This is a genomic window from Micromonospora desertarenae (assembly GCF_056150265.1).
Genome location: NZ_JAXCFQ010000005.1, coordinates 246,067 through 302,635, shown reverse-complemented (window position 1 = coordinate 302,635; position 56,569 = coordinate 246,067). Strand labels below are relative to the sequence as shown.

Below are 56,569 nucleotides of genomic sequence, written 5' to 3'. Positions count from 1 at the left end.
CCTCGGGACGGACCTCAGCCGGAGGGCAGCGCCACCCAGGTCGCCCGGGCGGTGCCGAGCAGCTGCCCGGTCGGGCCGTACAGGCTGGTGTGCACGAGCGCCTTGCGGCCCTCGCCGCCCACGGTCGCGCCGGTCACCACGCACTCGTCGCCCGGCGCCGGCAGCGCGTGCACGGTCGCGGCGATCCGGCCCAGCACGTACGGGCGGCCGGGCGCGATCACCGACCAGCCGCCGGGACAGTCCAGGGCCGCCCAGACGGTCGGCACCTCGACCTCCGCCGGCACCCGGAACGGGGCGGCGGTCCGCCCGTCCGGCAGCCGACCCGGGAAGATCCGCAGCCCGTCCGCCCGCCGCGGCCCGCAGACGTAGCAGCCGGGGAAGGGGTGGTCGACCAGACCGGGGTACCCGGCCGCGGCGGCCCGGGCGGTCGGCAGGTCCACCGGCGGCACCACCGCCGCGATCTCCCCGGTCGGGCGGACCTCGGCGACCAGGTGCCCGTCCGGGTCGTGGACCTCGCCGTCGGCGAGCGTCAGCGGGGTCTCCAGCGGCGGCGGCCGGCGCAGCGTCACCTCGACCGGCCCCGGCCCGCCGGACGCGGCCGCGAAGAGCCCGGCGCTCCAGCCGCCGTTGCCCGAGCCGGGCGGCCCGTTGAAGCGGGACTCGATGATCATCAGACACCTCCGACGGTCGCGGCTCCGGCGTCGTCGCCGGCCGCTCCGGCAGCCTCGCACGCCGGGTGCCGGTGGCGGCGCACCCCTCCCGCCCCGGTGGACCCGGCACCCGCCACCGGTGTCGCGCCGCCGCGCTCACCCGGCCGCGCCGCCGCGCTCACCCCCCGACTGGGCCGCTGCCCCCGCCCGTGCCGCGCCGCTGGCCGTCGCCCGGGCGGTCTCGTGCCCGCGCGCCGCCACCCGTCACGGGTCGCCGGCCGGCGTTCACCGGATCGACACTCCTGGTCACCGCGACCGGCACCCGGGCCGCCTACACAGTTCCCATGGCTGTCCTGCCCGCCGCTGGCGCACCCCTGACGACCAGCGGATACACCCTGCTGATCGCCGACGACCCGACCCGGGTCGCGGCCGCGCAACGCCTCCGGCACGAGGTGTTCGCCACCGAACTCGGGGCCACCCTCCCGGGCTCCGCCGGCCTGGACGCCGACGACCTCGACCCGTACTGCGACCACCTGGTCGTGCTGGAGGAACGCACCGGCGAGGTGGTCGGCACGTACCGGCTGCTGCCGCCCGGCCGGACCGCCCGCCGGTACGCCGAGGGCGAGTTCGACCTGACCCCGCTCGCCCCGCTGCGGGACGTCCTGGTCGAGACCGGCCGCTCCTGCGTGCACCCGGACCACCGGACCGGCGCGGTGATCAACCTGATGTGGGCCGGCATCACCCGCTACCTGCACCTGCGCGGCTCCCGCTGGCTCGGCGGCTGCGCCTCGGTGCCGGTCGCGGACGGCGGGCTCGCCGCCGCCGAGGTCTGGGCCCGGGCGCGCGCCCGGCACCTGGCGCCGCCGCCGCTGCGGGTCCGCCCGTTGCGGCCCTGGTTCGCCGAACCGGGCGCCCGGGCGGCGGTCCCGGATCCCGGCCCGGCCGGCCCGACCCGGGTGCCGCCACTGCTGCGCGGCTACCTCCGGCTGGGCGCGTGGATCTGTGGCGAGCCGGCGTACGACCCGGACTTCGGGGTCGCCGACTTCTACGTGCTGTTCTCGCTGGACCGGATGAACCCGCGCTACCTGCGGCACTTCCTGGCCGGGGCGGACCGGCCGGCGGGAGCGGACCGGTGAGCGGGCTCGACCTCTGGCGGCCGGCCTCCGGCTGCGGCCCGGACTGCCTGCCGGCGCCCGGCCGGACCCCGGTCGTGCCGGCGGTTCGCCGGGCCGCGCGGCTGGCCGCCCTGCTCGGGATGCTGGTGCTCGGCACCGGCCTGGCGGTGCTGCTGCCGCTGCTGCCGGCGGCGGAGCGGCGGGCGGCGCTGGGCGGCTGGGCCCGGGCCACCGCCCGGGCGCTCGGGGTGCGCCTGGTGGTCCGCGGCCGGCTGCCCCGGCGGCGCGCGCTGCTGGTCGCCAACCACCTGTCCTGGCTGGACGTGCTGGCCGTGCTCGCCGTCGCGCCGGCCCGGCCGGTGGCCAAGCGCGAGGTACGCGGCTGGCCCCTGCTGGGCTGGCTGGCCCGGGCCGCCGGCACCCTCTTCGTGGACCGGGCCCGACCCCGCGACCTGCCGGCCACCGTCGGCCGGGTGGCGGACGCGCTGCGGGCGGGTCGGGCCGTGGCGGTGTTCCCGGAGGGCACCACCTGGTGCGGCGCGGCGACGGGTTGCCGGCCACCGGGCGGGTTCCGGCCGGCGGTGTTCCAGGCGGCCGTCGACACCGGCGCTCCGGTGGTGCCGTTGCGGATCGGCTACCGGGACGCGGCGACCGGGGAGGCGACCACGGCGCCGGCCTTCCTCGGCGACGAGCACCTGTGGCGGTCGCTGCGGCGGGTGCTGGCCAGCCCCGGCCTGGTGCTCACGGTGACCGTGACGACCGCGCTGCACCCCGCCCCGGGGGCGGACCGGCGGATGCTGGCCCGGGCCGCCGAGTCGGCCGTACACCTCCGCCCGGCGGCCGCCCGACCGGCGCCGCGGCAACGGGCGGCGTGGGAGGTCGACCTGGCCGCCTGACCCCGAGCCTCCCCGCCCGCGCCCGCGACACCGTCTTGCCATATCGCGATGTATCGCGTTAGTCTCCTCGGCGTCGGCGCGCCCCGCCGCGCCCGCCGAGGGAGGAACCATGACCGAGTGGACCGTCGACAGTCCGCAGCGGCTCACCCTGGACGGGCCGGTCACCCGGCTCGACGTCCGCCTGGTCAGCGGCCGGCTCAACGTGGTGGCCGCCGACGGCCCGCCCCGGGTGGACGTCACCCGGGTCGGCCGCCGGCCGGTCCGGATCGAGCACCGCGACGGGCGGCTGTCCGTCCGGCAGCCGCGCGGCAACCGCTGGTGGGACGCGCTGTTCTGGGTCGGGCCGCTGGCCCGGTTGCCCCGGGTCGACGTCTCGGTCGCGGTCCCCGCCGACGTGCTCGCCGACCTGCACCTGACCGAGGGCTCGCTGGTCGCCTCCGGGCTGCGCCGGCAGACCCGGGCCGACGTGACCGCCGGCCAGATCACCCTGATGGGGCTGCGCGGGCGGACCGCCGCGAAGATCACCTCGGGCCCGGTGGAGGCGCTCGGGGTGACCGGCGACCTCGAGGTGGAGACCGTCTCGGGCGAGGTCATCCTCGCCGACAGCGCGCCCGGCCAGGTCCGCGCGCAGACCGTCTCCGGCGCCATCACCTGCGACTTCGACAATCCCCGGCGCAGCGACATCCGGCTGAGCACGATCTCCGGCAGCATCACCGTCCGGGTCCGGGAGGACAGCGACCTCGCCGTCCGGTTGCACACCTCGTCCGGGCGGATCACCAGCGGCTTCCCGGCGGTACGCGGCAACGCCGCGCTGGGCGCGGTGGTCGACAGCGAGGGGGTGCTCGGCGCCGGCGAGGGTAGGCTCTGGGCGTCCGCCACCTCCGGCAGCATCGCGCTGCTCGCCCGTCCGGTGGACGACGACGAGGAGGAGTTGCCGTGACCGCCGTGTTCAGTCACGGGCGGCTCCGGCTCTACCTGCTCAAGCTCCTCGACGGCGGCCCCAAGCACGGATACGAGCTGATCCGCCTGCTGGAGGAGCGGTTCCTCGGCCTGTACGCCCCCAGCGCCGGCACCATCTACCCGCGGTTGCAGCGGCTGGAGGCCGACGGGCTGGTCAGCCACACCGCGGCCGGGGGCCGGAAGGTCTACGAGATCACCGACGCCGGGCGGGCCGAGCTGAACCAGCGGGCCGGCGAACTGGCCGCCCTGGAATCGGACATCGCGGCCTCGGTGGCCGATCTCTCCACCCTGGCCGGGGAGATCCGCAGCGAGGTACGCGGCTCCGTCCGCGACCTCAAGCGGGAACTGCGCGAGGCGACCCGGCAGACCCGGCGCGGCCGGTGGGTCCCGCCCGCACCCGCCCCCGCTCCGTCTCCCGCTCCCGCCACCGCACCTCCGCCGCCCGGGCCGGAACCGGCCGCCCAGGCCGAGTTCGACCAGCGACTGGCCGCGTTCACCGGCGAGGTGGCCGCGCTGGTCCGGGCCCGGCGGCTCAGCGACGCGCAGCTGCGGACGGCGATCCGGCTGCTCGACGGCGCCCTGGACGGGCTGCGCCGGCTGCTGCGCTGACCTCCGCCGCCGTGCGGGCCGCGCCCGCCCCGTGGACGCGCGCCCAGCATGCCGGGCGGGCCGTCCAGCGGCTGGCGGGGCGGCTCACAGGGTTTTTCCAGGGACCACCCAGGCCGGACGCAGCGACGGCGCGGATGATGGGCACATGCCCGCTACCCAGACCGAGGCGCGACTGCTCGTCGTCGAGGACGATCCCAACATCCTCGAACTGCTCTCCGCGAGCCTACGGTTCGCGGGCTTCGACGTGGCCACCGCGACCAGCGGCAGTTCCGCGCTGAGCGCCGCCAAGGACCACCGGCCCGATCTGGTGGTGCTCGACGTGATGCTGCCCGACCTGGACGGCTTCGAGGTGATCCGGATGCTGCGCGAGGGGGGCACCCGTACCCCGGTGGTCTTCCTGACCGCCCGGGACGCCACCGACGACAAGATCCGCGGGCTCACCCTGGGCGGCGACGACTACGTCACCAAGCCGTTCAGCCTGGAGGAGCTGACCGCCCGGATCCGGGCGGTGCTGCGGCGCACCAGCACCGGCGAGCAGGCCCCGTCCCGGCTCACCTTCGCCGACCTGGAACTGGACGAGGAGACCCACGAGGTGCACCGGGCCGGCCAGCGGGTGCAGCTCTCGCCGACCGAGTTCAAGCTGCTGCGCTACCTGATGCTGAACGCCAACCGGGTGCTGTCCAAGGCGCAGATCCTCGACCACGTCTGGAACTACGACTTCCGCGGTGACGACAACATCGTCGAGTCCTACATCTCCTACCTGCGGCGCAAGGTGGACAACGTCGAGCCCCGGCTGATCCACACCCTCCGGGGCGTCGGTTACGTGCTGCGCAAGCCGGCGGCGTGAACACGGTCCACCAGGCGAAGCTCCGACTCCGGAGCGTCCCGCTCCGGGTCAAGCTGGTCACCTCGGTTCTCGCCCTGGTGGCGCTGGCGCTGCTGGTGATCAGCTCGCTCACCGCCGTCTTCCTGCGCAGCTACCTGATCGACCAGGTCGACAACGAACTGCGGGGCGGCACGAACGGGGTGGCGCAGGCGCTCGAACGCGCGCAGGTCGAGGGGAACAAGATCTTCGTCGGTATCCCCAGCGACTACGTGGCCGCGCAGGCCTTTCCATCGGGCAGGGTCGATCCGACCGCCTACTACTCCGGGCTGCGCTCGGGCGAGCTACCCCGGACGCCGACCAGCTACCAGGGGTTCGCCGAGGAGGTCGGCGAGCCGTTCACCGTCCGGTCGGTGGACGGGCACACCCGCTGGCGGATGCTCTACACCGAGCTGGACAACGGTCGGATCCTGGCCTTCGGCCAGCACCTCACCGACGTCGACCGGGCGGTCGCCCGGCTGGTCTGGATCGACATCCTGGTCGGCGGGTCGGTGCTGATCCTGCTCGCCTCGATCGGTGCGGCGATCGTCCGGACCAGCCTGAAACCGCTGGTGGAGATCGAGCGGACGGCCGCCGCCATCGCCGGCGGCGACCTGACCCGCCGGGTGCCCGACCCGGAGGAGGGGCAGGAGTGCCCCACCTCGGAGCTGGGCCGGCTCTCCCGGGCGCTGAACGCGATGCTCACCCAGATCGAGGCGGCCTTCACCGCCCGGGCGGCCTCGGAGACGGCGGCCCGCTCGGCCGAGGCGAGCGCCCGGGACGCGGCCGTCGCCGCGCAGGCGTCCGAGGCCCGGGCCCGGCGCTCGGAGGAGCGGATGCGGCAGTTCGTCGCGGACGCCTCGCACGAGCTGCGTACCCCGCTGACCACCATCCGCGGTTTCGCCGAGCTGTACCGGCAGGGCGCGGCCCGCGCCCCGGAGCAGACCGCCGACCTGCTGCGCCGGATCGAGGACGAGGCGGCCCGGATGGGCCTGCTGGTGGAGGACCTGCTGCTGCTCGCCCGGCTGGACCGGGAGCGGCCGCTCTCCCTCGCCCCGGTTGAGCTACCGGTGCTGGCCAGCGACGCGGTGGAGGCCGCCCGGGTGATGGCGCCGGAACGCCGGATCGAGCTGGAGATCGAGCCCGGCTCCGGGCCCCTGGTGGTCTACGGCGACGACGGTCGGCTCCGGCAGATCATCGGCAACCTGATGACGAACGCGCTGACGCACACCCCGGCGGAGGCGTCGGTGACCCTGCGGCTGCGCGCCGAGCCCGGCAACCTGGCAGTCGTGGAGGTGGCCGACACCGGCCCCGGACTCGCCCCCGAACAGGCGGAACGCGTCTTCGAGCGGTTCTACCGGGTGGACGCCGCCCGTACCCGGCGGGCCGGTGGCAACACCGGCACCGGGCTCGGCCTGGCCATCGTCGCCGCGCTGGTGGCCGCCCACCACGGCACCGTCGAGGTGGCCGAGACCCCGGGCGGGGGAGCGACCTTCCGGGTTCGGCTGCCGCTGGTGCCGGACGTGGACATCGACGGCGAGTGATTTTCAGCCAACCTTCAGGCCGGTTCCAGGCTGATCGCAGAGCGCAGGGGCAAGGTGGAGACATGACCGAGTACGAGTCCGACCCGCAGCGCCGGCCGGCCCCCACCGACGCCGAGCCGTCGCACCCCACCGCCGAGCTGCCGCACGTCGAGCGCGCGCAGTCCGACTCCCCGACCACCGAGGCGGGCCCGGCCGCCGATCCCGCCGCCCGGTCCGCCGAGGCCGCCGAGCCGACCGCCGAGGTCGCCACGCCGCCCGCCGGGCCGACCGTCGGCCAGCCCGCCACCGGGCCCGCCGAGCACCCCACCGCCGAGCACCCCGGTGCCGGCCGGCCGGCCGACGGCACGTCGCCTGCCCCGGTCCGGCTGCCGGAGCAGGCCCCGGCCGGCAACGAGCCCACCGTCCCGGTCGCGGCCGTCGCGGCCCAGCCCACCTCGGCCGCGCCGTCCGCCGCCCCGTACCCGACCTCCGGCCAGCCGGGCCACGCCCCGGCCGGCGGGCACCCGTACCCGGCCGGCGGGCCCGGCCACCCGGGCGCCGGCGGCTACCCGGGCGGCCCCTGGTACTCCGGGCAGCACTCCGGCTGGACCGGCGGGGGTCAGCCGGGCCACCCGGGAGGCGCCTTCCCGCAGCAGCACCCGGGCCAGCCGACCCCGCCCTGGGCGCCGGCGCAGCCCGCGCCGCGACCCGGCCGGATCGCCAAGTTCGCCGGTGCGGGCGTCGCGGTGCTGGCGCTGATGCTCGGCTCCGGCGTCGCCGGCGGCGCGCTGGCGCTCGCCGTGGACGGCGACTCCGGCGGGATCACCCGCACCTACTCCGCCGCACCCGTGATCAACGGTGCGGACCTGCCGCGGATCGCCGCCGCGGTGCAGGACAGCGTCGTGTCGATCACCACCGACAGCGGCGAGGGATCGGGCGTGATCCTCAGCGACGACGGCTACGTGCTGACCAACAACCACGTGGTCGCCGCGGCCGGCGGGAACAGCGTCCGGGTGGTCTTCGCCGACGGCAAGAGCGCCCAGGCGCGGGTCGTCGGCACCGACCCGAAGACCGACCTGGCCGTGGTGAAGGCCTCCGGGGTCAGCGGCCTGAAGCCGGCCACCTTCGGCGACAGCGACGCCATGCAGGTCGGCGACCAGGTGCTCGCCCTGGGCAGCCCGCTGGGCCTGCAGGGCTCGGTGACCGCCGGCATCCTCAGCGCCCGGGACCGCACCATCCAGGCCGGCAGCGGGGAGCAGCGGCAGGCCCCGGGCCAGGGCGCCAGCTCGATCTCCGGGCTGCTGCAGACCGACGCGCCGATCAACCCGGGCAACTCCGGCGGCGCGCTGGTCAACACCCGCGGCGAGGTGATCGGCATCAACACCGCCATCGCCACCGCCGGCCAGGGCAGCGGCAACATCGGGGTGGGCTTCGCCATCCCGAGCAACAAGGCCAAGGACGTGGCCGGCAAGCTCCAGCGCGGTGAGAAGGTCAGCCACCCGTCGCTGGGCGTGAGCGTCAATGCCGCCCCGGACGGCGGGGCGCTGGTCGCCGCCGTCACCCCGGGCAGCGCCGCCGAGAAGGCCGGCCTGCGCCAGGGCGACGTGATCACCCGCTTCGGCGACAAGGTGATCAACGACTCCAACGACCTGGTCGGTGCCGTGCAGGCCGGCAAGGTCGGCGACCGGGTCGAGGTGACCTACCAGCGAAACGGATCCGAGTCGACGGCAACCGTGACGCTCGCCGAAGCGTCCTAATCCGTACCGAAGCCTGCCTCCTCCCACGGGCGGCGGGTGACGGGGCCAAGGGGGTTGGTCCCGTCACCCGCCGCCCACTCCTTTCCCGGATGGTTCACCCGGTCCGGGTGAACCGCCCTCACCCGGCGCGCCGGCACCGTCGGCAGGAGACCCGGCAGGCGTACGGGAGGGTGCGATGACCACGGCAACGAGCGTCCGGACCGACGCGCAGATCCAGCGGGACGTGCTCGAGGAACTGGCCTGGGACGTGCGGGTGCAACCGAACGACATCGGCGTCACCGTGCGGGACGGCGTGGTGACGCTGACCGGCTGGGTCGACAGCACCGCGGCGAAGTGGGCGGCCGAGCGCTGCGCGCAGCGGGTCCGCGGCGTACGGGTGGTGGCCGACGACGTCGAGGTCCGGTTGCCCGGTTCGGCCGAGCGCACCGACGAGGACATCGCCATCGCCGTCAGCCGGGCGCTGGAGTGGGACAGCTTCGTCCCCGCCGAGCGGCTCGACGTCACGGTGGCCAACGGCTGGGTGATGCTCCGCGGTGCGGTGGAGTTCGGCTGGCAGCGGCGTACCGCCGAGCGCGAGATCCGCCGGCTGCGCGGCGTCCGCGGGGTGACCAACCTGGTCGAGGTGCGGCCGGCGACCCGCCCGGACGGCGAGCGCACCCGGCGGGACATCCAGCGGGCGCTGGCCCGGGGCATCGGCACCGAGCGGGTGACCGTGACGGTGGACGGCGACACCGTCGTCCTCGACGGCGTGGTCCGCTCCTGGTGGGAACGGGACCAGGCGGAACGGACGGCGTGGTCCGCCGAGGGCGTGGCGGCGGTACGCGACAACCTGCTGGTGGGTGGGTGAGCGCCCCGGGATGTCCGGTTTAGCGGGATCGCCACCGGGAATGCGCCGCCGATCCGGATGACCCGGCCGGTCGAGGCGGGCGGGCAGACCGGCGGACGGCCCGCGCACCGAGGGGACGGACGGGGGAGGATCCGTGGCTTTGAACCACCTGTCGGCCGACCGTTCGCGCGAGCGGCCCCTGCGGATCGCGATGGTGGTCCCGCCGTGGCTGTCGGTGCCCCCGCCCGGCTACGGCGGGCTGGAACAGGTGGTCGCGGTGCTGGTGGACGCGCTGGCCGCGCGGGGGCACGCGGTCACCCTGTTCGGCGCCGGGCGGGAGCACCGAACCAGCGCCGACGTCGTCTCCACCGTGCCGGACCTGCAGTTCGAACGGCTCGGCGAGGCGCTGCCCGAGCTGGCCCACCTGGCCCGGGTGAACCAACTGGTGACCGCCGCCGACTTCGACGTCATCCACGACCACACCACCATCGGCCCGCTGGTCGCCGGCCGGCGGCAGGTTCCCACGGTGGCCACCGTGCACGGCAACCCGGTGGGCGAGTACGGCACCGTGCTCAGCGACACCGACCACGGCGTCGGACTGGTGGCCATCTCGCACGCCCAGCGGCGGCTGAACCCCCGGCTGCCCTGGGTGGGCACGGTGCACAACGCGATGGACCTGCGGGGCGTGCCGAGCAAGCGCGCGCCCAGTGACGGGCCGGTGCTCTGGCTGGCCCGGTTCAGCCCGGACAAGGGGCCGGACGCGGCCATCCGGGCCTGCCGCGCGGCCGGCCTGCCGCTGGTGCTGGCCGGCAAGTGCAACGAGCCGCCCGAACGCCGCTACTACCAGGAGGTGGTCCGCCCGCTGCTCGGCGAGGACGTGACGGTGGTGCTCGACGCCGACCGGGACGCCGCGCTGCGCCTGCTGGTCGACGCCCGCTGCCTGATCATGCCGATCCAGTGGGAGGAGCCGTTCGGCATGGTGATGGTGGAGGCGATGGCGACCGGCACCCCGGTGGTGGCGTTGAACCGCGGGGCGGTGCCCGAGCTGATCCGGCCCGGGGTGACCGGGCTGATCTGCGACCGGGAGGACCAGCTGCCCGAGGCGGTCCGCGCGGCGAACCGCCTCGACCCGGCCGACTGCGTGGCGCACGTCGCGGAGTGCTTCTCCCGGGACCGGATCGCGAGCGGCTACGAGGAGGTCTACCGGCGGTTCATCGCCGGGACCGTGCCGCACCCCGGCACCCGCGAGCCGGTCCGCGCCGGCCCGGGCTGAGCATCCCATGGATCGGGCGTCGCGGGTCGACCGCACCGGCGGGTGTCCGGTGGCCGGTCGGGGGTCAGACCCGGGCGGCGGCCAGGTCAGCGATCGCGGTGTCCAGCCGGCGGGCGTACCCCGGGGTGATGCCACCCTCGCGCACCCGGGTGGCCACCTTCTCCCGCAGCCGGCTCACCGGCCCGGCCAGGTCGGCCGGCCCGGACCCCACCGCGGCGGTCAGGTTCCGCAGCTCGTTGCGCAGGTCCAGGCCGACGTCGGCACGGATCTCGCCGCCGTCGAGCCCCGCGCCGATCAGCCCGTCCAGCCGGTTGGCCACGGTCAGCAGGCTGTCCGGCCCGGGCAGGTCGCCGGTCGGTTCGGCGCGCCCCGGGGCGTCCGGTGCCGACGAGGTGGGCGGCGCGGCGTCCGGTACGGCCGGGGAGGGCTGTCCGGTCGGCGACGTGGTGGGCAGCGCCGCCGGTGGCCGGTCGCCGTCCGGCCACAGCGCCGGCACGGCCAGGCCCGTCGCGGCCAGCAGCACCACCGCCGCCGCGACCAGGGCCGGGCGCCGCACCCGGCGGGCCGCGGCGGCCGGGGCGCGCCGCGGACGTTCCGGCCGGGCCGGGTCGGGGGCCGGACCCGCCGTGGCCGGATCGGCGGCGGCCAGCGCGGGCAGTGTCACGGTCGGCGCGAGCATGGTGGCGGCCTGCGGATCGGCCGGCAGCAGTTGGTCGCGCAGCACGGTGGCGACCTGGCGGGCGGTGGGCCGCGCGGCCGGGTCCCGGGTCAGGCAGCTCAGGCAGATCCGGCCCACCTCGGCCGGTAGGCCGGGCACGCCGGCCAGCGAGGGGGGCTTGCCCGTGGCCAGGGCGGCGCTGAGCTGGTCCCAGGTGTCGGCCGGGTACGGCACCCGGCCGGTCAACGCCTGGTAGAGCAGCACGCCGAGGGAGTAGACGTCGGTGGCCGGCTGCGCGGGCGCGCCGTCGAGGCGTTCCGGCGCCACGTACGCCGGAGTGCCGAAGGTGCCGCCGTCCTCGTCCTCGTCCGGGGCGCCGACCCGGGTGGCGATGCCGAAGTCGAGCACCTTGGCCCCGACCCGGGTCATCATCACGTTGGCCGGGGTGATGTCCCGGTGCACGATGCCCAGCCGGTGCGCGGTGGCGAGCGCGTCGGCGATCTGCGCGCCCAGCTCCACCGCCTCGGGCCACGGCAGCGGGCCCTCGGTCAGCCGCAGCTCCAGCTCCTCGCCGGTCAGCAGCTCCATCACCACGAACGAGGTGATCGAGCCGTCGGGCGCGACCGTCTCGCCGTAGTCGTGCACCGCTGTGACGTGCGGGTGCACCAGCTGGGCGGCGGAGCGCGCCTCGGTGCGCACCATGTCCCGGAACCGGGCGTCGGCGGCGAGCGACGGGGCGAGCACCTTCAACGCGACGATCCGGTCCAGGACCTCGTCGTGGGCACGCCAGATCACCGACATCCCGCCGGCGCCGATCTGGTCGAGCAACCGGTACCGGCGGGCCAGCAGCCGGCCGGGGTGCAGCGCTGGCTTCACGGTTCGCACCTGCCTCGGGGTGGGAGCGGTATCAGGTTGCGTGAATGTGTCCGGCCTGTCAACGGCAGCCGCCCGGGGGCCCGCGGCGCCGCCGCGACGGGGCAGCGGCGCGGCCGTGCCAGGATGAACCACATGGCGCGGGGACCGGTGGCGTTCGTGCTCGGGGGCGGGGGCGTCCTCGGCGCGGTCGAGGTGGGCATGCTGCGGGCGCTGTTCCGGGCCGGGATCCGGCCGGACCTGGTGCTCGGCACCTCGATCGGCGCGGTGAACGGCGCGCTGGTCGCCGCCGACCCGTCCGAGGCGGTCACCGACCGGCTGGTCCGGCTCTGGGCCTCCCCGGAGGCCAGCGAGGTGTACGGCGACTCGGTGGCCCGGCAGCTGCGCCGGTTCGCCGCCCGGACCCACCTGCACTCGCCCCGCCCGCTGCGCAAGCTGCTCGAGAGCGAGCTGGGCGCGGAGACCACCTTCGCCGACCTGCGGGTGCCGTTCCGGTGCTGCGCGGCGAACATCGAACGGGCCGCCGAGCACTGGTTCGACAGCGGCCCGCTGGTGCCGGCGGTGCTCGCCTCCGCCTCCGTACCGGGGCTGCTGCCGCCGGCCCGGATCGGCGACGAGCACTTCATCGACGGCGGGATCGTCAACTCGATCCCGATCGGCGAGGCGGTCGCCGCCGGGGCGGGGCAGATCTTCGTCCTCCAGGTGGGCCGGATCGAGCGAGGGCTGAGCCCACCCCGCCGGCCGTGGGAGATCGCGCAGGTCGCGTTCGAGATCGCCCGCCGGCACCGGTTCGCCCGGGAGATGGCCGCGCTGCCCGACGGGGTGGAGGTGCACGTGCTGCCCACCGGTGGGCTGAACCCGCGCGACGACACGCCCTGGGCGTACCGGGACATGGCGGCGGTGGGCCGGCGGATCAGCCGCGCGTACACCGCCTCCCGCCGCTACCTGGCCACCCAGCTGGAGCGCTGATGCCGCTGCCGCCGCGGTGGGTCCGCCGGGTGCTGCTGGCGCCCGGGGTGGTGCTGCTCGCCTTCCTGGTGGTGACCACGCTGCCGGTCTGGGCGCTGCTCGCGGCGGCCGCGTCGCCGCTGGTCCCGGGGCGGCTGCGTCCGCTGCGGCTGCTCTGGCTCGGCTGCGTCTACCTGGTCTGGGACGCCGCCGCGCTGCTCGCGCTCTTCGTGCTCTGGGTGGCCTCGGGCTTCGGCTGGCGGGTCCGCACCCCGGGTTTCCAGCGGGCGCACTACCTGCTCGCCGGGTGGTTCCTGCGGTTGCTGTTCTGGCAGGCCCGGTGGACGCTGCGGCTGCGCATCGAGGTGGTCGGCACCGACCCGGACACCGCCCTGCCCGGCCGCCCCGAGCTGGTGCTCTGCCGGCACGCCGGGCCGGGCGACTCGTTCATCCTGATCCACGCCCTGGTGAACTGGTTCCGCCGCGAGCCGCGGATCGTGCTCAAGGACACCCTGCAGTGGGACCCGGCGATCGACGTGCTGCTCAACCGGCTGCCCAACCGGTTCATCGCGCCGGGGCCGGACGGGCGCGGGTCGGTCACCGAGCAGATCGGGCACCTGGCCACCGACCTGGACGACGACGACGCGTTCGTGATCTTCCCGGAGGGCGGCAACTTCACCCCGAAACGCCGGCTGCGGGCCATCGCCCGGCTGCGCTCGCGGGGGCTGGAGCGGATGGCGCTGCGCGCGGAGCGGATGCGGCACGTGCTCGCGCCGCAGCCCGGCGGGCTGCTGGCCGCGCTGGACGCCGCCCCGGACGCCGGGGTGATCTTCGTGGCGCACACCGGACTCGACCGGATGCTCACCGTCGCCGACGTCTGGCGGGAGCTGCCGATGGACAAGCGGATCGTGATGCGCTTCTGGTCGGTGCCGCCCGAGGAGGTGCCGGCCGACCGGCAGCAGCGCATCGACTGGCTCTTCGACTGGTGGCACCGGATCGACGAGTGGATCGCCGTCAACCGGGACGGGCCCGCGTAGGGTGCGCTCGTGGAACAGATCTGCGTGGTGACGACGGTGGTGGACGCGCGCTCGGCCGCCGACGCGCTGGCGGGCGCGGCGGTGGACGCGCGGCTGGCGGCCTGCGCGCAGGTGGGCGGCCAGGTGGACAGCACCTACTGGTGGCGGGCCGCGGTGGAGACCAACGCCGAGTGGTCGGTGCAGTTCAAGACCACCGAGGACCGGGTGTCCGCGCTGGTCGACCAGATCCGCGCCGGGCACCCGTACGAGGTGCCGGAGATCCTGGTGGCCCGGGTGGAGAGCGACCCGCCGTACGCCGCGTGGGTGCGCGAGCAGACCCGACCCTGAGTACGCGCACTCTGGGCGGCTGGGCTCCGGCCGCCGAGGATGGCCGGGTGGAGAACACCGGCTACCCCTGCCCGGCCTGCGGCGCGCCCGCCGACCTGCGCTCCGGCTGCTCCGGCTGCGGCCGGCCGCCGTACCCGTCAGCGGCCGAGGTGATCCGGCTCGACCGGGAGATCGTCGCGCTCGGCGCCGAGGCGGAGCGGGCCCGGCAGACGTACCAGCAGCTGGTCGACCGGCTGGCGACGACCCGGCAGCGCCGGGACCGGCTGGCCGCGGCGATCCGGGCGCAGTTCCCGCTCCCGGTGGCCCGCCCGGCCACCGCGGCCGGCGCGCCGCCACGACCGGGCCCGGCCACCGTGCCCGCCGTGGCCGCCCCGCCCGCCGTGGTCGGTCCGCCGGCCGTGGCGCACCGGCCTGCCGTGGCCGGCGCGGCGGAGACCTCCACCCGTACGGTGCAGGGCCTGCTCTTTGTCCTCGGTGGACTGCTGCTCGGCACCGCCGCGGTGGTCTTCACGGCGGTGGCCTGGGCCGCCGTCGGGGTGGCCGGCCGGGCGCTGATCCTGGCCGCGGTCACCGCGCTGGCCCTGGCCGGCCCGTTGCTGGCGGTGCGGCGCGGGCTGCGGGGCACCGCGGAGACGTTCGCCGCGGTGGGGCTGCTGCTGGTGGTGCTGGACGGCTACGCCGCCTGGTCGGTGAACCTGTTCGGGGTGGCCGGCTGGCCGGGGACCCGGTACGCCGCGCTGGTCGGGGGGGCCAGCGCGGCGGCCGCCCTCGGGTACGCCCGGCTCAGCCGGCTCACCGTGCCGTGGTTCGCGGCGCTGCTGGCCGCCCAGCCGGTGCTGCCGCTGGTGGCCGTGGAGGCGCGGCCGGGGCCGGCCGGCTGGTCGCTGGCCTTCGTCGGGGTGGCGCTGCTGGATCTCGCCGTGCTGGTGGCGTTGCGCGGTCGGGCCGCCGGTGCGGCGCCCGCCGGTCGGGTGACGGCCTGGGTCGCGTACGCGGCCGCGCTGGTCGTGGCGGCCGGCTGCGCCCTGGTGCCGCTCGCGGTCGGCCGGGCCGCCGGCACGCCGCTGCTGGCCGGGCTGCCGCTGCTGCTGGTGGCGGCGACCCTGCTGGGGGCGGCGCTGCTGGCCGGCGGGGCGGTCTTCCGCGCGGTGGCCGCCGGGCTGCTGGTGCCGGTGCTGGCCGGTGCGCTGCTGCGGCCGGTGGCCGAGCTGCGGGAGTCGCTGCTGCTGGTGGCGGCGGCGCTGGTCGCGGTCGGGCTGGCCGCCGCGGTGCGGCTGCTGCCGGCGGGGGCGCGCAGCGGCCCGCGGACCGGCGCCCTCCTGGTGTCCGGCGGTCTGCTCCAGCTGACCGTGCTGATGACCGTCGTGTTCGCCGGGGACGGGGTCGCCCGGTCGTTGCCGCCGTGGCGGGGTGCCGCAGAGGGGCCGGACTTCGCCTGGGGCTGGCAGCTTCCGGTAGCGGTGGCGATCACCGTGGCCGCGCTGGCGATGCTGCTGCCGGTGGCGGCGCGCGCGGCGCTGGCCGCGGCCGGCCCGGCGGCGGTCGCGCTCGCCCTGCCCGCCGCCGGGCCGACGCCCTGGCCGTTCGCGCTCACCGTCGACCTGGTGGTCGGGGCGGTGCTGCTGGTCGTCGCGGTGGCTCGCCCGGCCCGGTCGTGGACCGTGCTGACCGCGGCGGCGGCCGGGGCCGTGCTGCTCGGGCACGGCCTGCTGGTGGGGTTGGCCGCCCCCGGCGGGGCCGGCGCGGCGCTCGCGGTGATCCTGGTCGCCGGGCTGGCCACGGCCGCCGCCGGCCGGCGCGGAACGCCGGTGCGGCGGGCGGTGGGCGGGTCCGCGCTGGTGGCCGCGCTGCTCGCGGTGCCCGGGGGCGGCGCTGTCGCGCTGATCGGCGCGGGGGCGCCGGCCTGGTGGCAGGCGCGGGCCGCGCTCGGCGCCGCCGCGCTGCTGCCGGTCGCGCTGCTCGCCGTCCGTCGACACTGGCCCGAGGTGTCCGGGTACGCCTCGGCGGGGCTGGCCGGGGCGGCCGCGCTGGTCGGGCTCGGGCCGCTGGTCGTACCGGCCGACGAGCCGGTGGCGCTCTACGCGGCCGTGGCGACGCTGCTGGTCGCCCTCGGCGGGTTCCGGACCCGGTTCCGGCAGTCGCTGCCGGCCGGCGATACGGCCGGACTGATCGCCGGGGCGGTGCTGCTGACCGTGGCCGTGCTGACCGCCGTCCCGGTGGTGGTGACCGTGCTGGTCACCCCGTACGGCGGCCCGCCGGCGCCCTGGTCGGGGCGGCCCGACGCGGCGCCCGATCCGGCGGCCCTGCCGGCCGGCCTGGCGCTGGCCGTGCTGGCGCTCGCCGCCGTGCTGGCCGCCTGGCCGCGTCGGGCCGGCGGGGCCGGCGACAGCTCGACCGGCGCCGCTCCGGTCGCCCCGGGCGGTGCCACCGTCCCGGCCGCCGACGGTGCGGGTGTTCCGAGCGGTGGCGCGGCCCCGGCTGGTGGCAGCCCGGGGGTGTCCGGCGGACCGGTGGGCTGGTGGCCGGCCGCGCTCGCCGCTCTGCCGTTCGCCGCGGCCGCCGCGCCGGTGCTGCTGGTGGCCGCGGGCGCGCCCTGGCCGGTGGTGCCGGCCGTCGTCCTGGCCCTCGGCGTGGCCGCGCTGTTGCTCGCCGCGCTGACCGCGCCGCGCCCGCTGCTCGTCCCGGTCACCGTGCCGGTGGGGCTGGCGCTGACCGGCTCCGGGTTCCTCGGCCTGCTGGCCACCCGGGCCGGCACGCTCGCCGGTCTCGGCGTGCTGGCGGTGACCGCGACAGTGGTCGGCGTGGCCGGGCGGCGGGCCGAGGTACGCCTCGCCGCGAGCCTGGTCGCGGTGGCCGCCGCGACCGGGCTCGCGGTCACCGCGCCGCTGGCCGGCGGCCTGCCGCTGCGCGCTGCCGCGTTCACCGTGCTGGCGGTGGCGGCGCTGACCCTGGCCGTCGCCGCCGTCCTGGCCGGCCGGCGGCACCCGGCGGCCGCCGCGCTGGACGCCGCCGCCCAGGCCGTGGCGCTGGTCGGGCTGCTGCTCACCGGGGGCGCGCTCCGGCACGCCGCGGCGGTGTGCGTGCTCTGGGGGGCCGCCGTCGCACTGCGGGTGCTGCGCCCGGGCGAGTCCGCCGGTCGGCGGTGGGCGTTCGCCGGCATCGCCGGCGGCAGCGAGCTGCTCGGCGCCTGGCTGCTGCTGGCCGCCGGGGGTGTGGTCGTGCTGGAGGCGTACACGCTGCCGGCCGCGGCGCTCGCCCTCGGCGCGGGCACGCTGGCGCTGCGCACCCGACCCGGGCTGAACAGCTGGCTCGCGCTCGGCCCCGGGCTGGCCGCCGGGCTGCTGCCCAGCCTGGTGTCGGTGCTGGTCGCGCCGGAGCCGCAGCCGTGGCGCCGGTTGCTGCTCGGCGCCGCCGCGCTCGCCGTGGTGCTGTCCGGAGCGACCCGGCGCTGGCAGGCCCCGGTGCTGCTCGGCGGGGGCACCCTCGCCGTGCTCGCGCTGCACGAGCTGGGCCGCGGCTGGGACGTGCTGCCCCGGTGGATCTACCTGGCGGTCGGCGGGCTCGCGCTGATCGGGCTCGCCGCCACGTACGAGCGGCGGCGGCGGGACCTGGCCCGGCTCCGGGCCGCGGTGGGTCGGATGAGCTGAGCGCGCCGGGCCGGCTGGTAGGGCTTCCCCTACCTCCGATCGGGGGGTTTTCAGGGTTACTCAGCGCAACCGTTCTGCGGAGACTCGGTGGTGGGGGTCGTTCCGCTCGGCGCGGCCCGAACCGAGGGACGGGAGCGGGAGACGATGCTCGGAGCGGTGGCGGATCCGCCGGTACGGCGGGGCAGTGACTACGCGGAGTTGTCTCGACGGATCAGCGGGGCCGGGCTGCTGGAGCGGCGGCCGGGCTGGTACGCGGTGCGGATCGGGCTCACCCTGGGCGCTTTCCTGGCCGGCTGGGCGGCGGTGGTGCTGGTGGGGGACAGCTGGGCCCAGTTGCTGGTGGCCGCCGGGCTGGCGGTGGCCACCACCCAGGTGGCGTTCCTCGGCCACGACGCCGGCCACCGGCAGATGTTCCGCCGGCGCGGACCGAGCGAGCTGATCGGCCTGCTCGCCGGCAACCTGGCGGTGGGGCTCAGCTACGGCTGGTGGGTCGACAAGCACAACCGGCACCACGCCAACCCGAACCACGAGGACGAGGACCCGGACGTCGGGGCGGGCGCGCTGGTCTGGACGTACGAGCAGGCCGTCGCGACGCGCGGTTTCGCCCGGTGGCTGGCCCGCCGGCAAGCCTGGCTGTTCTTCCCGATGCTGCTGCTGGAGGGGCTGAACCTGCACGTGGCGAGCGTCCGGGCGATCGTGGGACGGGAACCGGACGGCCGGTACCGGACCCCGATGCGGCACCGGGGGATCGAGGCGCTGCTGCTCGCCGCGCACACCGCCGGCTACCTCGGCGTGCTGCTGCTGGCCATGTCGCCGGCGAAGGCGCTGCTCTTCGTCGCCGTCCACCAGGGACTGTGGGGTCTCTACATGGGCTGCTCGTTCGCGCCGAACCACAAGGGCATGCCGATGCCGACCGCGGCGGACCGGCTCGACTTCCTGCGCAAGCAGGTGCTCACCTCGCGCAACGTCCGGGGCGGCCGGTTCGTCGACCTCGCGCTGGGCGGGCTCAACTACCAGATCGAGCACCACCTGTTCCCGAACATGCCCCGGGCGAACCTGCGCCGGGCGGTGCCGATCGTGCGCGCGTACTGCGCCGAGCGGGGCATCGCGTACGCGGAGACCGGGCTGGTCGAGTCGTACCGGCAGGCGCTCGCGCACCTGCACGAGGTGGGCCGGCCGCTACGCGGCTGAGACGCGGACGGGGGCGACGCCGAGCGGCGTCGCCCCCGTGCGTGCGGGGTCGGATCAGGCGCCGAACGCCTTGATCAGCTCCTCCGGAGCCTCCTGGGTCTCGCTCGCCGCCGGCTTGCGGACGCTCACCGGGGTGCCGAAGTCCGAGTAGGTGGTGGTCATCGTGCCCAGCGACTCGTGCAGCACGCTGACGTCGATGGCGATCTCGGTGAGCCGGCCCTGGTCGTCCACCTTGGCGGTGAACGGCACGGCCTTGGCCTTCTCGCCCAGCGCCGCGATGTCCTTGTCCTTGGCCATCGTGCGGGTGTAGTCGAGCGTGCCGGCGTAGTTGCCCTCGCTGGTCTCCTCGACCTGGGCGACCGCGTCGATCAGCTTCTTGGCGCCGCCCGGGTCGCCCTCCGGCATCAGGTTGAGCTGGCCGCTCTCGCCGAGCTTGGTGGCGTCCATGTGCAGCCACTTGTTCGGCAGCCCGGCCATGCCGCTGACCTTCAGGTACGCGTCGTCGCCGACCATCACGACCCGGAACTTGCCCGCCGTGCCCATGTTCAGCGTCATGTCACCGGTCTTGGTGGACGGGTCCAGGACGCCGCCACCGTTCATCACGGACGACTTCAGGTTCATCCGGACGCTCTGCTCGTTCAGCTTCTGCGCGGCGGCGCTCAGCTCGCCCAGCGCGTCGGCCGGGGCGCTGCTCGCCGGCGCCGCGGTGGCGCCGTTGCCGGCCGGTGTGTCCTCGCCCGTCTTGTTGCCGCAGCCGGTCAGTGCGAGACCGAGCGTGGCGACGAGCGCGACCCCCGTGGTCGCCAGCCGTCGAGTCTTCATGCTGGATGTCTCCTCGTGTTGGTTGGGCCGGGGTGATGACGACTGTCGATCCCCTGGCCGGGCCGTTGGTCAGCCTAACCCGTGCCCTCCACAGCCCGGCGTCGATACCCGCCCCACCCCCGCGGGGCGCGTCGCCATCCCCGCCGCACCCGCCCGGGTGGCGGCCCGGTCGCGCGGAGCCGGCCACACCCCGCCCCGCTGGTCGGCGTCGTCCCGATCTGCCCCGGTAGGGTCACCCCATGGCAGACGTGCTCACCGCGGAGGCGGTGCGAGACGAGCTGGGTGCGCTGGTGGACTGGTCGGGAGACCCCGCCGGCATCACCCGCACCGTGGAGCTGGCCAGCTTCCCGGACGCCATCGCGGTGGTGGACCGGGTCGCGGCGACGGCCGAGGAACTCGACCACCACCCCGACATCGACATCCGCTGGCGGACCCTCACCTTCCGCTGCGTGACCCACTCCGCCGGCGGCGTGACGGTGCGTGACCTTGAGCTGGCCCGGCGGATCGACGAGATCGTACGGAGCGCCCGATGAGATTCGAGATCAGCAAGGTGCTGGACGCCATCGAGGGCCGGGTCTGCACCGACCCGTCGTTGGCCCGCGCGGTCGTCGACCTCGCCGAGGTGATCCGCTACCAGGACCTCGACGGCGGGCGGCCGGCCAGCCTGCTGCGCCTCGGCATGGTCATCGACGCGCTGGCCCGGCAACTGGAGGAGGACAGCGTGCCGGTCTACGCGATCGTGCACCGGGCGCTACTCTCCGACGCCGACCTCACCTCCAACGAGCGGATGGTGGTCCGCCGCTGGGCCGACGACGGGCTGGTCGAGGTGCTGGACAATCCGGGCGACCGGATGTTCGAGGTGGCCGACCTGCTCGGCCTGCCGGTGCTGACCCGGGCCCGGGCCGACGGCCTGCGCGGGCGGTACCCGTGGCTGGCCGAGCAGCCGGGCCGGGTGCTCGCCCCGGTGCCCGGTCCCGGCGGGCCGGCCTTCGTGGCCCACGTCGGCAAGGGGGACACCCCGGTGGCCGGCGAGCGGTCGCCGGTCGGCGTCAAGCTGCTCGCCCGCCAGTGGCGCTGCCCGGAGCCGGGCTGCGCGCTCTTCGGCGGCGGTGGGGGCGGTGGCGCCTTCGCCGACCTGGCCCGGGTGGACCGCAGCCCGGCCGGCCAGCCGCCACCCTCGCTGCGCGGCGGGGCGCCGACCTGCCCCCGGCACGGCGCCCGGCTCGGCGACGCCGGCCCGCGGCCGCGTACCGAGGTGCTCGCGGTCCGCATCGGCGGGCTGATCCGGCGTCGTTTCGTGCTCAGCGAGGAGCAGCCGGTGGTGGTGGGCCGCGCGCCCGAGCAGAGCGACGGGATCACCCTGGGTCAGTGGCTCAACGACGAGGCGCGGCGCTGGATCAGCCGCAGCCACGTGCGGTTCGAGCTACGGGTCGGCGAGGTGATCGTGACCGACGTGAGCACCAACGGCTCCGGCATCCGGCCGGGCGGCTCGATGGCCGAGTCGGAGCGGATCGCGCTCTCCCCCCAGCAGTCCCGGGTGCTCGACGCCGGCGACATGGTCGAGCTCTACCCGGGGGTCCAGGTGGGCCGGCCCGGCGAGCTGCCGGCCGGCGCCCCGTACACCCCGACCTCGGTGATGGCCGAGGCGCCGACCATGGCGATGCGCCTGCCGCGCGCCTGACCGCCGGGCCGCCGCGCCGGGCGGTCGCGGGGGCGCCGTGACGACGGCGGGCGCCGGGACCGTGGTCCCGACGCCCGCCGCTGTCGTACGTGAACTCAGCCGGCCAGGACGGCGGCGAGCTGGGCGATCGCGTGGTCGATCTCCTCCTCGGTGACCACCAGCGGCGGGGCGAGCCGGATGGTGGAACCGTGGGTGTCCTTGGCCAGGACGCCGCGCTCGGCCAGCCGCTCGCACGCCTGCCGGCCGGTCATCAGCGCCGGGTCGATGTCGAGCCCGGCCCACAGGCCCCGGCCCCGGACGGCGACCAGGCCCTTACCGATCAGCCCGCGCAGGCCGGCGTGCAGCCGCTCGCCCAGCTCCGCCGAGCGGAGCTGGAACTCGCCGGTGGCCAGCAGCCGGACCACCTCGGTGGCCACCGCGCAGGCCAGCGGGTTGCCGCCGAAGGTGGAGCCGTGCTGACCCGGCTTGAGCACGCCGAGCACGTCGGCGTCCGCGGCCACCGCGGAGACCGGCACGATCCCGCCGCCGAGCGCCTTGCCGAGCAGGTACATGTCCGGCGTGACGCCCTCGTGGTCGCAGGCGAAGGTACTGCCGGTCCGGCCCAGGCCGGACTGGATCTCGTCGGCGATGAAGAGCACGTTGCGCTCGGTGCAGACCCGGCGGACGCCGGTCAGGTAGCCCTCCGGCGGCACCACGACGCCCTGCTCGCCCTGGATCGGCTCGAGCAGCACCGCCACGGTGTTCTCGTCGATCGCCGCGGTCAGCGCCGCCAGGTCGCCGTACGGCACGACGGTGAAGCCCGGGGTGTACGGCCCGAAGTCGGCGCGGGCGTCCTCGTCGGTGGAGAAGCTGACGATGGTGGTGGTCCGGCCGTGGAAGTTGCCCTCGGCGACCACAATGTTGGCCTGCCCGGCCGGCACGCCCTTGACCTGGTAGCCCCACTTGCGGGCGACCTTGATGCCGGTCTCCACCGCCTCGGCCCCGGTGTTCATCGGCAGGACCAGGTCCTTGCCGCAGAGCTCGGCCAGTTCCCGGCAGAAGTCGGCGAACTGGTCGTGGATGAACGCCCGGCTGGTGAGGGTGAGCCGGTCGAGCTGGGCGTGCGCCGCCTCGATCAGCTTGGGGTGCCGGTGGCCGAAGTTCAGCGCCGAGTAGCCGGCCAGGAAGTCGAGGTAGCGGCGGCCGTCCACGTCGGTCAGCCAGGCGCCCTCGGCCGAGGAGATCACCACCGGCAGCGGGTGGTAGTTGTGCGCGGTCCAGCGTTCCGCGTCCCGGACCGCTCCCGGCGTCCGCAGCATGTCGTCGACGATCACTTGCTTGCCTTTCCCTGACGGAGTCGCAACGTGCAGCACTTCGGTCCACCGCCGGCCTTGCGCAGCTCGGACAGGTCGACACCGATGGTCTCGTAGCCCCGGTCGCGCAGCTTCGCGGCCAGGTCGGTGGCCTGGGCGGGCAGCACCACGTGCCGCCCGTCGCTGACCGCGTTGAGCCCCAGCACCTCGGCGTCGGCCATGGTGGCGTGCACCGCGTCCGGGAAGAGCCGGCGCAACACGGCCTGGCTGCCGGGCGAGAACGCCTCCGGCAGGTACGCCACGGTCCGCTCGTCGAGCACGGTCAGCGCGGTGTCCAGGTGGTAGAAGCGCGGGTCGACCAGCTGCATGGTGATCACCGGGTAGCCGAAGACCTCCTGCAACTGGGCGTGCGAGGCGTGCGCGGTGCGGAACCCGGTGCCGGCCAGCAGCAGGTCACCGGCGAGCAGGATGTCGCCCTCGCCCTCGTTGACGTGCTTCGGGTCGTACATCTCGAAGCCGGCGGCCTCGAACCAGGCGCGGTAGGCGGGGGCCTCGTCGGCGCGCTGCGGGTCGCGGAACTGCACGGCCATCGCCTTGCCGTCGATCACCGTGCCGCCGTTGGCGGCGAAGACCATGTCGGGCAGGCCGGGCAGCGGAGCGATCTCCTCGACGGTGTGGCCCAGGTCGCGGTAGACCTGCCGGAGCGCCTCCCACTGCCGGATCGCCCGGTCGGCGTCGACCGGCGCGGTGGGGTCCATCCACGGATTGATCGCGTAGTCCACGGCGAAGTACGTCGGCCGGCACATCAGGAAGCGCTGGCTGGTGGCGTCCATCGTCATTGTCCTGCTCCCAGGGGTCGGGCGCGCCCGGCCACCTTCGGCCCACGGGCTGGCGCCGTTGCTCAACGTTATGCGGCGCCGCCCGGAAGGATCCACCGTCGAGGCTTGCACAGCCCGGTTGTTCGTTGCGTCTGACCCCTGTTCGACGGCAGATCGTTGCGTTCACGCCTGCCGGAGCGGGACGGCGCCCCCACGGGACGGGTCCTGGAAACGCTTCGGGGGCGGCGAGACCGCCGCCCCCGAAAGAGGGTGCCCGGCTGGTGAACCACCAGGCTGGTCGGGCTGCCACCGGTGAACCACCGGTGAGTCGGCCGGCGCACCGCCGGCGAGCCGGACAGTGCCCGCTAGAAGCGATCCACAAACTGTGAGTCAAGCCACTCCCGGAACCGCTGCACCCAGTCCCCGTCGGTGGTCGGCCAGTCGAACTGGCCGGTCATCGCCAGCACGCCGAGGACCACCGCGCCGAGCCCGAAGGCGACGCCGAACAGCGCGTCGGTCTTGCCGGCGATGTGCCGGCGGCGGGTGGCGACCAGACCCAGCACGGCGAGCACCGCGCCGACCGCGCCGAGCCCGATGCCGTACCCGGCGAGGGTGCCGGTGAGCACGAAGAGCGCCCCGGCCACGCCGACGATCAGGCCGAGCGTGGCGAGCAGGCTGGCCCGCGGCTTCGGGCCGGCGACCACCGGACGCTCCGCCCGGTCGGGCACCCCGTCGCCGTCCCGGTCGACCCCGGCGGGCCGCACCGCCGTGCCGTCCCGGTCCCGGTCCCGGTCGACGGTGCGCTCCAGGTTCGGGTCGGCCGGCCGCCGGGTGTCCTCGTCGGTCGGTCGCCCGGTGGCGGCCCGGGCGACGGCGGCCCGCTCCGTGGCCCGGCGCTCGGCGTCCGCGTCCCGGTCGTCGACCGTGCCGGTGGCCGCACCGCCGCGGTAGGTCGTCGCCCCGTCCCGGTCGCTCACCGCCGACCGGTTCGATCCGTCGGCGCCGTCGAGCCGGCCCGCGGAGTTCGACGGCCGGTCGCCGGCAGCGGCGGTATCCCGGTCGTCCAGGTTCTCGTCCCGCTGCGGCGCCTCCGACCGGCGCGACAGCGAAGGAATCTTGACCACAACACACCTCCTGGTGAATGCGTGGTCGCCGAGGTGACGGACGGCATCCACGCGGTATCCCTCCGGGATACCCAGCTGGCCGTTTTCCGACACCGAGCGCTGGTCAGCCGGTTCGGGCCCGCCCCCACCGGTTCGCTCGCCGGCCGGGGCTAGGGTTGGTGGTCGTGCCAGAGGGACACACCATCCACCGCCTGGCGGCCCGCCACGCCGACCTGTTCGCCGGCGACAAGGTGCACGCCACCAGCCCGCAGGGCCGGTTCGCCGAGGGCGCCGCCCGGCTCACCGGCACCGTGCTGGAGGCCACCGAGGCGTACGGCAAGCACCTGCTGCACCACCACGCCGGCGGGCTGACCCTGCACGTGCACCTCGGGCTGTACGGGAAGTTCGCCGACGGCTCGGGGGAGCCGCCGGAGCCGGTCGGCCAGGTGCGGCTGCGGCTGACCAGCGACCGGCACTGGCTCGACCTGCGCGGCCCCACCGCCTGCGAGCTGCTCACCCCGCCCGAGGTGGCGGCGCTGCGCGACCGGCTCGGCCCGGATCCGCTGCGCGCCGACGCCGACCCGGAGCGGGCGTACGCCCGGATCTCGCGCAGCCCGACGCCGCTGGCGGCGCTGCTGCTCGACCAGTCGGTGGTGGCCGGCACCGGGCTGATCTTCGTCACCGAGGCGCTGTTCCGGGCCGGACTGTCGCCGACCATGGCCGGCCGGGAGCTGACCCGGGCCGGCTGGGAGCGGCTCTGGGCGGACCTGGTGGCGCTGATGCGCCGCGCCGTGCTGAGCGGCCGGATCGACACCGTCCGGGACGCCCACCTGCCCGAGGTGATGGGGCGGCCGGCCCGGGTGGACCGGCACGGCGGCGAGGTGTACGTCTACCGCCGCCCCGGCGCGCCCTGCCACGTCTGCGGCACGACGGTGAGCCGCGGCGCGCTGGCCGGTCGCAACCTCTACTGGTGCGCCACCTGCCAACCCGCCTGACCCGCCCCGGCTGGTCAGTCGCCGTCGAGCAGCCAGCGGACCACCTCGACCTGGCGGGGGAAGACCTGGTCCTCGCCGATGCTCCAGGCGAGCGTCTGCCCGATGGTCCAGCCGCGTACCCGGTCCCGGTCCAGACCCAGCTCCGCGCTGAGCCGGTCGAGGCGGTGGCGGACGGCGGCGGGGGAGTGGCCCAGCTCGCCGCCCCGGACCATCGGCGCGACCCCGAACTCCCGCTCGCCGGCCAGCGGCTTCGGGTCGATGACCAGCCACGGTTCCCGGGTCGCCCGGAGCACGTTGCCGGCATGCAGGTCCTGGTTGACCAGCACCTGCTCGCCCTGGCTCGGGACCAGCTCGGCCAGCAGCCCGAGCGCCGCGTCGAGCAGTCGCCGCTCGTACGGGCGGCCGGTGCGCGCCCACTTCACGGGCAGCCGTTCCGCCCAGCCGGCCGCCTCCTCGGCCAGCGGGGTGAACGGCGCCCCGGCGGGGCGCCAGAGCCGGGGCAGCATCCCGACCACCACGTCGAGCGCCTGCTCGGGCGGCACGGCGTGCAGCGGCGTGCCGGGTACGCAGCGCTCCACCAGCAGCGCCCGCCGGGCCGGGTCGTGCCCGAGCAGCCGGACCGCCCCGTCGCCCGCCCACCGGTCGAGCGCGGTCGCCTCGTGCACGCTGTCCGGGTCCGGGTACTGCAGCTTGAGCACCGCCGGTGTGCCGTCGGGCAGCTCGGCCGGCAGGGCCAGCGAGGCGAACGCGTACGGGAAGGGCGGGCCGACCCGCAGCGACCACCGCTTTACGCAGGCGGCCAGCAGCTCGGGCAGGGTCGACAGCCACCGCCGTCCGGCCGGGGTGCCGCGCACCCAGTCCAACCCGTCCGGTATCCGCAGCGCCCCGTCCACCGGGTCATCCTGGCCGGGACCGCCCGGACCGGACAACTGGTTCCGGCCGCCGTACCTCGGCGGCCGGCTGTGGTAGCGGGAGCGGCGTGACGAGAAGGACTGGGTGCATCTGTTGTCGCTGGAGCGACCACAGATGCACCCAAACGTGCGGACCGGCGGTCAGGGGATCCAGCCGGCTGCCGACAGGGCGGCGCGGAGTTGTGCCGCCACCTCGTCCGGGCGGTGCCGGACGTCGAAGGCGGTGAACCGGAGGATCCGGTCGCCCTCGATCCTCACCTTGTTCTGCCGCCGCAGGTCCGCCGCCCAGTGCCGGACGTCCATGTGGTGTGCCCCGTCGACCTCGACGTGCAGCCGCCACCGCCGCCAGTACGCGTCGAGGTAGCGCACCCGTCCGTCGGCGTCGCGGCGGCGCACCTGCGTCTCCGGAGGCGGCAGCCGGTGCCGCCGGCAGAGCCGGACGAAATCGATCTCGGAGAGCGCCTCGGCCCCGCCGGCGACGTCCCGTACGGTCGCGGCGATGAGTCGCCGACGGCGGATCCGGGGCAACCGCTCCAGCACCGCGCCGATCTCGGCCGGCGTGACGCGGCGCTGCTGACATCCGGCGGCCAGGATCTGCTGCGCCAGCTCGTCCGAGCGGGCCCACTGTGCCGCGTCCACCAGCGACCGGGCCAGGCCGGTACGGTCGGGTCGGCCCCATTGACGGTCCTCGTCGGACAGGTGCCGGACCCGCCGGACCCGTACCGCCGGCAGGCCCGGCGGCAGCCGGCGGGGCAGCTCCGACGCCCGTCGCTGGTGGGGGACCAGCACGTCGACCACGTCGTGACGCCAGGTGCCGCGCAGGCCGGCGGCGGTCGCGGCGGCCAGGCCGGCGAGCACGGCGCCCGGACCCGCCGCGAGCACCGCAACCCACCACTGCTGGTCCCGGCTGAATCCGGCATCGGTGGGTACGGCGCACAGCACGCCCCGGCAGATCCGCTGCCAGCGCCCGGTGGCCACCAGATGACGCACCCTCGCCGGGCTCAGCTCGGCGGTGGCCTGTGCCCAGGTGAGCATCCCCGACTGCTCGAACAGCAGCCACCGCAACGCCGACGCGTCGTCCCCCGGTATTCGCACCGGCTCATTGCACCGGCGTGTGGGTGCACCTGTTGTCGCGCCAACGACAACAGGTGCACCCAAAGCCGACAGCGCCGGTGCAGGCCGGCGACGGCCCCGGTTCAGCGGCCGGAGCCGACCAGGGCGTCCACGGCCTTGCGGGCCGCGATCAGCACCGGGTCCCAGACCGGCGCGAACGGGGGCGCGTAGCCCAGGTCCAGCGCCGTCATGTCGTCCACCGTCATCTTGTTCCAGAGCGCCACGGCGAGGGTGTCGATCCGCTTGGCCGCCTCGGACCAGCCGACGATCTGCGCGCCGAGCAACCGGCCGCTGGGCTTCTCGGCGATCAGCTTGACCGTCATCGGCCGGGCGCCCGGGTAGTAGCCCGCGCGGTTGGTCGACTGGGCGATCACCGAGACGAACTCGAAGCCGGCGGCGACGGCGTCCCGCTCGCGCAGGCCGGTGCGGCCCACCTCCAGGTCGCAGACCTTGGTCACCGCGGTGCCGATCACCCCGGCGAAGGTGGCGTAGCCGCCACCGATGTTGATCCCGGCGACCCGGCCCTGCTTGTTGGCGTAGGTGCCCAGCGGCACGTGCACCGGCATCCCGCTGACCCGGTGCAGCGTCTCCACGCAGTCGCCGGCCGCCCAGACGCCCGGCACCCCGGGCACCCGCATCCGGCGGTCCACCCGCACCCCGCCGCTGGGGCCCAGCGGCAGGCCGGCGGCCCGGGCCAGCGCCACGTTGGGGCGTACGCCGAGACCGAGGACCACGACGTCGGCGGGGATCGGCCCCTCCTCGGTGACCACCGCGGACACCCGGCCGTCCCGCTGCTCCAGCCCGCTCACCGACAGCCCGGTACGGATCTGCATGCCCAGCGCGCGCATCGCGTCGACGACGAGTTCGGCCATGTCGGGGTCGACGGTGGACATCGGCTGCTCGTCCCGCTCGACCAGGGTGACCGAGAGCCCGCGCTGGATCAGCGCCTCGGCCATCTCCACCCCGATGTAGCCGCCGCCGACCACCACCGCGCGGCGCGGCGCCGGGTCGGCGTCCAGCCACTCCAGCAGCGCCGCCCCGTCGTCGAGGGTCTGCATGCCGAACACCCCGCCGACGTCACCGCGGGCCCAGTCCGGCCGTACCGGCTCCGCGCCGGTGGCGTACATCAGGATGTCGAACCCGGTGCGGTGCTCACCGCCGCGCTCCAGGTCGCGGGCGACCACCTCGCGGCGGTCCAGGTCGATGGCGGTCACCTCGTGCCGGAGCCGCACGTCGATGTCGTACGACTCGCGGAACGTCTCCGGCGAGCGGGCGATCAACTGGTCCCGTTCCGGCACCACGCCGCTGACCCAGTACGGGATGCCGCACGCCGAGTACGAGGTGAAGTGGCCCCGCTCGAAGGCCACGATCTCCAGGTCGTCGCGTTTGCGGCGGCGCCGGGCCTGGGACGCCGCCGCCATGCCGGCGGCGTCCGCCCCGATCACCACGAGCCGTTGCGCCACGCGCCTCATCCTGTCACGAACCGTTCAGCCACGGGTTTGCCGCGCGACGTCCGCCACCACGTCGGCCAGTTGGCCGGTGCGGGCGAAGACGGCCCGTTGCCGGGCGGCGCCGCTGCCGTGCCGGCGCAGCGTGCCCAGCAGGTCGGTCACCTCGGCCAGGTCGCCGTGCCGCTCCAGGGCCGGTCGGACCCGCGCCACGAGGTCGTCCAGCAACTGCCAGGCCGGGCGCAGCTCGCCGTCGGTCAGGTCCACCCCGTCGCCCTCCAGCCCGTCGTGGGCGGCCCGCCAGTGCGCGCCGACCAGCAGGTGGTGATCGGCGCGGATGGCCGGGCGGCCGGCCGCGATGTCCTCCATCGCGGTCGCCACCAGGGCCCGGACCAGCGCCGCGACCAGCACCGCGTCGTCCACCGACGGGCAGACGTCACCGATCCGGATCTCCACCGTGGGGTACTTCGCGGAGAGCCGGGCGTACCAGTAGAGCATCCCCTCGTCGAGCATCACCCCGCTGGCGATCAGTTGGCGGATCAGCCGCTGGTAGTGCTCGTGGGACTCCAGGTAGGGGGTGGGCGCGACCGACGGCCAGCGCTCCCACTCCACCGAACGCCAGCTCGCGTACCCGGTGTCCTCGCCGCGGGCGAACGGGGAGTTGGCGGTCACCGCCTGCAGCGTGGGCAGCCAGGGCCGGACATGGTTGAGCACCTGCACGCCGGTCTCCGCGTCGGGCACCCCCACGTGCACGTGCATGCCGTTGTTGCCGGGGCCCGGGACCAGCAGCCGGAACCGTTCGATCATCCGGTCGAACCGGGGCTTGTCGACCACCGGCGGCACCGGCCCGTCGACCGGCCCGGTGCCGATCGCGAGCAGGCGTACGCCGGCCCGCTCCGCCGCGTCGGCGAGCGCGGCGCGCAGCAGGCTCAGCGAGTGCCGGATCGAGCTCAGCTCCAGCCCGGGCGGGCTGCCGATCTCGATCTGGCTGGTCTGGAACTCCCGCTCCACCTGCCCGCGCAGCTCCGCCGGCACCTGGTCGAGGACCAGGTCGACGGCGGGCACCGCGGTCCCGGTGTGCGGGTCGACGAGCAGGAACTCCTCCTCGACGCCCACCGTCAGCAGGTCGGTTCCCTCCGCCGCCGCGCCCGGGGCCGTCGCCACCTGGCCGCTCATCGTGACCACCATCCGTTTCCGCACCGTCGACGGCCGTCCGGCCGCCGTGCCGGCAGTGGTTACCCACCGTGGTCACGGCCGGAAACGCCGCCCCGGGCGCGTCGGCGGCGTGTCGCGGCCACCCGCGGGAGAGCGCGCCGCGATGGCCGGCGGCGGGGTGACAACGGGTCCTAGGCTGAGCCCGTGCCGGGAGCGTTCGGATTGGTGCTGGGGACGTGGGCGTACGCCCTCGCCGAGCTGACCCTGCTCGCGGACCGCCCGGCCGAGCTGCTCGCCGGCGCCGCGCTGGTGCTGCTGACCGCGCTGCTCGCCGTGCACGCCGTTGCCGGCGCCGGCGCACCGGCGGCCTTCGGGCGGGCGACAGCGCTGCGCGCCCGGGCCCGGCGTCGCCGGGTGCCCCGCCAGGTCGACCCCGACGCGCCCGGCCGGCCCCGGCCGCGGGCGCCCGGGGTGTGCCCCTCGGCCGCGTAGCCGCCCGCCGCGCGGCCGATTCCGCAGTCATCCGCGCCCGACCCGGACCAGTCCGGCGGGTGCCCACCCGGAATCGACCGAGGGGTCCCACCATGCTCGCCTTCGCACCGCTGCACGATGCCGTCGGCGCCGCCGGCGCTGCCCTGTCCTGGCTCGCCGGCCTGCTCGAACCGCTGGCCGGCGGCGCGGCCACCGCGGCCGCCATCGTCCTGCTCACCGTCGCCGTCCGGCTGCTGATCTCACCGCTCACCGTCGCGCAGGTCCGCGGCGAGCGGCGCCGCGCGGCGCTCACTCCCCAGGTCCGCGACCTTCAGCGACGGTACGCCGACGATCCGGCCCGGTTGCAGTCCGAACTGTTCGGGCTCTACCGCTCGGCCGGCGCCAGCCCGGTCACCGGCTGCCTGCCGGCGTTGCTCCAGGCGCCGTTCCTGCTGGTGATGTACCGGCTCTTCACCACCACCGAGGGCGGCACCGGGCTGCTCGACGAGCGGCTCGCCGGGGTGCGGCTGGGGCACCACCTGACCGACGGGCTGGCCGGCGCGGCCGGGCCGCTGTTCGCCGTCCTGCTGGCGCTGCTGGTGGTGCTGGCCTGGTGGATGTCGCGCCGGATCCGGCGCACGGCCGCCGAGACCGGGACGGTGGCCGGCGCCCCGGCGGCGGGGCCGGGCGCGGCGACCCTGGCCCGGCTGCTGCCGCTGCTGCCGTACGCGACGGTGCTGGTGGCGCTGGTGCTGCCGCTGGCCGCAGTGATCTACCTGGTCACCACCACCGCCTGGTCGGCGCTGGAGCAGGCGGTGCTGCGGCGGCGCCGGCCGGCGCCGGCCGGGGCCGACATCGATCGACGTTGACAACTTCGTCCGATGCCCGTACAACTCCTGAGAGAGCGCTCTCTCGCCCCGTCCCCGCAGAGAGGCACGCCCATGCGACCTGCCCCGGCGGCTCCTGCCGCCCTGCCCGCACGACGCCGGCTCCCGCTGGCGTTGGCCCTGCTCACCGCCACCACCACCGTCCTGGCCGGGGTCACCGTGACCGCGAACGCCGCGGTGCCGCCACCGCCCTCGGGCTGGAGTCTGGTGTGGAGCGACGACTTCACCGGCGCGGCCGGCACGCTGCCGTCCGCCAGCAACTGGATCATCGACACCGGCACCAGCTACCCCGGCGGGCCGCCCAACTGGGGCACCGGTGAGATCCAGACGTACACCAACAGCACCGCCAACGTCAGCCACGACGGCGGCGGCAACCTGCGGATCACCCCGTTGCGGGACGGCTCCGGCCGGTGGACCTCCGCGCGGATCGAGACCGTCCGCAGCAACTTCAAGCCGCCCTCCGGCGGCGTGCTCGCCATCGAGGGCCGGATCCAGATGCCCAACGTGACCGGGGCGCAGGCGGCCGGCTACTGGCCGGCGTTCTGGGCGCTCGGCTCGCCCTACCGCGGCAACTACCAGAACTGGCCCGGGATCGGCGAGTTCGACGTGATGGAGAACGTCAACGGCATCAACTCGGTGTGGGGGGTGCTGCACTGCGGCGTCGCCCCGGGCGGGCCGTGCGACGAGTTCAACGGCATCGGCGCGTCCCGGGCCTGCCCCGGCAGCACCTGCCAGTCCGCGTTCCACACCTACCGGTTCGAGTGGGACGCCTCGGTCAGCCCGCAGCAGCTGCGCTGGTACGTCGACGGGCAGCTCTACCACACGGTGAGCCAGTCCCGGGTCGGCGAGCCGTACTGGTCGCAGATGACCAGCCACGCCGGCTACTTCCTGCTGCTCAACGTGGCAATGGGGGGCGCGTTCCCGAACGGGGTGGCGGGTTCCGCCACGCCGACGGCGGCCACCGTCCCGGGCCGGCCGATGCTGGTCGACTACGTCGCCGTCTACAGCCGCGGTGGTGGCGGCACCCCGCCGCCGACCACCCCGCCGCCGGGCGGGACGCGGGACGCGTACGCGACCATTCAGGCGGAGTCGTTCAACGCCCAGAACGGCGTCATCGTCGAGGCCTGCGCCGAGGGCGGGCAGAACATCGGCGCGCTGCGCACCGGCGACTGGGTGCGCTTCGACGACGTCGAGTTCGGCGCCACCCCGCCCCGCGACTTCCTGGCCCGGGTCGCCTCCGGCGCGGGCGCCGGGGTGAGCGGCCTGGTGGAGGTCCGGGTGGACAGCCCGACCAGCCCGCCGATCGGCAGCTTCGCGATCGCCAACACCGGCGGCTGGCAGAGCTGGCGCTCGGTCCCCGGCAACGTCGCCGGGGTCACCGGCCGGCACACCGTCTACCTGACGTTCAGCAGCGGCCAGCCGAACGACTTCGTCAACGTCAACTGGTTCACCTTCCGCCGCTGAGCCGCACCGGGCCGGGCCCATGGCATGGGGCCCGGCCCGGTGTTCTTGGCGCGGCTCGACGGCCAGGCTCGTGCCGGGTGCCCGGTCCCGTGGTCTCCGCGGCATCGGGCTCCGTTGGCGCCAACACGTGCAAGCCATTGATGACCCGGTTGGGTGTAGCGCGGATGGCTGAACGGCCGTTGTCGGTCGTCGTACGTGAACGGTTTGATGCCCATGATCGTCCGGCCGGAAGGCGCGGACGGGCACGGGGAGGATAAACCACTGTGATCAGAACCAGGCCACGTCGTGGCCTCATCGGCGCGCTCGCACTGACGCTCGGCGTCACCGGGCTCGCCGTCGTGTCGACCAGCGGCCGTGTCGCCGCGGCCCCCCACTACGACGGAACTCCGTCGGTGCAGATCGGGTGGACCGACTCGGCGACCCCGAAGACTGCGTACGGCTGGAACGACGAGACCCACATGCCGCTGGGCACATGGGTGGATGACGAGGGCGTGAGCCACACCTCGCGGGTCTACGCCACCTTCGACCTATCGGCGTACGAGGGACGGAAGATCTACGGCGGCACGGTCTTCATCGAGGAGTACAGCGCCGCCGACTGCGGAAAGCGGGCGATCGAGATCTGGCGGACCGACCCGGTGAGCACGACGCCCACCTGGAACCGGTCGCCGGCACCGCGTACGAAGCTGGACGAGACACTCACTCCTGAGTGGTGCCCGAAGGCGAGCATTTCGTTCGACGTGAGTGCGGCGGTGCAGGACGCGGTGGCGCACAAACAACGCCGGATCACCTTCGAGATCCGAGTGCCGGAGCAGCATGAGGCCGACCCCGCCTACGGGCGTCGGCTCAACTGGTACCGCAGCGTCGGCCTGACGACCCGGTACAACACCGTGCCGAGGGTCGACAACGATCACCTGTACAACGGTGGGTTCCCGTGCACCCAACTCCGCCCGTACCCTCGCCTCGGCGGGTTCGGGAACGTGCTCCAGGCCCTTGGCACCGATGCCGACGCCGACGACGAGCGGCGCCTCACCACCGAGTTCGCGATCTGGCCGAAGGGCATGCCAGAGAGCCGTCAGGTCTTCACCAAGGAACACGGCATGTCGGGCCGCGTCAACACGGTCAACCTGCCAGAGGGCACGCTGGTCGACGGCGAGTCGTACGCCTGGCAGGCCCGGGTCGGCGACGGCGCGGATTTCTCGTCCTGGTCGAAGAAGTGCTTCTTCACCTTCGATGACACCAGTCCCACGGAGCCCACCGTCACGTCGGCCAACTATCCGCCGGCGAACACCGGCCAGTGGGCGCCGCCCGGCGTGTCGGGCATCTTCACCTTCTCCGGCAATGGGAACAAGGACGTGGCCGGCTTCCAGTACTCGTGGAACGGCCTCGGCGTCAACGTCTGTGGAGCCAGCGGCGAGGTCGGCCAGTGGGTCTGCCGTGACCCGTTCAGCTTGCCGAACACGGTCAGGGCGGACGCCCCAGGCGGGTCCGCGACCGTGCAGCTCAATCCCGCGGGCGCCGGACCGCAGCGGTTGACCGTGCGCTCGATCGACCTTGCCGGCAACGTCTCGGCGCCGATCGTCTTCGAGACGCTGCTCCCGTGGTCTGCGCCCGAGGTGCGGGTCGAGAACGGCGAGCCGCAGTGGGGCCAGGAGGTGGTGCTCAGGTTCCTCCCGGCGAACGGCGTCACGGACGTCCGTGAGTACGAGGTCACCCTGGACAACGGCCAGCCGGAGACAAGGCAGGCGGAGGAGGACGGCACTGTGCTCTTCAGCTTCAGCGCCACCAACACGAATGGGCACTGGGTGAAGGTGCGCAGCCGCAGCGGCAACGGCTTCGTGTCTCCCGCGGCGGAGTGGTCGACTTACTTCTCCCCGGAGCCGGGAGTGGAGTCGGACGTCTACGTTCCGACGCCCGACGGCTCGCCGGTCGGTGGCGTGGGTGTCGAGGGAACCTTCACCCTCTCCCCGCCGCCGGGCTGGACGGACACCGCCGCCTACCGGTACAGCTTCGTCGATGGCGAGGAACTGATCGAGATCGACGCGGGTGCCGACGGTCGCGCGACGATCACCTGGACGCCGACCGTCAGCGGGTGGGTGACGTTGACCGTGTACGCGGTCAAAGCCGACGGCACCTGGAGCGAATACGGAAACTGGTACTCGTTCGAGGTGGCAGCCACCTCCTGACCGCACGCTCGCACCGTCACGGGGAGGGCCGGCACCCGGGCCCTCCCCGTGACGCCTGTCGTGGTAGTGCGAGCGACCGTGCGGACCGATCATCGTCGCTGTCTCTCCGACACCACGGCCTGGATCCGGGCGGCGCCCACTCTGGACAAGAACAGTTAACAGTCTTAATAATAAGCGCCAACGTTGATGGCTGTTGATGTCGCCCGGGTGTGGAGGATGCCGTGAAACGTTCCAGAGCTCTGGTCTTGTCGCTGGTCACCGCGCTGACCGTGGCGGTGGGGGCGGTGTGGGTCGCGTTGCCGGCGTTCGCCGCCGGGGCCACCGCGAGCTTCGTGAAGACGTCCGACTGGGGGTCGGGCTGGGAGGGGAAGTACACCATCACCAACGGCGGCGGCTCCACCGTCAACGGCTGGAGCGTCAGCTTCGACCTGCCGGCCGGCACCACCCTCGGCAGCTACTGGGACGCCCTGCTGACCTCCTCCGGCCAGCGCCACACGTTCACCAACCGGTCCTGGAACGGCAGCATCGCGCCCGGCGCCTCGGTCTCCTTCGGCTTCCTGGGCAGCGGCCCCGGCGCCCCGACCAACTGCCTGCTCAACGGCGCGCCCTGCGGCGGCGGCACCCCGACCACCCCGCCGCCGACCACCACCCCGCCGCCGACCACCCCGCCGCCGACGACCCCGCCCCCGACCACGCCGCCGCCGACCACCGGCCTGCCGAAGCACATCCTCACCGGCTACTGGCACAACTTCGACAACCCGGCGGTCGAGCTGCGGCTGCGCGACGTGCCCGCCGAGTACGACGTGGTCGCGGTCGCCTTCGCCGAGGCCACCGCCACGCCCGGCGCGGTCACCTTCGCGGTCGACCCGGGGCTGTCGGCGGCGCTCGGCGGCTACACCGACGCCGACTTCTCCGCCGACGTGCGCACGCTGCAGAGCCGGGGCAAGAAGGTGATCATTTCGGTCGGCGGCGAGACCGGCCGCGTCGCGGTCAACGACGCCGCCTCCGCGGTCGCCTTCAGCAACTCGGTGTACGCGCTGATCCAGCGCTACGGCTTCGACGGGGTCGACATCGACCTGGAGAACGGCCTCAATCCGACCTACATGGCCCAGGCGCTGCGCTCGCTGCGGTCACGGGTCGGCGCCAACCTGATCATCGCGATGGCCCCGCAGACCATCGACATGCAGTCGCCCGGCGCCAGCTACTTCAAGCTGGCGCTGGACATCAAGGACATCCTCACCGTGGTCAACACCCAGTTCTACAACTCCGGGGCGATGCTCGGCTGCGACAACAACGCCGCGTACGCCCAGGGCACGGTGAACTTCATCGTCGCGCTGGCCTGCATCCAGTTGGAGGCCGGGCTGCGCCCGGACCAGGTGGGCCTGGGCCTGCCGGCCGGCCCGGGCGCGGCCGGCGGGGGAGTGGTCGCGCCGAGCGTGGTCAACGCCGCGCTGGACTGCCTGACCCGGGGCACCAACTGCGGCAGCTTCCGCCCGCCGCGCACCTACCCCGGCCTGCGTGGCGCGATGACCTGGTCGGTCAACTGGGACGTGACCAACAACAACGCCTTCGCCCGTACCGTCGCCCCACACCTCGACACGCTGCCCTGACCCGGAGCACGCGGGAGCGCTGCCCCGCGGCCGGTCTCCGGTCGCGGGGCAGCGCGCCCGATGGGTTCAGCGGGTGGCGTCGGCGGGGTGCCGGCGGGAGCGGCGACGCCGGGTCTTCTTCACCACCCACCAGGCGATCATGACCACGAAGACGGCGATGATGCCGTAGTCGAACCAGTTGCTGTACTTCTCGACCTGCTGCCAGCGGGAGCCCAGCGCGAAGCCGAGCCCGACGAAGAGCGAGTTCCAGATGCCGCTGCCCAGCGTGGTGAGCACGACGAACTCGGTCAGCGGCATCCGGTTGGCCCCGGCGGGGATGGAGACCAGGCTGCGGACCACCGGCACCATCCGGCCGAAGAACACCGCCCACCGGCCGTGCCGCTCGAACCAGCGGTCCGCCTTCTCCAGGTCGTCCAGGTCGACCAGGGGCAGCCGGTCCAGCCAGCGCTTGAGCCGGTCCTCGCCGACCCCCGCGCCCAGCCAGTACAGGACGAGCGCGCCGAGCAGCGAGCCGGCGGTGGCGGCGAGCACCACCAGCACGACGTTGAACCGGCCTTCGCCGGCCAGGTAGCCGGCCATCGCCAGGACGATCTCGCTCGGGATCGGCGGGATGATGCTCTCCAGGGCGACCAGCAGGGCCACCCCGAGGGCACCGGCCGCGTCGATCACCCCCGCCACCCAGCCGGTGAGCCCGCCGAGTCGGGTCGGGTCGACGTTCTCGGCGAGTGCCATGAGGATCCTTTCCGCCGGCCGGGAAGGGGGATCCGGTATCTCTACCCGATGCCCCGGCGGTCACACCTCACCGTGACCGCGCCCACCACCGCCGGTTTCACTCCGGGTGCAGCGCGGCGTCCGCCGGGCCCCGGCGCCAGCCGGTGAACCGGACCCGCAGCCCGGCCCGGGTCGGCGCGCAGCAGTACGGCCCGGCCGTCGCCGCCGCCTCCGGCGCCAGCGGGGCGAGCCGGACCAGCCGCCACGGCTGCCCGCCCGTCCGGGCCCGGACGGTCAGCGCGTCGTCGACCCGGCTGGCCCGGACGGTGATCTCCCGCCCGACCCACTCCGGCACCGGGGCGACCGACCAGTCCGAGAACTCCCGGGTCACCACCGCGCCGACCTGCGGCTGGCCGTCGCTGACCTCCACCCCGGCCTTGACCCAGGTCCGCTCGTCCACCCGGACCAGCACGCCCGCCTGGTCGAACTGTTCGGTGTAGTCGAGCCGGAAGCTCACCTCCACCGCGCTGCCGGCGGGGAACGGGGCGAGCAGCGCCGGGGCGTCGTCGTGCACGAAGCCGTAGCTGGTGTGCCGCCACAGGTCGCTGCCCTCGGCCGGCTCGACGACCAGGTCGCCGCCCGGCTCCTCGGTGGACCGGACGGGCGGGTTCAGCCAGTCCCCGGTGGACCAGTCGACCGGGACGGGGGTGGAGTCCATGACCGGCACCGTACCGCCGGGCGGGGCGCGGTGCGGGGCCGCCGGGGTTTGCCGGGTGGACGGATCGGAGAAGGTAGTCGGGCATGGCTGACCGGTGGTACTCCGAGGCGGTCGTCTACTGCCTCGACATCGACACGTACGCGGACTCCGACGGCGACGGCGTCGGCGACATCCGGGGGCTGCTCGGCCGGCTGGACTACCTGGCCCGGCTGGGCGTGACCTGCCTGTGGCTGCACCCGATCCACCCGTCGCCCAACCGCGACGACGGCTACGACGCCACCGACTTCTACAACGTGGATCCCCGGTTCGGCACCCTCGGCGACTTCGCCGAGCTGCTGCACCAGGCGCAGAACCGGGGCATCCGCGTGATCATCGACCTGGTGGTGAACCACACCTCGGACCAGCACCCGTGGTTCCAGTCCGCCCGATCCTCGCCGGACTCGCCGTACCGGGACTGGTTCGTCTGGTCCGAGCACGAGCCGGACGACCGCCACCAGGGCATGGTCTTCCCCGGCGAGCAGAACGAGACCTGGACCTACGACAAGACCGCCAAGGCCTGGTACTACCACCGGTTCTACAAGTTCCAGCCGGACCTCAACTTCGCCAACCCGCGGGTGCGCGAGGAGGTCAAGAAGATCATGTCGTTCTGGCTCCAGCTCGGCGTCTCCGGGTTCCGGATGGACGCGGTGCCGTTCATCATCGAGCTGACCGAGCCGGGCAACCCGAACTCGCCGAAGGACTTCGAGTTCCTCACCGAGCTGCGCCAGCACGTGCAGTGGCGGCGCGGCGACGCCGTCCTGCTGGCCGAGGCGAACGTCGAACCCGACCAGCTGCCGACCTTCTTCGGCGACGCCGGCGGCTCGGCGAACCGGCTGCACATGCTCTTCGACTTCATGCTCAACGGCCGGCTGATGCTGGCCCTGGCCCGGCAGGACCCGGAACCGATCATCGAGGCGCTGCGGGACACCCCGGCCCTGCCGGAGGGCGGGCAGTGGGCCACCTTCCTGCGCAACCACGACGAGATCGACCTCTCCCGGCTCACCGCCGAGCAGCGCAACCAGGTGTACGCCGAGTTCGGACCGGACGAGAACATGCGCATCTACGACCGGGGCATCCGCCGCCGGCTCGCCCCGATGCTCGGCAACGACCGCCGCCGGATCGAGTTGGCGTACTCGCTCCAGTTCTCGCTGCGCGGCACGCCGGTGCTGCGCTACGGCGAGGAGATCGGCATGGGGGAGGACCTCTCGCTGCCCGGCCGGGAGGCGATTCGCACCCCGATGCAGTGGTCGTACCAGCCGAACGCCGGGTTCTCCACCGCCGACCCGGAGAAGCTGGTCCGCCCGGTGATCGACAAGGGCGACTACCGCTACGACCAGGTCAACGTGACCGCCCAGCGCAGCGACCCGAAGTCGCTGCTGGCCTGGTTCGAGCGCATGATCCGTACGCTCCGGGAGGCCCCGGAGGTCGGCTCCGGCTCGACCACCCACATCGACGTGCCGATGCCGCCCGGGGTGCTGGCGCACCGGGCCGACGGCCCGACCGGGACGATGGTCTTCCTGCACAACCTCGGCACCGCCGACGCCGAGGTGGACCTCGGCATGCTGGCCGCGGAGGCGGACCTGCCGATCGACGTGCTCGCCGACCGCAACTACCAGCCGGTGGGCAAGCTCGACCGGCTCAAGCTGGCCGGCTACGGCTACCGCTGGATCCGGCTGTGCCGCGGCCGGGGTCTCTGACGGCGGGCCGGGCCCGGCCGAACGGGTCGGGGCCGGCCCGCGTACGCCTGGGTTAAGCTCCTTCGATCGAGCCCAAGTTACCGGGAGGTAATCATGTCGGAGGAGCCCCGCGTCGCCATCGTCACCGGAGCCGCGCGCGGTATCGGCGCGGCCACCGCGCGCCGGCTGGCCGCCGACGGGATGGCGGTCGCCGTGGTCGACATCGAGGAGTCGGCGACGAAGGAGACCGTGGACGCCATCGCCGCCGCCGGTGGCCGCGCGCTCGGCGTGGGCGCCGACGTGGCCGACCGGGCGCAGGTCGAGGCGGCCGTCGAGCGGGTCGCCGCCGAGCTGGGCGCGCCGACCGTGCTGGTCAACAACGCCGGCGTGCTCCGCGACAACCTGCTGTTCAAGATGACCGACGGCGACTGGGACACGGTCATGGGCGTGCACCTGCGCGGCGCGTTCCTGTTCAGCCAGGCCGCCCAGAAGCACATGGTCGACCGCAGGTGGGGCCGGATCGTCAACCTCTCCAGCACCTCGGCGCTGGGCAACCGGGGGCAGGCGAACTACTCCGCGGCCAAGGCCGGCCTGCAGGGCTTCACCAAGACCCTCGCCATCGAGCTGGGCCCGTTCGGGGTGACCGTCAACGCGGTCGCGCCCGGCTTCATCGTCACCGACATGACCGCGGCCACCGCGGCCCGGATGAAGGTGGACTTCGAGGCGCTCCAGCAGCACGCCGCCGCCGAGATCCCGGTGCGCCGCACCGGCCGGCCGGAGGACGTCGCGCACACCATCTCGTTCCTGGCCAGCGAGGGCGCGTCCTTCGTCTCCGGCCAGGTCATCTACGTCGCCGGCGGTCCCAAGGACTGACCCCCCGGATGCCACGAATGGCCACGCTCCCCGGCGGAGCGTGGCCATTGGGCCTTCCTTGATGGTCAGGCGGGGTCGTGGCGGGTGCGCCAGAGCCAGAGCAGGCCGAGCACCGGGAGCACCAGCGGGATGTAGCCGTAGCCGCTGCCGAACTGCGACCAGACCGTCTCGTCGGGAAAGAGCTCCGGGTCGACCAGGCTGAGCACGCCGACACCGACCACCCCGACCAGCTCCACCGAGCAGCAGGCCAGCGCCAGCCGCCGGCCGGCGGCGCCGGCCCGGGCCAGCCCGACCGCCGCCACGATGTAGACCAGCGCGGCCAGCGCGGAGAGCAGGTACGCCACCGGCGCCTCGCCGAACTTCGTGGCGATCTGCAACCCGGCGCGGCTGGTCGCGGCGATCGCGAAGAGCAGGTAGACGGCGATCAGCAACCGGCCGGGGCCGGTGTTGGTGCGGTTGCGGGTCGCGGTGCGCGCCTCACCCACCGAGCACCTCCCAGGTCTGCTGGAGCCGGACCACCACGACCGGCGTGACCAGACAGACCGCGCAGACGATCGCCGACCCCCAGCGGGTCGGCTCCATCCGGGCCAGCACCCAGGCCAGCGGCGGCAGGCAGACCAGCGTCACCAGGTAGCCGGCGAACGCGCCGGGCTCGCCGGGCCGGTCCCCGCCGCCGAGCGCGACCAGCGCCACCACCGTCAGCGCGAGCAGCGCCACCTCCAGCACGGCCAGCCCGATCAGCTGTACGCGGTCCGGCGCGCGGTGCCGCAGCGTCGCGACCAGGGCCCAGGCCGCGACGAGCAGCGACAGCACGATGGCGGCGGTGGCGAGGATCCCGTCCACCGGCGAGCCGGCCGCGGCGGCGGTCATCGGCGGGTGCTCGATTCGGTCACCGGGACAGCCTACTAACCCGTGTAGTACTGACTGCCGCCCCGGTCGCCCGTCGTGGGTGTCGAGGGGGCGGGCGGTGGGCGCGGCGACTAGCGTGGACCAGGGCCGCGGGGCTCGCCGCGGCCGGCGACGACACCGGGGGTTCTCGTGCTGCGGTTCGGCTTGTTCGGCACCGGTCACTGGGCGGCGGAGACGCACGCCGCGGCGCTCGACGCGCACCCGAAGGCCACCCTCGCCGGGGTCTGGGGGCGCAACCCGGAGAACGCCGCCACCCTGGCGAACCGCTTCGGGGTGCCCGCCTTCGACGACGTCGACGCGCTGATCGACGCCTGCGACGCGATCGCCGTCGCCCTGCCGCCGGACGTGCAGGCCGGCATCGCGGCGCGGGCCGCCGCCGCCGGCCGGCACCTGCTGCTGGACAAGCCGCTCGCGCTCACCCTGGCCGACGCCGACCGGGTGGTCGAGGCCGCCCAGCAGTCCGGGGTGGCCTCGGTGGTGTTCTTCACCCAGCGCTACCACCCGAACGTGACGGCGTTCCTCGCCTCGACCGCCGCGGCCGGCGGCTGGCAGCACGCCCGGGCCACCATGTTCGCCTCGATCTACCAGCCCGGCAGCCCGTACGGGGAGTCGCTGTGGCGGCGGGAGCACGGCGCGCTGTGGGACATCGGGCCGCACGCGCTGTCGATCCTGCTGCCGGTGCTGGGCCGGGTGGACCGGGTGGCGGCCGCCGACGGCCCGAGCGGGATCGTGCACCTGCTGCTGACCCACGCGGGCGGGGCCACCAGCACCGTCTCGCTCACCCTGGAGGGGCCGGCCGAGGCGATCACCCGCGAGTTCGTCTTCTACGGCGAGAACGGCATCGAGACGCTGCCGCCCGGGCAGGGGAGCGCGGTGGAGGCGTACGGGGTGGCTATCGACCAGCTGCTGGAGGAGATCGAGGCGGGCACCCGGGACCACCGCTGCGACGTCCGCTTCGGCCGCGACGTGGTCGCCGTCCTCACCGCCGCCGAAACCGCCCGCCGCAACTCCTGCACCGTAACCGTCCCCGCCTGACCCGCGAACCACTCCGTTGATCATGATGTTGTTGTCGACCGCCCCGGCGTGTCGGGTCAACAACTTCATGATCAACGGGGGGAAATGGGTCGCGGGGTGGGCGGGTGTGGGGGTTAGGGTGGCGGGCATGTGTACGCATGCGCTGATCGAGGGGGTCGGTGCGCCGGCCGCCTTCGGGCCGTTGCTGTCGGCCCGTCCGCGAGTCCGGCGTCCGGCCCTGGCCGGCCGGGACGCGACCCGCGCCTGATCGATCCTCCGCACGCTCCGGCACCCACCCGGGAGCTACCCGCGCCGTCGGGTGCCGCTCGGGGTGACCACCTCCCGCTCCACGCGGCGGGGTGACCGCCTTCCCCGGCAGGGTCCGGGAGCGCTGCTGTCCGCGCCGAACCGTCCCGCGTCACCGCACCAGGGCCGTCCGAGTCCCCGACCGACCGGACAGGCTCCGCTCTCGCGTGCCCGCCTGTCCGTACCGTCGCCGACCGGCGACAGACAGGACGACGACCCGTGGCGCCCCGCCGTACCCGAGCAACCGAACGCGACCGGTCCCGTCGCGTGCTCTCCCAGAACTTCCTCGCCGACCCGGCCGTGATCGCCCGGCTGGTCCGGGCGGCCCGCCCCGACCCCGACCGGCTCGTGCTGGAGGTGGGCGCGGGTCGGGGCCAACTGACCCGGCCGCTGGCCGCCCGCTGCCGGCACCTGATCGCGTACGAGGTGGATCCGGTCGCCGGCGCGGAACTGGCAGCGGTCTGTGCGGCCCTGCCCGGCGTGACCCACCGGCAGGCCGACTTCCTGGCCACCGACCCGCCGCCGGAGCCGTTCGACGTGGTCGGCAACATCCCCTGGTCGCTCACCTCGGCGGTGGTCCGCTGGTGCCTGGCCGCGCCCCGGCTGCGCGCGGCGACGCTGCTCACCCAGCTGGAGTACGCCCGGCGGCGCAGCGGCGACTACGGCCGGTGGACCCGGCTCACGGTGCTCACCTGGCCCGAGTTCGGGTGGCGGCTGGCGGGGCGGGTGCCGCGCACCGCGTTCCGCCCGGTACCGCGGGTGGACGCCGGCATCCTGCGGCTGGAGCGGCGGCCCGAACCGCTGCTGGCCCCGGCCGCGCTGCCCGCGTACCGCCGGATGGTGGAGACCGGGTTCGACGGCGTCGGCGGCTCGCTCGCGGCCTCGCTGGCGCGGCACCACCCGCGGGCCCGGCTGGCCGCGGCGCTGCGCGCGACCCGGCTCGACCCGGCCACCCCGGTCGGGCACGTCTGGCCGGAGCAGTGGCTGGTGCTGTTCCGCCTGCTGCACGCGCGCTGACCGGCGACCCCGGCCGGCCCCACGGGCACGTCGTGGGGCCGGCCGGCGTCAGGCCAGCGTGTTCAGCGCCTCGCTGAGCTCGGCCGGGTCGTCGAACTGCTCCGCCGGCAGCGCCCGCAGCATCTGGAGCATCTCGGTACTGGCCCCGTTCTCCTGACCCCAGCGGACCAGGTCCTCGCGGGAGACCGGGTAGTCGAGCCCGGCCAGGTACTCCTGCAACTGCACCCCGGTGACGGTCATGTCCGCCGCCTACCCGGCCAGGGGCCCGACACACCACCGGCCGGGCGGCTGGCCGGGCGGTTTGCCCGCCCGACCCGCCGGGTAGCCGCTCACATGCTGGTTCAGCGGCTCGGCGCACCGAGCGACTTCGACCCGTTGCTGGAACGCGTCCGGGACGCCCGGATAGTGATGATCGGCGAGGCGACCCACGGCAGTTACGACTACTACCGGCTCCGTGAGCAGCTCACCCGGCGGTTGATCGCCGAGTGCGGGTTCTCCTTCGTGGCCGTGGAGGGGGACTGGCCGGACTGCGACCGGGTGCACCGTTCGGTCACCGGCGCGCCGGGCGGCGCCGCCGAGCCGGTGGCCGCGCTGGATCGCTTCGAGCGCTGGCCGACCTGGATGTGGGCGAACGCCGAGGTGGCCCGCTTCTGCCGGTGGCTGCGGGCGTGGAACCTGGAGCGCCCCGAGCCGGCCCGGGCCGGCTTCCACGGCCTGGACGTCTACAGCCTGTGGGAGTCGATGCAGGCGATCTTCGACTACCTGGGCGAGGAGGACCCGGCGTCGCTGGAGGCGGCGCAGGACGCGTACCGCTGCTTCGAGCCGTACGGCAAGCGGGTCGAGGAGTACGGGGCGGCCAGCCGGTTCGTCTCCGCCCGGTGCGAGGACGAGGTGGTGCGGCTGCTCGCGCGGACCCGGGAGCAGGCCGCCACGGACGGCGCGGACAGCTTCTCGGCCTGGCAGAACGCCGAGGTGATGGCCGGCGCCGAGCGCTACTACCGGGCGATGGTCGCCGGCGGCCCGGAGTCCTGGAACATCCGGGACATCCACATGGCGGACACCCTGGACCGGCTGCTGGAGCGCTACGGTCCGGACGCCCGGGGCATCGTCTGGGCGCACAACACCCACGTCGGCGACGCCCGGGCCACCGACATGGCCGCCGACGGGATGGTCAACATCGGCCAGCTGGGCCGGGAGCGGCACGGCGCCGACGCGGTGGTGCTGGTCGGCTTCGGCAGCTACCGGGGCACCGTGGTCGCCGCGCCCCGCTGGGGCTCGCCGGCCGAGGCGATGGTGGTGCCGCCGGCCCGCGCCGGATCGATCGAGCGGCGGCTGCACGAGCTGCTGCCGGAGCGGGCGGTGCTGGTCTTCGGCGGGGACGACCAGCCCGGCTGGGTCACCGACTCGGTGGACCACCGGGCGATCGGGGTGGTCTACGACCCGTCCTTCGAGTCGTGGGGCAACTACGTGCCGACCCGGCTGGGCCAGCGGTACGACGCGTTCATCTGGTGCGACGAGGCGACCGCCCTGCACCCGTTGCCCGCGCTGAGCGCGCCGGGCGAGATGGAGACCTATCCGGCCGGCGTCTGACCGGGCGGACCCCACCTCCGGCGGCTACCCGGCGGACGATCCGGCCGGCGGGGGCGCGGCGCGCAGCGCGCCGGCCCGGGCGGCGGCCAGCGCGGCGTCGGCGGCCCGGTCGGCCACCGCCGCGTCGACCGGCTCGCCGCTGACGAAGAGCCGGTAGTAGAGCGGGGCGACGGCCACCCGGACCACCTCGGCGGGATCGGTGTCGGCGGGCAGTTCGCCCCGCGCCATCGCGCGCCGCACCACCGGCGCGGACTGTTCGTGCCGGGCGGCGAAGAAGGCGTGCAGGGCGCGCGCGGCGGCCGGGTTCTGCACCGCCGCCGAGACGAAGGCGGTGGCGACCGGCCCGCTCTCCGGGTCGGTGAAGCCGGCCAGCACCTCCCGGGTGAGCGCCCGCAGGTCGGTGTCGAGGGCGCCGGTGTCCGGCACCGGCCACGGTTCGCCGCTGGCCAGCTCCAGGGCGTCGGCGATCAGCCCCTCCACGTTGCCCCACCGCCGGTAGACGGTGGTCTTGTGGACCCCGGACCGTTCGGCGACCGCCTCGACGGTCAGCCCCTGGTAGCCCTTCTCACCCAGTTCCGCCAGGGTCGCCGCGCGGACGGCGGCCCGGACCCGGGCGGTACGGCCGCCGGGGCGGGTGGCGCGATCAGAGCGATCCCCGTGCTCGGCATGCTCGGCGTGCTCGGCGTGGTCGGTGTGATCGGCGTGGTCGGTGTGATCGGCGTGGTCGGCAGGCAAAAGCAACTCCAGTTGCATTACGACGCGGACGGTGGCATGCTGATGTTATCGCAACCAGAGTTGCGTTTACGTACACGCCGCGCCCCGCGCGGAGAGGAGTCGCATGACCGCCGCCATCCCGGACCCGATGACCCGCCACCCGCTGCCCGGCTTCGACCGGGTCGCCTTCCTCAAGCCCGTGGTCACCTCGCCGACCATCGAGGTGGGGGAGTTCACCTACTACGACGACCCCGCCGGCCCGGACGACTTCGAGCGCACCAACGTGCTCTACGCGTACGGGCCGGAGCGGCTGGTCATCGGGCGGTACTGCGCCATCGCCGCCGGCACCCGGTTCCTGATGGCCGGCGGCGCCCACCCGACGGTCGGGGTCTCCACCTTCCCGTTCGCCATGTTCGAGGGCGCCTGGCGGGACGCCACGCTGGATCTCGCCATGGGCATGCCGAGCCGGGGCGACACGGTGGTCGGCAACGACGTCTGGTTCGGCTACGGCTGCCTGGTGATGCCGGGCGTGCGGATCGGCGACGGGGCGATCATCGCGGCCGGCTCGGTGGTGACCGCCGACGTCGAGCCGTACACGGTGGTCGGCGGGAACCCGGCGCGGCTGATCCGGCGGCGCTTCGACGCGGACGACGTACGGCGGCTGCTCGACCTGGCCTGGTGGGACTGGCCGGTGGAGCAGGTGGCCCGGCACGCCCGGACCATCATGGCCGGCACCCCGGCCGACCTGGAACGCGCGGCCCGCGGCTGACCCCCCGCCGCCCTCACCCCGCGCCCGTGCCGACCGCCGGCCCCACGCCGCCGCGTCCCGGGCAGCACTCGGCCGCGCGCCGCGGATTCACCGAATCAGTGGCTTCGGGGTGCGAAATGGCCACTCTCTCGGCGAAAGAGTGGCCATTTCCAGGGTGGCGGCGCGGGGCCGCGCGGGGTCAGCCGCGGGGGGCGGCCGGGGCGGGCTCGGCCAGGTGGGCGCGCAGGCCCTCGCCCTCGATGTCCACGTTCGGCAGGGCCCGGTCCAGCCAGCGCGGCAGCCACCAGGCGCCCCGGCCGAGCAGGGACATCACCGCGGGCACGATGGTCATCCGCACCACGAACGCGTCGATGGCCACTCCCACCGCGAGCGCGAAGCCCATCGACTTGATCACCGGGTCGTCGAGGAACACGAAGCCACCGAAGACCGAGATCATGATGAGCGCGGCGGCGGTGACCACCCGGGCCCCGTGCCCCATCCCGTTGATGGTGGCCTGCTGCGCGGTGTCGCCGTGCACGAAGTCCTCCCGCATCCGGGAGACCAGGAAGACCTCGTAGTCCATCGCCAGGCCGAACAGGATGCCGATCAGCAGGATCGGCAGGAAGCTGACCAGCGGACCGGGCGTGTCCAGGCCGACCAGGTCGGCGAGGTGACCCTGCTGGAACACCGCCACCGTGATGCCGAACGTGGCGGCCACCGTGAGCAGGAAGCCCAGCGCGGCCTTGACCGGCACCAGCAGTGAACGGAAGACGAGCATCAGCAGCAGCACCGAGAGCCCGACCACCAGCAGCAGGTAGACCGGCAGGGCGTCGGAGAGTTTCTCGGAGACGTCGATGCCGATGGCGGTCGCGCCGGTCAGCAGCACGTCCACGTCACGGAACTCGCCCACCGAGCCGCGTACGTCGTTGACCAGGGTCTCGGTGGCCTCGTCGGTCGGTCCCGTCTTCGGCACCACGCCGAGCAGTGCGGTGCGGCCGTCCGGGCTGAGCTGCGGCGGGGCCACCGCGAGGACGTTGTCGGTGCGCTGGAGCAGCGCGGTGACCTGCGGGATCGCGGCCGACGTGGCCTGCTGGTCGTCCCCGGCGACCACCACCGCGAGCCGGCCGGTGAACCCCGGCCCGAAGCCCTCGGTGATCAGGTCGTTCGACGTCCGGGCGGGCGAGCCGGCCGGCGCGGTGCCCGCGTCGGGCAGGGCCAGCCGCATGTCCGGCGTGGGCAGCGCGAGCAGGCCCAGCCCGAGCAGCCCGACCAGGATCACCGGCACCCGGAACCGGGTCACGGCGCGCGCCCAGCGGAAGCCGAAGCCGGACCGGTCCTCGGCGGCCCCGGCGAGGGCGTCCGTCCGGGTCCCGGCGTCGTCCGCCCGCTCCCCGGCCGACACCGCGGCGCGCAGCTTGCGGGGCAGCACCCGGGGGCCGGCGAAGCCGAGCAGGGCGGGCTGGAGAGTGATCGCGACCAGCACGGCGACGGTGACCGTGGCGGCGGCGGCCAGACCCATGACGGTCAGGAACGGGATGTTCACCACGGCCAGGCCGGCCAGCGCGATGACCACGGTGGCGCCGGCGAAGAGCACGGCCGATCCGGCGGTGCCCACCGCGCGGCCCACCGCCTCGTCCGGTGGCAGCCCCTCGATCAGGTTCTGCCGGTAGCGCGAGGTGATGAAGAGCGAGTAGTCGATGCCGACCGCGAGGCCGAGCATCAGGGCGAGGATCGGGGCGGTGCTGCTCAGGTCGACCACGCTGCTGATGGCGAAGAGGCCGGCCATGCCGACGCCCACGCCGATCAGCGCGTTGAGCATCGTCATCCCGGCCGCCACCAGCGAGCCGAACGTGACCACCAGGACGATCGCGGCGACCGCCACACCGATCGCCTCGGTCGAGCCGACCTCCGGCACGCTGCTGAGCACCTCGCCGCCGGGCGCGACCTCCCAGCCCTGGGCCTCGACCCGCTCGCCGACCTTCTCGTACGCGTCGCGCTGGGCGTCGGTCACCTCGTCGGCGCCGGTGGCGAACTGCACCTGGACCAGCGCGTACCGGCCGTCGGGGGAGACCGCCCCGACCTGGAACGGGTCGACGGCGCCGACCACGCCGGGCAGCGTCGCGGCCTCCTGGGTGAGCTCCTTCACCACGGCCTGCCCCTGTGGGCTGCCGAGCGCGCCGTCGGCCGGCGCCTTGACGGCGATGGTGCCGGTCGCGCCGCTGGCCGCCGGAAACTGCTCGGCGAGCAGGTCGAGGGCCTGCTGGGATTCCGTGCCGGGCATGGTGAAGTTGTCGGCGATCGGGCCGCGCAGGGTCCCGGCGGCCAGGCCGAGACCGACGAGCACGACGAGCCAGATCGCCGCGACGAGTCGCCGCCGGCGCATCGAGCCCCGACCGAGCCGGTAGAGCAGGGTGGCCATGAGTTCCTTGTCCTCGTCTCGTGGATGGTTGGGAACGAGTCAGTCGACGGGCTCCAACGCCCGCCGGACGAGCGCCAGCAGCGCCGGGCGCAGTTCCTCGTCGGGGATGTCGGCGAACTCGCCGCACGCCTCGGAGATGCCGGCGAGCACCACCAGCGCCGCGATCCGGGCGGCGGGGCGCTCCGGGTGCCCGGCGAGCGCCTCGATCAGCCGCTCCGAGATCCGCTGGATGTGCGCGAAGGCCGGCTGCTGGAGCAGCTCCGGGAACTCCCCCCGGAGCAGGGCGATCTCGCGCCGGAACCGGACCGCGAGATCGACGAAGCCCTCGCCGGCCACCCGCTGGGCGGCCGCGCCGCTGTGCGCGGCGATCCGCTCGTCGAGCGCCTGGAGCACCCCGATCGCCGGAGCCATCAGCTCGGTGAGGATGGCGTCCTTGTTGGCGAAGTGGTAGAGCACGGCCGCCTTGGAGCAGCCGACCTCGCCGGCGATGTCCTGTAGCGAGGTGCCCCGGTAGCCGCTGACCGCGAACCGCCGCGCCGCCGCGGCCAGGATCTCGTCCCGCGTCTCCGGTACCACCCGCGCCATGCCGGTCACCCCCCGAACCAGCATGCCTGACCGATCGGTCAGATGCTGACCGATCGGTCAGATCGATCCGGTGGCGTTCGCCACAGGCCGCCGGTTCGGCTCGCCACCGCACCGGCCCGCCCGTCGCCGCCGGCTCAGCTCGGGGCGCCGTGCTCCCGGTCGTACGCCGCCCGCGCCTCGGCGATCGCCGTGCGGTGCCGCTCGGCCCAGCTGGTGAGGCTGACCAGCGACTCGTAGAGCTCCAGGGCCATCGGGGTGGCGGTGTACTCCACCTTCGGCGGCACCGTCGGGTACACCCGGCGGTGCAGCAGCCCGTCCCGCTCCAGGTTGCGCAGGGTCAGCGTGAGCATCCGCCGGCTGATCCCCTCCACGCAGCGCTCCAGCTCGGTGAAGCGCACCGGGCCCTGGGAGGCCGCGACCAGGATGCCGATGCTCCACTTGCCGCCCACCCGGTCGAGCACCTCACGGACGGTGCACGCCCTGGCCTGCCCGGGGGTGAACGGTTCGGCGCCGGCGGCGCACGCCTGGCCGAGGTCGTCGCTCACGGACACATCGCTGTTCCCCTGGGACATCAAAGTGCCTCCTTACGCTCCGCCTCATAGTCACAGAGGATGGCATCGGTAACAAACCATGCACCTAGGGGGATCCCGATGACCCGTCCCGTCCCGTCCCGCTGGCCGGCGCTGCTGGTGCTCTGCGCCGGCAGCCTCATGATCATCCTGGACGGCAGCATCGTCGCGGTGGCGCTTCCCGCGATCCAGCGCGACCTCGGCTTCACCGCCACCGGGCTGGCCTGGGTGGTCAACGCCTACCTGGTCGCCTTCGGCGGACTGCTGCTGCTCGCCGGGCGGCTCGGCGACCTGCTCGGCCGCCGGCAGGTCTTCCTCGCCGGCGTGGCGCTGTTCACCCTGGCCTCGCTGCTCTGCGCGGTGGCGACCGGGCCGGCGGTGCTGGTCGCCGCCCGCTTCGCCCAGGGGGTGGGCGGGGCGCTCACCATGGCGGTGAGCCTCGGCATGATCGTCCGGCTCTTTCCCGAGCCGGCCGAGCGGGCCCGGGCGATCGCGGTGTTCAGCTTCACCGGGGCCGCCGGCTCCTCGATCGGCATGCTGGCCGGCGGCGTGCTCACCGACCTCGCCGGCTGGCCCGCGATCTTCCTGATCAACCTGCCGATCGGCCTGGTCATCCTGGTCGCCGCGGTGCGCCGGATCGCGCCGGACCGGGGCGTCGGGCTGCGCGCCGGCCTGGACCTGCTCGGCGCGGTGCTGGTCACCGCCGGGCTGATGGCCGCCGTGCTGGCGATCGTCGGCACCGGCGAGCACGGCTGGACCTCGGCCCGCACGCTCGGCGCGGCCGGGCTCGCCGCCGCCCTGCTCGGCGGCTTCGCGCTCCGGCAGCGGACGACCGCCACCCCCTTGCTGCCGCCCCGGCTGCTCCGCGCGCCCGACCTGGTCGCCGCGAACACTGTCCAGTTCCTCATGGTCGCCGCGTTCTTCGGCTTCCAGTTCCTGCTCGCCCTGGACCTCCAGCTGGTGCTCGGTTTGGACGCGTCCGCCACCGGGCTGGCCTTCCTGCCCACCCCGGTGATGATCGCGGTGGTCTCGCTCGGCCTCGCCGGCCGGCTGATGGCCCGGTTCGGCGCCCGGGCCGTGCTGCTCACCGGGCTGGCGCTCGCCGTGGTCGGGTTCCTGCTGCTGTCCCGGCTGCCGGTCGACGGCAGCTACCCGGTCGACGTGCTCCCCGCGCTGCTGGTCTTCGGCGCCGCCGGCGGGCTGACCCTGCCGGCGGTGACCACGCTGGCCATGGCCGGCGCCGCCGAGGCCGACGCCGGCCTCGCGTCGGGGCTGGTCAACACCACCCAGCAGGTCGGCGGCGCGCTCGGGTTGGCCGCGCTCGCCACCCTGGCCGCCACCCGTACCGACGGCCTGCGCTCCGCCGGCTGGGCCGAGACCGCCGCCCTGGCGGCGGGCTACCGGACCGCCTTCGGCGTGGCCGCCGCCCTGGTCACCGCCGCCCTCCTGGTCGCGGTCGCCACCCTGACCCGCCGACCCACCCCGCCGCCGCGGCCCGGCCCGGACCCGGCGGACCCCCGCGATCTTGCACTTCGCGCCCCGGCATCTCGGACGAAGGTCGCTAACTGAGGACCGCAAGTGCAAGATCGCGGGGGACTGGGGCGCGGGATCAGCTCGGCTCGGCGGCGTGCAGGACGGAGAGCAGCGCGTCGAGGGCGGCGGAGTAGGCGTGGCCGGGCGGGGTGGCGTAGCCGACCACCAGGCCCGGTGGGTAGCTCCCCGGGCGGTGCCGGTGGGCGGCCAGGCCGCCCAGGGCCAGCCCGTGCCGCGCCGCCTCGGCCAGCAGTTCCGCCTCGCCGGGGCCGTCCGGCGGCAGGTGCAGCAGCGCGTGCAGGCCGGCGGAGACGCCACCCACCCGGTACCGCCCGCCGGCGAGCCGGTCGAGCAGCAGGTCGCGGCGGCGGCGGTAGTGCCGGCGGACCGCCCGGATCTGCCGGTCGTAGCCGTGACCGGTGATCAGGTCGGCGAGCGCCAGCTGGCCGATCGTCTCCGAGTGCAGGTCCAGGTGCCGCTTCGCCTCCACCACCGGCTCGACCAGCCGGGCGGGCAGCACCAGCCAGGCCAGCCGCAGCGCCGGCCCGAGGGTCTTGGCGGCGGTGCCCACATAGGCCACCTGCTCGGGTGCGGTGCCCTGCACCGCACCCACCGGCTGCCGGTCGTAGCGGAACTCGCCGTCGTAGTCGTCCTCGACCACCAGCGCGTCCCGGTCCCGCGCCCAGCGGGTCAGCGCGTGCCGGCGCTCGGGCGCCAGGGTCACCCCGGTCGGGTACTGGTGGGCCGGGGTGACCACCGCGGCGGCCACCCCGGCCAGCTCGCCGGCGCCGAGCAGGTCGGTGCGGGCGCCGCGGTCGTCGACCGGCAGCGGCAGCACCGTGCCGCCGTGCCGGCGGGCCACCTCCCGGTGGAAGGCGAGCCCCGGGTCCTCCATCGCCAGCACCGGCCGGCCCGCGTCGCGCAGCACGCCGACCAGCAACGCCAGCGCCTGCACGTACCCGGTGGTGACGACGATCCGGTCGGGGTCGGCCAGCACCCCCCGGGCCCGGCCCAGGTAGCCGGCGAGCGCGCTGCGCAGCTCGATCCGCCCGCGTGGGTCGCCGTAGCCGTAGGCGGTTGCCGGGGCGGCGGCCAGCGCCCGCCGGGTCGCGCGCAGCCAGGCGGTCACCGGGAAGGCGGCCACGTCGGGGCTGCCCGGGCGCAGGTCGTGGCGGGGCGCGGCCGGGCCCGGCGCCGCGGCGGCCGGCGGGGGCGCGGCGCGCAGCAGCGGGCTCACCTCGGTGCCGGCGCCCACCCGGGCCACCAGCCAGCCCTCGGCGACCAGTTGGTCGTACGCCGCGCTGACCGTGCCCCGGGACAGGCCCAGCTCGGCGGCGAGGGCGCGGGTGGCGGGCAGCCGGGTGGCCGGGGCCAGCCGCCCGTCCCGGATCGCCTCCCGGAGCGCGCGTTCCAGCCCGGCCCGGCGGCCGGCCGTCGCGTCCAGCTCCAGGTGCAGGTCGACCCCGAAAGCGGCCCAGTCCATCGGCACGGAATTGGAGCTTAGAGCGGGCCGCCGACGGGTCGAGAATCGGCGCATGACCGCCACCCCGACGGGTCGGGCGGCGGCGCTGCGCGCGCTGCACCGCCCCGGTGACCCGCTGATCCTGCCCAACGCCTGGGACGCCGGCTCGGCCCGGGCCGTGGCCGCCGCCGGTTTCCCGGCCGTGGCGACCAGCAGCGCCGCCGTCGCCGAGTCGCTCGGCCACACCGACGGCGAGACCACCCCGGTCGACGAGCTGTTCGCCGCGGTCGCCCGGATCGCCCGGGCGGTCGCCGTCCCGGTCACCGCCGACCTGGAGCGGGGGTACGGGCTACGCCCGGCCGAACTGGTCGAGCGGCTGCTCGCCGCCGGCGCGGTGGGGCTGAACCTGGAGGACTCCGACCCGCGTACCGGGGTGCTGGTCGACGTCGGCGCGCAGGCCGACCTGCTGGCCGAGGTGCGGGCCGCGGCGGACGCGGCGGGGGTGCCGGTGGTGCTCAACGCCCGGGTGGACGTCTTCCTCCAGCCGGCCGGGGATCCGGCCGAACGGTTGGCCGAGGCGGTCCGCCGGGGCCGGCGTTACCTGGCCGCCGGCGCGGACTGCGTCTACCCGATCCGGCTCGCCGAGCCCGCCGAGGTGCGCAGCTTCGTCGACGCGGTGGGCGGGCCGGTGAACGTGCTCGCCGGTCCGGGTACCGCGGCGCCGGCCGGGCTGGCCGCGCTCGGGGTGGCCCGGGTGAGCTACGGCCACCACCTGCACGCGGCCGTCGCGGCGCGTACCGCCGAACTGCTGGCGGCGGTGCGGGCCGGCGCGGACCCGTTCGGGTGACCCGCCCCGCCGCGTCTGGTTGACCGCCGGGCGCCGGGCCGGGAAGGTGAGCTGATGAGCGGGGCTGACGAGAACCGGGCCGGGGTGGCGCTGACCAATCTGGACCAGGCGCTGTTCGACGGGGCCGACGCGACCAAGCGGGATCTGGTCGACTACCTCGACGCGGTCCGCGACCGGCTGCTGCCGCAGCTGCGGGACCGCCCGCTGTCGGTGATCCGGGCGCTGCGCGGGCAGGCGCCGTTCATGCAGAAGAACCTGCCGAAGTACACCCCGGACTGGGTGCGCCGCACCTCGGTGTGGGCCGAGGCGTCGCACCGCGAGGTCTCGTACGCGCTCTGCGACGATCGCCGTACCCTGCTCTGGTTCGCCAACCAGCGGGCGATCGAGTACCACCCCACCCTGGCCACCGTGGCCGACCTGCACCGGCCCACGCGCCTGGTGCTCGACCTCGACCCGCCGGAGGGGGACTCGTTCGCCCTGGCGGTGGCCGCCGCCCGGCTGGTCCGGCAGGCGCTCGCCGACTGCGGGCTCGCCGGGGCGGTCAAGACCAGCGGGGCCAAGGGGGTGCACGTCTTCGTGCCGGTGCGGGCCGGCGCGTCCGCGGTGGACATGGCCGCGGCGACCCGGGCCGTGGCGGCCCGCGCCGAACGGCTCGACCCGGCGCTGGCCACCACCGCCTTCATCCGCGAGGACCGGGGCGGCAAGGTCTTCGTGGACTCCACCCGCGCCGGCGGGGCGACGGTGGTGGCCGCGTACAGCCCGCGGCTGCGGCCGGGGGTGCCGGTGTCGTACCCGGTCGGCTGGGCCGACCTGGGCGACGTCACCCCGGCCGACTTCACCATCCGCACGGTGCCCGGCCTGGTCGCCGACCGCGACCCGTGGGCCGAGCAACTGCCGGCGCCGCAGCCGCTCCCGGCGGACCTGGTCGCCGAGGGCCACACCATCCCGGTCGCCCGGGTCCAGGCCATGCACGAGGGCAAGCGCCGGGCCCGCGCCCGCCGCGCCGCCGGCTGAGCGACCCTGGTCGGTCGCCGGTCGCCGGTCGCCGGTCGCCGGTCGCCGGTCGCCGGCCGGTCGGCGGTCGCCGATGCCCGGCGCGGCCGGTTGGCGGGTCACGGGCGGCACGGCGTCTTCGTATCCTGGGCCGATGCCGCACGACACGGTGTTCGCCGAGCACCGCCCGCTCCTGGTAGCCGTCGCCTACCGGGTGCTGGGCCGGGCCAGCGACGCCGAGGACGTGGTGCAGGACGCCTGGCTGCGCTGGAGCGGTGTCGACCTCGAACGGGTCGAGGACCCGGAGGGCTACCTGGTCCGGGTGACCACCCGGCTGGCCATCGACCGGCTGCGCAGCGCGGCCGCCCGGCGCGAGTCGTACGTCGGGCCGTGGCTGCCCGAGCCGGTGCTCACCGCGCCCGACGTCGCCGACGACGTGGCCCGGTCCGAGTCGGTGTCGCTGGCCATGCTGCTCGTCCTGGAGTCGTTGTCGCCGCTGGAGCGGGCGGTCTTCGTGCTGCACGAGGCGTTCGGCTATTCGCACAACGAGATCGCCGGCATCGTCGACCGGAGCCCGGAGTCGGTACGCCAGACGGCGGCCCGGGCGCGCGAGCACGTGAGCGGACGCCGCCGGCGCTACGACACCGACCGGGCGACCCGGCGCAAGGTCACCGAGTCGTTCCTGGCGGCCAGCACCGGTGGCGACCTGACCGCCCTGATGGCCGTCCTCGCGCCCGACGT

52 protein-coding genes (1 of these 52 cut by a window edge) are annotated in these 56,569 nt (G+C 75.0%); 32 read left to right on the top strand and 20 right to left on the bottom strand.

Going from position 1 to position 56,569, the window contains the following annotated elements:
* Positions 1–14: 14 nt before the first annotated feature.
* Positions 15–671 (bottom strand): hypothetical protein, encoded by a 657-nt coding sequence (locus SM577_RS12995; protein ID WP_474586974.1) that lies wholly within the window; start codon positions 669–671, stop codon positions 15–17.
* Between the two features lie 323 nt (positions 672–994).
* Here SM577_RS12995 and SM577_RS12990 point away from each other — a divergent pair, with 323 nt between their 5' ends.
* From SM577_RS12990 to SM577_RS12950, 9 genes are all read left to right on the top strand, one after another.
* On the top strand, positions 995–1,786 hold the full coding sequence (locus tag SM577_RS12990; RefSeq protein WP_302919286.1) for a GNAT family N-acetyltransferase: 792 nt from the start codon (positions 995–997) through the stop codon (positions 1,784–1,786).
* Positions 1,783–2,661, top strand: coding sequence for a lysophospholipid acyltransferase family protein (locus SM577_RS12985; protein ID WP_474586973.1), 879 nt, complete (start codon positions 1,783–1,785; stop codon positions 2,659–2,661). The genes SM577_RS12990 and SM577_RS12985 overlap by 4 nt, the downstream gene beginning before the upstream one ends.
* 109 nt (positions 2,662–2,770) lie before the next feature.
* A complete protein-coding gene (locus SM577_RS12980) occupies positions 2,771–3,601 on the top strand; it encodes a DUF4097 family beta strand repeat-containing protein (RefSeq protein WP_474579567.1) in 831 nt (276 codons plus the stop codon).
* Positions 3,598–4,230 carry a PadR family transcriptional regulator gene (locus SM577_RS12975; protein WP_474579568.1) on the top strand — a complete coding sequence of 211 codons (633 nt, stop codon included), beginning with the start codon at positions 3,598–3,600 and terminating at the stop codon, positions 4,228–4,230. The genes SM577_RS12980 and SM577_RS12975 overlap by 4 nt, the downstream gene beginning before the upstream one ends.
* 145 nt (positions 4,231–4,375) lie before the next feature.
* On the top strand, positions 4,376–5,077 hold the full coding sequence (locus SM577_RS12970; protein ID WP_088992133.1) for a response regulator transcription factor: 702 nt from the start codon (positions 4,376–4,378) through the stop codon (positions 5,075–5,077).
* Entirely contained in the window at positions 5,074–6,636 is a 1,563-nt protein-coding gene (locus SM577_RS12965) for a sensor histidine kinase (RefSeq protein WP_474579569.1), read from the top strand. Before SM577_RS12970 ends, SM577_RS12965 begins: the two co-directional genes overlap by 4 nt.
* A 62-nt stretch (positions 6,637–6,698) precedes the next feature.
* Positions 6,699–8,372, top strand: a complete 1,674-nt coding sequence (locus tag SM577_RS12960) for a S1C family serine protease (protein ID WP_474579570.1) — start codon at positions 6,699–6,701, stop codon at positions 8,370–8,372.
* Positions 8,373–8,547: 175 nt separating this feature from the next.
* Positions 8,548–9,219 carry a BON domain-containing protein gene (locus SM577_RS12955; RefSeq protein WP_302919280.1) on the top strand — a complete coding sequence of 224 codons (672 nt, stop codon included), beginning with the start codon at positions 8,548–8,550 and terminating at the stop codon, positions 9,217–9,219.
* 190 nt (positions 9,220–9,409) lie between these two features.
* A complete protein-coding gene (locus tag SM577_RS12950) occupies positions 9,410–10,471 on the top strand; it encodes a glycosyltransferase family 4 protein (protein WP_474579727.1) in 1,062 nt (353 codons plus the stop codon).
* 64 nt (positions 10,472–10,535) lie between these two features.
* Here SM577_RS12950 and SM577_RS12945 read toward each other — a convergent pair whose 3' ends face one another.
* Positions 10,536–12,005, bottom strand: coding sequence for a serine/threonine-protein kinase (locus SM577_RS12945; RefSeq protein ID WP_474586972.1), 1,470 nt, complete (start codon positions 12,003–12,005; stop codon positions 10,536–10,538).
* Positions 12,006–12,137: 132 nt separating this feature from the next.
* Here SM577_RS12945 and SM577_RS12940 point away from each other — a divergent pair, with 132 nt between their 5' ends.
* The 5 genes from SM577_RS12940 to SM577_RS12920 all read left to right on the top strand — a co-directional run bounded on the left by SM577_RS12940 (position 12,138) and on the right by SM577_RS12920 (position 19,152).
* The gene (locus SM577_RS12940; RefSeq protein ID WP_302919278.1) at positions 12,138–12,971 is read left to right on the top strand and encodes a patatin-like phospholipase family protein; all 834 of its coding nucleotides are present in this window, start codon (positions 12,138–12,140) and stop codon (positions 12,969–12,971) included.
* Positions 12,971–13,987 (top strand): 1-acyl-sn-glycerol-3-phosphate acyltransferase, encoded by a 1,017-nt coding sequence (locus SM577_RS12935; protein WP_302919277.1) that lies wholly within the window; start codon positions 12,971–12,973, stop codon positions 13,985–13,987. Before SM577_RS12940 ends, SM577_RS12935 begins: the two co-directional genes overlap by 1 nt.
* A 9-nt stretch (positions 13,988–13,996) precedes the next feature.
* On the top strand, positions 13,997–14,314 hold the full coding sequence (gene cutA / locus SM577_RS12930; RefSeq protein WP_302919276.1) for a divalent-cation tolerance protein CutA: 318 nt from the start codon (positions 13,997–13,999) through the stop codon (positions 14,312–14,314).
* A 47-nt stretch (positions 14,315–14,361) separates the two neighbouring features.
* Entirely contained in the window at positions 14,362–17,961 is a 3,600-nt protein-coding gene (locus tag SM577_RS12925) for an SCO7613 C-terminal domain-containing membrane protein (protein WP_474586971.1), read from the top strand.
* Positions 17,962–18,105: 144 nt separating this feature from the next.
* Positions 18,106–19,152 (top strand): fatty acid desaturase family protein, encoded by a 1,047-nt coding sequence (locus SM577_RS12920; RefSeq protein ID WP_302919675.1) that lies wholly within the window; start codon positions 18,106–18,108, stop codon positions 19,150–19,152.
* A 54-nt stretch (positions 19,153–19,206) separates the two neighbouring features.
* Here the strand turns inward: SM577_RS12920 and SM577_RS12915 are convergent, their stop codons facing one another.
* Positions 19,207–19,974, bottom strand: a complete 768-nt coding sequence (locus SM577_RS12915) for a hypothetical protein (protein ID WP_302919274.1) — start codon at positions 19,972–19,974, stop codon at positions 19,207–19,209.
* A gap of 239 nt (positions 19,975–20,213) precedes the next feature.
* Between SM577_RS12915 and SM577_RS12910 the strand changes: the two genes are divergently transcribed.
* Both SM577_RS12910 and SM577_RS12905 read left to right on the top strand, forming a co-directional pair.
* Positions 20,214–20,507 carry a 4a-hydroxytetrahydrobiopterin dehydratase gene (locus SM577_RS12910; RefSeq protein ID WP_474579574.1) on the top strand — a complete coding sequence of 98 codons (294 nt, stop codon included), beginning with the start codon at positions 20,214–20,216 and terminating at the stop codon, positions 20,505–20,507.
* Positions 20,504–21,655 (top strand): FHA domain-containing protein, encoded by a 1,152-nt coding sequence (locus SM577_RS12905; protein WP_302919272.1) that lies wholly within the window; start codon positions 20,504–20,506, stop codon positions 21,653–21,655. The genes SM577_RS12910 and SM577_RS12905 overlap by 4 nt, the downstream gene beginning before the upstream one ends.
* A gap of 95 nt (positions 21,656–21,750) precedes the next feature.
* On the opposite strand, the gene rocD is transcribed toward SM577_RS12905, so the two are convergent.
* The 3 genes from rocD to SM577_RS12890 form a co-directional block, all read right to left on the bottom strand.
* Entirely contained in the window at positions 21,751–22,965 is a 1,215-nt protein-coding gene (rocD, locus tag SM577_RS12900; RefSeq protein WP_302919674.1) for an ornithine--oxo-acid transaminase, read from the bottom strand.
* Positions 22,965–23,780: a dimethylargininase gene (gene ddaH, locus SM577_RS12895; RefSeq protein WP_474587068.1), complete on the bottom strand. Its 816-nt coding sequence runs from the start codon at positions 23,778–23,780 to the stop codon at positions 22,965–22,967. The genes rocD and ddaH overlap by 1 nt, the downstream gene beginning before the upstream one ends.
* Positions 23,781–24,130: 350 nt before the next feature.
* Positions 24,131–24,889, bottom strand: coding sequence for a thrombospondin (locus tag SM577_RS12890; RefSeq protein ID WP_474586970.1), 759 nt, complete (start codon positions 24,887–24,889; stop codon positions 24,131–24,133).
* Positions 24,890–25,053: 164 nt separating this feature from the next.
* Between SM577_RS12890 and SM577_RS12885 the strand changes: the two genes are divergently transcribed.
* Positions 25,054–25,863: an Fpg/Nei family DNA glycosylase gene (locus tag SM577_RS12885; protein ID WP_474586969.1), complete on the top strand. Its 810-nt coding sequence runs from the start codon at positions 25,054–25,056 to the stop codon at positions 25,861–25,863.
* A gap of 14 nt (positions 25,864–25,877) precedes the next feature.
* On the opposite strand, the gene SM577_RS12880 is transcribed toward SM577_RS12885, so the two are convergent.
* From SM577_RS12880 to SM577_RS12865, 4 genes are all read right to left on the bottom strand, one after another.
* The gene (locus SM577_RS12880; protein WP_474586968.1) at positions 25,878–26,756 is read right to left on the bottom strand and encodes an aminoglycoside phosphotransferase family protein; all 879 of its coding nucleotides are present in this window, start codon (positions 26,754–26,756) and stop codon (positions 25,878–25,880) included.
* 159 nt (positions 26,757–26,915) lie between these two features.
* Positions 26,916–27,869 carry an endonuclease domain-containing protein gene (locus SM577_RS12875; RefSeq protein WP_474586967.1) on the bottom strand — a complete coding sequence of 318 codons (954 nt, stop codon included), beginning with the start codon at positions 27,867–27,869 and terminating at the stop codon, positions 26,916–26,918.
* A 101-nt stretch (positions 27,870–27,970) separates the two neighbouring features.
* Entirely contained in the window at positions 27,971–29,350 is a 1,380-nt protein-coding gene (locus SM577_RS12870; protein WP_302919267.1) for an FAD-dependent oxidoreductase, read from the bottom strand.
* 24 nt (positions 29,351–29,374) lie between these two features.
* Positions 29,375–30,511: a carboxylate-amine ligase gene (locus SM577_RS12865; RefSeq protein ID WP_474586966.1), complete on the bottom strand. Its 1,137-nt coding sequence runs from the start codon at positions 30,509–30,511 to the stop codon at positions 29,375–29,377.
* A 183-nt stretch (positions 30,512–30,694) separates the two neighbouring features.
* On the opposite strand from SM577_RS12865, the gene SM577_RS12860 reads away from it, so the two are divergent.
* The 5 genes from SM577_RS12860 to SM577_RS12840 all read left to right on the top strand — a co-directional run bounded on the left by SM577_RS12860 (position 30,695) and on the right by SM577_RS12840 (position 37,105).
* The gene (locus tag SM577_RS12860; protein WP_302919265.1) at positions 30,695–30,982 is read left to right on the top strand and encodes a DUF6412 domain-containing protein; all 288 of its coding nucleotides are present in this window, start codon (positions 30,695–30,697) and stop codon (positions 30,980–30,982) included.
* 92 nt (positions 30,983–31,074) lie between these two features.
* Positions 31,075–31,830, top strand: a complete 756-nt coding sequence (locus SM577_RS12855; RefSeq protein ID WP_474586965.1) for a YidC/Oxa1 family membrane protein insertase — start codon at positions 31,075–31,077, stop codon at positions 31,828–31,830.
* Between the two features lie 72 nt (positions 31,831–31,902).
* Entirely contained in the window at positions 31,903–33,312 is a 1,410-nt protein-coding gene (locus SM577_RS12850; protein ID WP_474586964.1) for a carbohydrate-binding protein, read from the top strand.
* 263 nt (positions 33,313–33,575) lie between these two features.
* Complete coding sequence (locus tag SM577_RS12845) at positions 33,576–35,495, top strand: CBM96 family carbohydrate-binding protein (RefSeq protein ID WP_474586963.1); 1,920 nt, start codon at positions 33,576–33,578, stop codon at positions 35,493–35,495.
* Positions 35,496–35,716: 221 nt separating this feature from the next.
* Positions 35,717–37,105, top strand: coding sequence for a chitinase (locus SM577_RS12840; protein ID WP_474586962.1), 1,389 nt, complete (start codon positions 35,717–35,719; stop codon positions 37,103–37,105).
* A 66-nt stretch (positions 37,106–37,171) separates the two neighbouring features.
* On the opposite strand, the gene SM577_RS12835 is transcribed toward SM577_RS12840, so the two are convergent.
* Positions 37,172–37,837: a DedA family protein gene (locus SM577_RS12835; protein ID WP_474579579.1), complete on the bottom strand. Its 666-nt coding sequence runs from the start codon at positions 37,835–37,837 to the stop codon at positions 37,172–37,174.
* Positions 37,838–37,934: 97 nt separating this feature from the next.
* The gene (locus SM577_RS12830; RefSeq protein WP_474586961.1) at positions 37,935–38,534 is read right to left on the bottom strand and encodes a DUF1349 domain-containing protein; all 600 of its coding nucleotides are present in this window, start codon (positions 38,532–38,534) and stop codon (positions 37,935–37,937) included.
* A gap of 83 nt (positions 38,535–38,617) precedes the next feature.
* On the opposite strand from SM577_RS12830, the gene SM577_RS12825 reads away from it, so the two are divergent.
* Positions 38,618–40,270 carry an alpha-amylase family protein gene (locus SM577_RS12825; RefSeq protein ID WP_302919259.1) on the top strand — a complete coding sequence of 551 codons (1,653 nt, stop codon included), beginning with the start codon at positions 38,618–38,620 and terminating at the stop codon, positions 40,268–40,270.
* Positions 40,271–40,363: 93 nt separating this feature from the next.
* On the top strand, positions 40,364–41,122 hold the full coding sequence (gene fabG / locus SM577_RS12820) for a 3-oxoacyl-ACP reductase FabG (protein WP_474586960.1): 759 nt from the start codon (positions 40,364–40,366) through the stop codon (positions 41,120–41,122).
* Positions 41,123–41,187: 65 nt separating this feature from the next.
* Here fabG and SM577_RS12815 read toward each other — a convergent pair whose 3' ends face one another.
* Both SM577_RS12815 and SM577_RS12810 read right to left on the bottom strand, forming a co-directional pair.
* Positions 41,188–41,607, bottom strand: a complete 420-nt coding sequence (locus SM577_RS12815; protein WP_302919257.1) for a hypothetical protein — start codon at positions 41,605–41,607, stop codon at positions 41,188–41,190.
* Positions 41,600–41,992, bottom strand: a complete 393-nt coding sequence (locus SM577_RS12810) for a hypothetical protein (protein ID WP_474586959.1) — start codon at positions 41,990–41,992, stop codon at positions 41,600–41,602. The genes SM577_RS12815 and SM577_RS12810 overlap by 8 nt, the downstream gene beginning before the upstream one ends.
* A 168-nt stretch (positions 41,993–42,160) precedes the next feature.
* Here SM577_RS12810 and SM577_RS12805 point away from each other — a divergent pair, with 168 nt between their 5' ends.
* Positions 42,161–43,066, top strand: a complete 906-nt coding sequence (locus SM577_RS12805) for a Gfo/Idh/MocA family protein (protein ID WP_474586958.1) — start codon at positions 42,161–42,163, stop codon at positions 43,064–43,066.
* Positions 43,067–43,570: 504 nt separating this feature from the next.
* Positions 43,571–44,368 carry an ErmE/ErmH/ErmO/ErmR family 23S rRNA (adenine(2058)-N(6))-methyltransferase gene (gene erm / locus SM577_RS12800; RefSeq protein WP_474586957.1) on the top strand — a complete coding sequence of 266 codons (798 nt, stop codon included), beginning with the start codon at positions 43,571–43,573 and terminating at the stop codon, positions 44,366–44,368.
* A gap of 48 nt (positions 44,369–44,416) precedes the next feature.
* On the opposite strand, the gene SM577_RS12795 is transcribed toward erm, so the two are convergent.
* Entirely contained in the window at positions 44,417–44,608 is a 192-nt protein-coding gene (locus SM577_RS12795; RefSeq protein WP_302919253.1) for a DUF2795 domain-containing protein, read from the bottom strand.
* A 93-nt stretch (positions 44,609–44,701) separates the two neighbouring features.
* Between SM577_RS12795 and SM577_RS12790 the strand changes: the two genes are divergently transcribed.
* Positions 44,702–45,958, top strand: a complete 1,257-nt coding sequence (locus SM577_RS12790) for an erythromycin esterase family protein (RefSeq protein ID WP_302919252.1) — start codon at positions 44,702–44,704, stop codon at positions 45,956–45,958.
* A gap of 24 nt (positions 45,959–45,982) precedes the next feature.
* Here the strand turns inward: SM577_RS12790 and SM577_RS12785 are convergent, their stop codons facing one another.
* Positions 45,983–46,711 carry a TetR/AcrR family transcriptional regulator gene (locus SM577_RS12785; protein ID WP_474586956.1) on the bottom strand — a complete coding sequence of 243 codons (729 nt, stop codon included), beginning with the start codon at positions 46,709–46,711 and terminating at the stop codon, positions 45,983–45,985.
* Between the two features lie 85 nt (positions 46,712–46,796).
* Here SM577_RS12785 and SM577_RS12780 point away from each other — a divergent pair, with 85 nt between their 5' ends.
* The gene (locus SM577_RS12780; protein WP_302919250.1) at positions 46,797–47,441 is read left to right on the top strand and encodes a CatB-related O-acetyltransferase; all 645 of its coding nucleotides are present in this window, start codon (positions 46,797–46,799) and stop codon (positions 47,439–47,441) included.
* Between the two features lie 178 nt (positions 47,442–47,619).
* Here SM577_RS12780 and SM577_RS12775 read toward each other — a convergent pair whose 3' ends face one another.
* From SM577_RS12775 to SM577_RS12765, 3 genes are all read right to left on the bottom strand, one after another.
* Positions 47,620–49,839: an MMPL family transporter gene (locus tag SM577_RS12775; protein ID WP_474579585.1), complete on the bottom strand. Its 2,220-nt coding sequence runs from the start codon at positions 49,837–49,839 to the stop codon at positions 47,620–47,622.
* 39 nt (positions 49,840–49,878) lie between these two features.
* Entirely contained in the window at positions 49,879–50,424 is a 546-nt protein-coding gene (locus SM577_RS12770; RefSeq protein ID WP_474586955.1) for a TetR/AcrR family transcriptional regulator, read from the bottom strand.
* A 134-nt stretch (positions 50,425–50,558) separates the two neighbouring features.
* Positions 50,559–50,996: a winged helix-turn-helix transcriptional regulator gene (locus tag SM577_RS12765; RefSeq protein ID WP_474586954.1), complete on the bottom strand. Its 438-nt coding sequence runs from the start codon at positions 50,994–50,996 to the stop codon at positions 50,559–50,561.
* Positions 50,997–51,074: 78 nt separating this feature from the next.
* On the opposite strand from SM577_RS12765, the gene SM577_RS12760 reads away from it, so the two are divergent.
* Positions 51,075–52,562 carry an MFS transporter gene (locus tag SM577_RS12760; protein ID WP_474586953.1) on the top strand — a complete coding sequence of 496 codons (1,488 nt, stop codon included), beginning with the start codon at positions 51,075–51,077 and terminating at the stop codon, positions 52,560–52,562.
* 40 nt (positions 52,563–52,602) lie between these two features.
* On the opposite strand, the gene pdxR is transcribed toward SM577_RS12760, so the two are convergent.
* Positions 52,603–54,009 (bottom strand): MocR-like pyridoxine biosynthesis transcription factor PdxR, encoded by a 1,407-nt coding sequence (gene pdxR, locus SM577_RS12755; protein ID WP_474586952.1) that lies wholly within the window; start codon positions 54,007–54,009, stop codon positions 52,603–52,605.
* 52 nt (positions 54,010–54,061) lie between these two features.
* Between pdxR and SM577_RS12750 the strand changes: the two genes are divergently transcribed.
* The 3 genes from SM577_RS12750 to sigJ all read left to right on the top strand — a co-directional run.
* Positions 54,062–54,835: an isocitrate lyase/PEP mutase family protein gene (locus SM577_RS12750; RefSeq protein WP_302919245.1), complete on the top strand. Its 774-nt coding sequence runs from the start codon at positions 54,062–54,064 to the stop codon at positions 54,833–54,835.
* Between the two features lie 54 nt (positions 54,836–54,889).
* Entirely contained in the window at positions 54,890–55,849 is a 960-nt protein-coding gene (ligD, locus tag SM577_RS12745) for a non-homologous end-joining DNA ligase (protein ID WP_474586951.1), read from the top strand.
* A 133-nt stretch (positions 55,850–55,982) separates the two neighbouring features.
* Positions 55,983–56,569 carry the 5' portion of an RNA polymerase sigma factor SigJ gene (gene sigJ, locus SM577_RS12740; RefSeq protein ID WP_474586950.1) on the top strand. The gene runs 274 nt beyond the window's last position, so only the first 587 of its 861 coding nucleotides appear in the window; the start codon lies at positions 55,983–55,985; the stop codon falls past the right edge of the window.

Bases quoted from the DNA above. Each gene is read 5' to 3' on its own strand.
- SM577_RS12995 (WP_474586974.1), bottom strand. From the start codon at position 671: ATGATCATCGAGTCCCGCTTCAACGGGCCGCCCGGCTCGGGCAACGGC.
- SM577_RS12990 (WP_302919286.1), top strand. From the start codon at position 995: ATGGCTGTCCTGCCCGCCGCTGGCGCACCCCTGACGACCAGCGGATAC.
- SM577_RS12980 (WP_474579567.1), top strand. From the start codon at position 2,771: ATGACCGAGTGGACCGTCGACAGTCCGCAGCGGCTCACCCTGGACGGG.
- SM577_RS12970 (WP_088992133.1), top strand. From the start codon at position 4,376: ATGCCCGCTACCCAGACCGAGGCGCGACTGCTCGTCGTCGAGGACGAT.
- SM577_RS12960 (WP_474579570.1), top strand. From the start codon at position 6,699: ATGACCGAGTACGAGTCCGACCCGCAGCGCCGGCCGGCCCCCACCGAC.
- SM577_RS12955 (WP_302919280.1), top strand. From the start codon at position 8,548: ATGACCACGGCAACGAGCGTCCGGACCGACGCGCAGATCCAGCGGGAC.
- SM577_RS12950 (WP_474579727.1), top strand. From the start codon at position 9,410: ATGGTGGTCCCGCCGTGGCTGTCGGTGCCCCCGCCCGGCTACGGCGGG.
- SM577_RS12940 (WP_302919278.1), top strand. From the start codon at position 12,138: ATGGCGCGGGGACCGGTGGCGTTCGTGCTCGGGGGCGGGGGCGTCCTC.
- SM577_RS12935 (WP_302919277.1), top strand. From the start codon at position 12,971: ATGCCGCTGCCGCCGCGGTGGGTCCGCCGGGTGCTGCTGGCGCCCGGG.
- SM577_RS12920 (WP_302919675.1), top strand. From the start codon at position 18,106: ATGCTCGGAGCGGTGGCGGATCCGCCGGTACGGCGGGGCAGTGACTAC.
- SM577_RS12915 (WP_302919274.1), bottom strand. From the start codon at position 19,974: ATGAAGACTCGACGGCTGGCGACCACGGGGGTCGCGCTCGTCGCCACG.
- SM577_RS12910 (WP_474579574.1), top strand. From the start codon at position 20,214: ATGGCAGACGTGCTCACCGCGGAGGCGGTGCGAGACGAGCTGGGTGCG.
- SM577_RS12905 (WP_302919272.1), top strand. From the start codon at position 20,504: ATGAGATTCGAGATCAGCAAGGTGCTGGACGCCATCGAGGGCCGGGTC.
- ddaH (WP_474587068.1), bottom strand. From the start codon at position 23,780: ATGGACGCCACCAGCCAGCGCTTCCTGATGTGCCGGCCGACGTACTTC.
- SM577_RS12865 (WP_474586966.1), bottom strand. From the start codon at position 30,511: ATGAGCGGCCAGGTGGCGACGGCCCCGGGCGCGGCGGCGGAGGGAACC.
- SM577_RS12855 (WP_474586965.1), top strand. From the start codon at position 31,075: ATGCTCGCCTTCGCACCGCTGCACGATGCCGTCGGCGCCGCCGGCGCT.
- SM577_RS12850 (WP_474586964.1), top strand. From the start codon at position 31,903: ATGCGACCTGCCCCGGCGGCTCCTGCCGCCCTGCCCGCACGACGCCGG.
- SM577_RS12835 (WP_474579579.1), bottom strand. From the start codon at position 37,837: ATGGCACTCGCCGAGAACGTCGACCCGACCCGACTCGGCGGGCTCACC.
- SM577_RS12830 (WP_474586961.1), bottom strand. From the start codon at position 38,534: ATGGACTCCACCCCCGTCCCGGTCGACTGGTCCACCGGGGACTGGCTG.
- SM577_RS12825 (WP_302919259.1), top strand. From the start codon at position 38,618: ATGGCTGACCGGTGGTACTCCGAGGCGGTCGTCTACTGCCTCGACATC.
- fabG (WP_474586960.1), top strand. From the start codon at position 40,364: ATGTCGGAGGAGCCCCGCGTCGCCATCGTCACCGGAGCCGCGCGCGGT.
- SM577_RS12810 (WP_474586959.1), bottom strand. From the start codon at position 41,992: ATGACCGCCGCCGCGGCCGGCTCGCCGGTGGACGGGATCCTCGCCACC.
- SM577_RS12795 (WP_302919253.1), bottom strand. From the start codon at position 44,608: ATGACCGTCACCGGGGTGCAGTTGCAGGAGTACCTGGCCGGGCTCGAC.
- SM577_RS12790 (WP_302919252.1), top strand. From the start codon at position 44,702: ATGCTGGTTCAGCGGCTCGGCGCACCGAGCGACTTCGACCCGTTGCTG.
- SM577_RS12785 (WP_474586956.1), bottom strand. From the start codon at position 46,711: ATGCAACTGGAGTTGCTTTTGCCTGCCGACCACGCCGATCACACCGAC.
- SM577_RS12780 (WP_302919250.1), top strand. From the start codon at position 46,797: ATGACCGCCGCCATCCCGGACCCGATGACCCGCCACCCGCTGCCCGGC.
- SM577_RS12775 (WP_474579585.1), bottom strand. From the start codon at position 49,839: ATGGCCACCCTGCTCTACCGGCTCGGTCGGGGCTCGATGCGCCGGCGG.
- SM577_RS12770 (WP_474586955.1), bottom strand. From the start codon at position 50,424: ATGGCGCGGGTGGTACCGGAGACGCGGGACGAGATCCTGGCCGCGGCG.
- SM577_RS12765 (WP_474586954.1), bottom strand. From the start codon at position 50,996: ATGTCCCAGGGGAACAGCGATGTGTCCGTGAGCGACGACCTCGGCCAG.
- SM577_RS12760 (WP_474586953.1), top strand. From the start codon at position 51,075: ATGACCCGTCCCGTCCCGTCCCGCTGGCCGGCGCTGCTGGTGCTCTGC.
- pdxR (WP_474586952.1), bottom strand. From the start codon at position 54,009: ATGGACTGGGCCGCTTTCGGGGTCGACCTGCACCTGGAGCTGGACGCG.
- SM577_RS12750 (WP_302919245.1), top strand. From the start codon at position 54,062: ATGACCGCCACCCCGACGGGTCGGGCGGCGGCGCTGCGCGCGCTGCAC.
- ligD (WP_474586951.1), top strand. From the start codon at position 54,890: ATGAGCGGGGCTGACGAGAACCGGGCCGGGGTGGCGCTGACCAATCTG.